Origin of the sequence: Gracilibacillus xinjiangensis (genome assembly GCF_042651765.1) — a bacterium.
Taxonomy (GTDB): domain Bacteria; phylum Bacillota; class Bacilli; order Bacillales; family Amphibacillaceae; genus Gracilibacillus; species Gracilibacillus xinjiangensis.
This window is the reverse complement of the sequence record NZ_JBHSDT010000001.1, coordinates 1-57,671: the sequence shown is the minus strand read 5'-3', so window position 1 is coordinate 57,671 and position 57,671 is coordinate 1. Positions and strand designations below refer to the sequence as shown.

At 35.0% G+C, this 57,671-nt stretch carries 59 protein-coding genes and 1 rRNA gene (1 of these 60 running past the window's edge); 38 read left to right on the top strand and 22 right to left on the bottom strand.

Annotation, left to right across the window (positions count from 1 at the left end; all coding sequences use genetic code 11):
- Window positions 1-714 carry the 5' portion of a COG1470 family protein gene (locus tag ACFOY7_RS00300; RefSeq protein ID WP_390248219.1) on the bottom strand. 450 nt of this gene lie to the left of the window's left edge, so the window shows 714 of its 1,164 coding nt (coding positions 1-714); the start codon lies at window positions 712-714; its stop codon lies beyond the left edge, outside the window.
- Window positions 715-851: 137 nt separating this feature from the next.
- Here ACFOY7_RS00300 and ACFOY7_RS00295 point away from each other — a divergent pair, with 137 nt between their 5' ends.
- Together ACFOY7_RS00295 and ACFOY7_RS00290 are read left to right on the top strand one after the other, a co-directional pair.
- Window positions 852-1,412 (top strand): RNA polymerase sigma factor, encoded by a 561-nt coding sequence (locus tag ACFOY7_RS00295; RefSeq protein WP_390248217.1) that lies wholly within the window; start codon window positions 852-854, stop codon window positions 1,410-1,412.
- Between the two features lies 1 nt (window position 1,413).
- On the top strand, window positions 1,414-2,118 hold the full coding sequence (locus ACFOY7_RS00290; RefSeq protein ID WP_390248215.1) for an anti-sigma factor domain-containing protein: 705 nt from the start codon (window positions 1,414-1,416) through the stop codon (window positions 2,116-2,118).
- 58 nt (window positions 2,119-2,176) lie between these two features.
- Here the strand turns inward: ACFOY7_RS00290 and ACFOY7_RS00285 are convergent, their stop codons facing one another.
- The gene (locus tag ACFOY7_RS00285) at window positions 2,177-2,407 is read right to left on the bottom strand and encodes a DUF2164 domain-containing protein (protein WP_390248213.1); all 231 of its coding nucleotides are present in this window, start codon (window positions 2,405-2,407) and stop codon (window positions 2,177-2,179) included.
- Window positions 2,408-2,442: 35 nt separating this feature from the next.
- A complete protein-coding gene (gene mreBH / locus ACFOY7_RS00280) occupies window positions 2,443-3,450 on the bottom strand; it encodes a rod-share determining protein MreBH (RefSeq protein ID WP_390248212.1) in 1,008 nt (335 codons plus the stop codon).
- Window positions 3,451-3,667: 217 nt separating this feature from the next.
- On the opposite strand from mreBH, the gene ACFOY7_RS00275 reads away from it, so the two are divergent.
- From ACFOY7_RS00275 to ACFOY7_RS00240, 8 genes are all read left to right on the top strand, one after another.
- Window positions 3,668-4,315: an MOSC domain-containing protein gene (locus ACFOY7_RS00275; protein WP_390248211.1), complete on the top strand. Its 648-nt coding sequence runs from the start codon at window positions 3,668-3,670 to the stop codon at window positions 4,313-4,315.
- A gap of 6 nt (window positions 4,316-4,321) precedes the next feature.
- Complete coding sequence (locus ACFOY7_RS00270) at window positions 4,322-4,690, top strand: DnaJ family domain-containing protein (RefSeq protein ID WP_390248209.1); 369 nt, start codon at window positions 4,322-4,324, stop codon at window positions 4,688-4,690.
- A gap of 13 nt (window positions 4,691-4,703) precedes the next feature.
- A complete protein-coding gene (locus ACFOY7_RS00265; RefSeq protein WP_390248207.1) occupies window positions 4,704-6,815 on the top strand; it encodes a putative bifunctional diguanylate cyclase/phosphodiesterase in 2,112 nt (703 codons plus the stop codon).
- A 56-nt stretch (window positions 6,816-6,871) separates the two neighbouring features.
- Window positions 6,872-7,348, top strand: a complete 477-nt coding sequence (locus ACFOY7_RS00260) for a low molecular weight protein-tyrosine-phosphatase (RefSeq protein WP_390248205.1) — start codon at window positions 6,872-6,874, stop codon at window positions 7,346-7,348.
- Between the two features lie 19 nt (window positions 7,349-7,367).
- Window positions 7,368-7,643: a YtxH domain-containing protein gene (locus tag ACFOY7_RS00255; protein WP_390248203.1), complete on the top strand. Its 276-nt coding sequence runs from the start codon at window positions 7,368-7,370 to the stop codon at window positions 7,641-7,643.
- Window positions 7,640-8,485 (top strand): YihY/virulence factor BrkB family protein, encoded by an 846-nt coding sequence (locus ACFOY7_RS00250; protein ID WP_390248201.1) that lies wholly within the window; start codon window positions 7,640-7,642, stop codon window positions 8,483-8,485. Before ACFOY7_RS00255 ends, ACFOY7_RS00250 begins: the two co-directional genes overlap by 4 nt.
- A gap of 197 nt (window positions 8,486-8,682) precedes the next feature.
- Entirely contained in the window at window positions 8,683-9,588 is a 906-nt protein-coding gene (locus ACFOY7_RS00245) for a transporter substrate-binding domain-containing protein (RefSeq protein ID WP_390248199.1), read from the top strand.
- Window positions 9,589-9,603: 15 nt separating this feature from the next.
- Entirely contained in the window at window positions 9,604-10,269 is a 666-nt protein-coding gene (locus tag ACFOY7_RS00240; RefSeq protein WP_390248197.1) for an amino acid ABC transporter permease, read from the top strand.
- Between the two features lie 141 nt (window positions 10,270-10,410).
- Here the strand turns inward: ACFOY7_RS00240 and ACFOY7_RS00235 are convergent, their stop codons facing one another.
- Window positions 10,411-11,163: a class I SAM-dependent methyltransferase gene (locus ACFOY7_RS00235; protein WP_390248195.1), complete on the bottom strand. Its 753-nt coding sequence runs from the start codon at window positions 11,161-11,163 to the stop codon at window positions 10,411-10,413.
- Between the two features lie 124 nt (window positions 11,164-11,287).
- On the opposite strand from ACFOY7_RS00235, the gene ACFOY7_RS00230 reads away from it, so the two are divergent.
- The 10 genes from ACFOY7_RS00230 (at window position 11,288) to pdaA (ending at window position 20,112) form a co-directional block, all read left to right on the top strand.
- Window positions 11,288-12,148 (top strand): LysR family transcriptional regulator, encoded by an 861-nt coding sequence (locus ACFOY7_RS00230; protein ID WP_390248193.1) that lies wholly within the window; start codon window positions 11,288-11,290, stop codon window positions 12,146-12,148.
- A gap of 81 nt (window positions 12,149-12,229) precedes the next feature.
- Window positions 12,230-13,168, top strand: a complete 939-nt coding sequence (locus tag ACFOY7_RS00225; RefSeq protein WP_390248191.1) for a prenyltransferase/squalene oxidase repeat-containing protein — start codon at window positions 12,230-12,232, stop codon at window positions 13,166-13,168.
- Between the two features lie 310 nt (window positions 13,169-13,478).
- A complete protein-coding gene (locus ACFOY7_RS00220) occupies window positions 13,479-14,627 on the top strand; it encodes an NAD-dependent epimerase/dehydratase family protein (RefSeq protein ID WP_390248190.1) in 1,149 nt (382 codons plus the stop codon).
- Window positions 14,628-14,723: 96 nt separating this feature from the next.
- The gene (locus ACFOY7_RS00215; protein ID WP_390248188.1) at window positions 14,724-15,875 is read left to right on the top strand and encodes a glycosyltransferase family 4 protein; all 1,152 of its coding nucleotides are present in this window, start codon (window positions 14,724-14,726) and stop codon (window positions 15,873-15,875) included.
- Between the two features lie 33 nt (window positions 15,876-15,908).
- The gene (locus tag ACFOY7_RS00210) at window positions 15,909-16,361 is read left to right on the top strand and encodes a GtrA family protein (protein ID WP_390248186.1); all 453 of its coding nucleotides are present in this window, start codon (window positions 15,909-15,911) and stop codon (window positions 16,359-16,361) included.
- A 70-nt stretch (window positions 16,362-16,431) separates the two neighbouring features.
- On the top strand, window positions 16,432-16,824 hold the full coding sequence (locus ACFOY7_RS00205; RefSeq protein ID WP_390248184.1) for an OsmC family protein: 393 nt from the start codon (window positions 16,432-16,434) through the stop codon (window positions 16,822-16,824).
- A gap of 60 nt (window positions 16,825-16,884) precedes the next feature.
- Window positions 16,885-17,649: a YfkD family protein gene (locus ACFOY7_RS00200; RefSeq protein ID WP_390248182.1), complete on the top strand. Its 765-nt coding sequence runs from the start codon at window positions 16,885-16,887 to the stop codon at window positions 17,647-17,649.
- A 138-nt stretch (window positions 17,650-17,787) separates the two neighbouring features.
- Window positions 17,788-17,946, top strand: coding sequence for an SE1561 family protein (locus ACFOY7_RS00195; protein ID WP_390248180.1), 159 nt, complete (start codon window positions 17,788-17,790; stop codon window positions 17,944-17,946).
- A 15-nt stretch (window positions 17,947-17,961) separates the two neighbouring features.
- Window positions 17,962-19,269 carry a Na+/H+ antiporter family protein gene (locus tag ACFOY7_RS00190; RefSeq protein WP_390248178.1) on the top strand — a complete coding sequence of 436 codons (1,308 nt, stop codon included), beginning with the start codon at window positions 17,962-17,964 and terminating at the stop codon, window positions 19,267-19,269.
- 57 nt (window positions 19,270-19,326) lie between these two features.
- Complete coding sequence (pdaA, locus tag ACFOY7_RS00185; protein WP_390248176.1) at window positions 19,327-20,112, top strand: delta-lactam-biosynthetic de-N-acetylase; 786 nt, start codon at window positions 19,327-19,329, stop codon at window positions 20,110-20,112.
- A gap of 36 nt (window positions 20,113-20,148) precedes the next feature.
- Here pdaA and ACFOY7_RS00180 read toward each other — a convergent pair whose 3' ends face one another.
- The 3 genes from ACFOY7_RS00180 to ACFOY7_RS00170 all read right to left on the bottom strand — a co-directional run bounded on the left by ACFOY7_RS00180 (window position 20,149) and on the right by ACFOY7_RS00170 (window position 25,613).
- Window positions 20,149-22,245: an RNA degradosome polyphosphate kinase gene (locus ACFOY7_RS00180; RefSeq protein ID WP_390248174.1), complete on the bottom strand. Its 2,097-nt coding sequence runs from the start codon at window positions 22,243-22,245 to the stop codon at window positions 20,149-20,151.
- Between the two features lie 137 nt (window positions 22,246-22,382).
- On the bottom strand, window positions 22,383-23,912 hold the full coding sequence (locus ACFOY7_RS00175) for a Ppx/GppA phosphatase family protein (RefSeq protein WP_390248172.1): 1,530 nt from the start codon (window positions 23,910-23,912) through the stop codon (window positions 22,383-22,385).
- A gap of 327 nt (window positions 23,913-24,239) precedes the next feature.
- Complete coding sequence (locus tag ACFOY7_RS00170; protein WP_390248170.1) at window positions 24,240-25,613, bottom strand: tetratricopeptide repeat protein; 1,374 nt, start codon at window positions 25,611-25,613, stop codon at window positions 24,240-24,242.
- Window positions 25,614-26,064: 451 nt separating this feature from the next.
- Between ACFOY7_RS00170 and ACFOY7_RS00165 the strand changes: the two genes are divergently transcribed.
- From ACFOY7_RS00165 to ald, 3 genes are all read left to right on the top strand, one after another.
- Window positions 26,065-28,182: an ATP-dependent Clp protease ATP-binding subunit gene (locus ACFOY7_RS00165; protein ID WP_390248168.1), complete on the top strand. Its 2,118-nt coding sequence runs from the start codon at window positions 26,065-26,067 to the stop codon at window positions 28,180-28,182.
- 554 nt (window positions 28,183-28,736) lie between these two features.
- Window positions 28,737-29,564: a dimethylarginine dimethylaminohydrolase family protein gene (locus ACFOY7_RS00160; protein ID WP_390248166.1), complete on the top strand. Its 828-nt coding sequence runs from the start codon at window positions 28,737-28,739 to the stop codon at window positions 29,562-29,564.
- Between the two features lie 196 nt (window positions 29,565-29,760).
- On the top strand, window positions 29,761-30,876 hold the full coding sequence (gene ald, locus ACFOY7_RS00155) for an alanine dehydrogenase (RefSeq protein WP_390248164.1): 1,116 nt from the start codon (window positions 29,761-29,763) through the stop codon (window positions 30,874-30,876).
- Between the two features lie 22 nt (window positions 30,877-30,898).
- Here the strand turns inward: ald and ACFOY7_RS00150 are convergent, their stop codons facing one another.
- The 5 genes from ACFOY7_RS00150 to ACFOY7_RS00130 form a co-directional block, all read right to left on the bottom strand.
- Window positions 30,899-31,144: a YuzB family protein gene (locus ACFOY7_RS00150; RefSeq protein WP_390248704.1), complete on the bottom strand. Its 246-nt coding sequence runs from the start codon at window positions 31,142-31,144 to the stop codon at window positions 30,899-30,901.
- A gap of 203 nt (window positions 31,145-31,347) precedes the next feature.
- Window positions 31,348-32,037: an LrgB family protein gene (locus ACFOY7_RS00145; protein WP_390248162.1), complete on the bottom strand. Its 690-nt coding sequence runs from the start codon at window positions 32,035-32,037 to the stop codon at window positions 31,348-31,350.
- Window positions 32,034-32,402, bottom strand: coding sequence for a CidA/LrgA family protein (locus tag ACFOY7_RS00140; protein ID WP_390248160.1), 369 nt, complete (start codon window positions 32,400-32,402; stop codon window positions 32,034-32,036). Before ACFOY7_RS00140 ends, ACFOY7_RS00145 begins: the two co-directional genes overlap by 4 nt.
- Window positions 32,403-32,487: 85 nt before the next feature.
- On the bottom strand, window positions 32,488-33,039 hold the full coding sequence (locus ACFOY7_RS00135) for a GNAT family N-acetyltransferase (protein ID WP_390248158.1): 552 nt from the start codon (window positions 33,037-33,039) through the stop codon (window positions 32,488-32,490).
- Window positions 33,040-33,413: 374 nt separating this feature from the next.
- A complete protein-coding gene (locus tag ACFOY7_RS00130; RefSeq protein WP_390248156.1) occupies window positions 33,414-34,313 on the bottom strand; it encodes a TIGR01777 family oxidoreductase in 900 nt (299 codons plus the stop codon).
- A gap of 71 nt (window positions 34,314-34,384) precedes the next feature.
- Here ACFOY7_RS00130 and recX point away from each other — a divergent pair, with 71 nt between their 5' ends.
- Entirely contained in the window at window positions 34,385-35,203 is an 819-nt protein-coding gene (gene recX / locus ACFOY7_RS00125) for a recombination regulator RecX (protein ID WP_390248154.1), read from the top strand.
- Between the two features lie 38 nt (window positions 35,204-35,241).
- Here recX and ACFOY7_RS00120 read toward each other — a convergent pair whose 3' ends face one another.
- Window positions 35,242-36,033, bottom strand: a complete 792-nt coding sequence (locus ACFOY7_RS00120) for an HAD family hydrolase (protein ID WP_390248152.1) — start codon at window positions 36,031-36,033, stop codon at window positions 35,242-35,244.
- Window positions 36,034-36,158: 125 nt separating this feature from the next.
- Between ACFOY7_RS00120 and ACFOY7_RS00115 the strand changes: the two genes are divergently transcribed.
- Both ACFOY7_RS00115 and ACFOY7_RS00110 read left to right on the top strand, forming a co-directional pair.
- Window positions 36,159-36,491 (top strand): YfhH family protein, encoded by a 333-nt coding sequence (locus tag ACFOY7_RS00115; protein WP_390248150.1) that lies wholly within the window; start codon window positions 36,159-36,161, stop codon window positions 36,489-36,491.
- A 48-nt stretch (window positions 36,492-36,539) separates the two neighbouring features.
- Entirely contained in the window at window positions 36,540-36,812 is a 273-nt protein-coding gene (locus ACFOY7_RS00110; RefSeq protein WP_390248148.1) for a YfhJ family protein, read from the top strand.
- 69 nt (window positions 36,813-36,881) lie between these two features.
- Here the strand turns inward: ACFOY7_RS00110 and ACFOY7_RS00105 are convergent, their stop codons facing one another.
- Window positions 36,882-37,871 carry a metal-dependent hydrolase gene (locus ACFOY7_RS00105; RefSeq protein WP_390248146.1) on the bottom strand — a complete coding sequence of 330 codons (990 nt, stop codon included), beginning with the start codon at window positions 37,869-37,871 and terminating at the stop codon, window positions 36,882-36,884.
- A gap of 127 nt (window positions 37,872-37,998) precedes the next feature.
- Here ACFOY7_RS00105 and mutY point away from each other — a divergent pair, with 127 nt between their 5' ends.
- The 4 genes from mutY (at window position 37,999) to ACFOY7_RS00085 (ending at window position 41,981) form a co-directional block, all read left to right on the top strand.
- The gene (gene mutY / locus ACFOY7_RS00100) at window positions 37,999-39,084 is read left to right on the top strand and encodes an A/G-specific adenine glycosylase (RefSeq protein ID WP_390248144.1); all 1,086 of its coding nucleotides are present in this window, start codon (window positions 37,999-38,001) and stop codon (window positions 39,082-39,084) included.
- Between the two features lie 131 nt (window positions 39,085-39,215).
- Window positions 39,216-39,392: a gamma-type small acid-soluble spore protein gene (locus ACFOY7_RS00095; RefSeq protein WP_390248142.1), complete on the top strand. Its 177-nt coding sequence runs from the start codon at window positions 39,216-39,218 to the stop codon at window positions 39,390-39,392.
- 273 nt (window positions 39,393-39,665) lie between these two features.
- Window positions 39,666-40,196 carry a nucleoside tri-diphosphate phosphatase gene (gene ntdP / locus ACFOY7_RS00090; RefSeq protein WP_390248140.1) on the top strand — a complete coding sequence of 177 codons (531 nt, stop codon included), beginning with the start codon at window positions 39,666-39,668 and terminating at the stop codon, window positions 40,194-40,196.
- A 30-nt stretch (window positions 40,197-40,226) separates the two neighbouring features.
- The gene (locus ACFOY7_RS00085) at window positions 40,227-41,981 is read left to right on the top strand and encodes an ABC transporter ATP-binding protein (RefSeq protein ID WP_390248138.1); all 1,755 of its coding nucleotides are present in this window, start codon (window positions 40,227-40,229) and stop codon (window positions 41,979-41,981) included.
- Window positions 41,982-41,985: 4 nt separating this feature from the next.
- Here the strand turns inward: ACFOY7_RS00085 and ACFOY7_RS00080 are convergent, their stop codons facing one another.
- Window positions 41,986-43,068, bottom strand: coding sequence for an FUSC family protein (locus ACFOY7_RS00080; RefSeq protein WP_390248136.1), 1,083 nt, complete (start codon window positions 43,066-43,068; stop codon window positions 41,986-41,988).
- Between the two features lie 147 nt (window positions 43,069-43,215).
- Here ACFOY7_RS00080 and ACFOY7_RS00075 point away from each other — a divergent pair, with 147 nt between their 5' ends.
- Entirely contained in the window at window positions 43,216-45,213 is a 1,998-nt protein-coding gene (locus ACFOY7_RS00075) for an ATP-binding protein (RefSeq protein ID WP_390248134.1), read from the top strand.
- Window positions 45,214-45,235: 22 nt separating this feature from the next.
- On the opposite strand, the gene ACFOY7_RS00070 is transcribed toward ACFOY7_RS00075, so the two are convergent.
- Entirely contained in the window at window positions 45,236-45,904 is a 669-nt protein-coding gene (locus ACFOY7_RS00070; RefSeq protein WP_390248132.1) for a response regulator transcription factor, read from the bottom strand.
- 168 nt (window positions 45,905-46,072) lie between these two features.
- Between ACFOY7_RS00070 and ACFOY7_RS00065 the strand changes: the two genes are divergently transcribed.
- Window positions 46,073-47,290, top strand: a complete 1,218-nt coding sequence (locus tag ACFOY7_RS00065; RefSeq protein WP_390248130.1) for an MFS transporter — start codon at window positions 46,073-46,075, stop codon at window positions 47,288-47,290.
- Window positions 47,291-47,331: 41 nt separating this feature from the next.
- Here ACFOY7_RS00065 and ACFOY7_RS00060 read toward each other — a convergent pair whose 3' ends face one another.
- The 5 genes from ACFOY7_RS00060 to ACFOY7_RS00040 all read right to left on the bottom strand — a co-directional run bounded on the left by ACFOY7_RS00060 (window position 47,332) and on the right by ACFOY7_RS00040 (window position 53,178).
- Window positions 47,332-48,624, bottom strand: coding sequence for a glutamate-1-semialdehyde 2,1-aminomutase (locus ACFOY7_RS00060; RefSeq protein WP_390248128.1), 1,293 nt, complete (start codon window positions 48,622-48,624; stop codon window positions 47,332-47,334).
- Window positions 48,625-48,697: 73 nt separating this feature from the next.
- Window positions 48,698-50,605: an FtsX-like permease family protein gene (locus tag ACFOY7_RS00055; protein WP_390248126.1), complete on the bottom strand. Its 1,908-nt coding sequence runs from the start codon at window positions 50,603-50,605 to the stop codon at window positions 48,698-48,700.
- A complete protein-coding gene (locus ACFOY7_RS00050; protein ID WP_390248702.1) occupies window positions 50,580-51,356 on the bottom strand; it encodes an ABC transporter ATP-binding protein in 777 nt (258 codons plus the stop codon). Before ACFOY7_RS00050 ends, ACFOY7_RS00055 begins: the two co-directional genes overlap by 26 nt.
- 123 nt (window positions 51,357-51,479) lie before the next feature.
- A complete protein-coding gene (locus ACFOY7_RS00045) occupies window positions 51,480-52,481 on the bottom strand; it encodes a sensor histidine kinase (RefSeq protein WP_390248124.1) in 1,002 nt (333 codons plus the stop codon).
- A 1-nt stretch (window position 52,482) separates the two neighbouring features.
- The gene (locus tag ACFOY7_RS00040; RefSeq protein WP_390248122.1) at window positions 52,483-53,178 is read right to left on the bottom strand and encodes a response regulator transcription factor; all 696 of its coding nucleotides are present in this window, start codon (window positions 53,176-53,178) and stop codon (window positions 52,483-52,485) included.
- Between the two features lie 75 nt (window positions 53,179-53,253).
- On the opposite strand from ACFOY7_RS00040, the gene ACFOY7_RS00035 reads away from it, so the two are divergent.
- From ACFOY7_RS00035 to perR, 4 genes are all read left to right on the top strand, one after another.
- A complete protein-coding gene (locus tag ACFOY7_RS00035) occupies window positions 53,254-53,670 on the top strand; it encodes a potassium channel family protein (RefSeq protein WP_390248120.1) in 417 nt (138 codons plus the stop codon).
- 106 nt (window positions 53,671-53,776) lie between these two features.
- Window positions 53,777-54,250, top strand: a complete 474-nt coding sequence (gene bcp / locus ACFOY7_RS00030; protein ID WP_390248118.1) for a thioredoxin-dependent thiol peroxidase — start codon at window positions 53,777-53,779, stop codon at window positions 54,248-54,250.
- Window positions 54,251-54,317: 67 nt separating this feature from the next.
- Window positions 54,318-54,878 carry a cob(I)yrinic acid a,c-diamide adenosyltransferase gene (locus tag ACFOY7_RS00025; protein ID WP_390248116.1) on the top strand — a complete coding sequence of 187 codons (561 nt, stop codon included), beginning with the start codon at window positions 54,318-54,320 and terminating at the stop codon, window positions 54,876-54,878.
- A gap of 167 nt (window positions 54,879-55,045) precedes the next feature.
- On the top strand, window positions 55,046-55,495 hold the full coding sequence (gene perR, locus ACFOY7_RS00020; protein WP_390248114.1) for a peroxide-responsive transcriptional repressor PerR: 450 nt from the start codon (window positions 55,046-55,048) through the stop codon (window positions 55,493-55,495).
- 75 nt (window positions 55,496-55,570) lie between these two features.
- Here the strand turns inward: perR and ACFOY7_RS00015 are convergent, their stop codons facing one another.
- Window positions 55,571-55,942 carry a YgzB family protein gene (locus ACFOY7_RS00015; protein WP_390248112.1) on the bottom strand — a complete coding sequence of 124 codons (372 nt, stop codon included), beginning with the start codon at window positions 55,940-55,942 and terminating at the stop codon, window positions 55,571-55,573.
- 218 nt (window positions 55,943-56,160) lie between these two features.
- Here ACFOY7_RS00015 and ACFOY7_RS00010 point away from each other — a divergent pair, with 218 nt between their 5' ends.
- Both ACFOY7_RS00010 and ACFOY7_RS00005 read left to right on the top strand, forming a co-directional pair.
- Window positions 56,161-57,027 carry a nucleotidyltransferase-like protein gene (locus ACFOY7_RS00010; RefSeq protein WP_390248110.1) on the top strand — a complete coding sequence of 289 codons (867 nt, stop codon included), beginning with the start codon at window positions 56,161-56,163 and terminating at the stop codon, window positions 57,025-57,027.
- A gap of 480 nt (window positions 57,028-57,507) precedes the next feature.
- Window positions 57,508-57,671 (top strand): 16S ribosomal RNA (locus ACFOY7_RS00005); the annotation flags it as partial.

The following is a 57,671-nucleotide window of genomic DNA, read 5'->3' as shown; positions in this document are numbered from 1 at the left end:
AGTTGAACTAGTTGCAGCTTTGACTGGAATCTCGTATGTGTCTGCTTGAATGTTAGTTGGAGGTGTGACATCAACCGTTATATCCTTTGATCCGTTAGGCTCTATTGTAACGGATGTTAGATTATTACCATCCGCCTTAAACCGAACCCCCCAGCCATCTTGTACAGCGGCGCTTAAAGCGTAAGTTTGCTGCTCTGCTGTTCTATTTTTTAGTGTAGCTGTGTAAGTGAAAGTTGCATCAGCATGTCCCTCCATATTCGGTTGTTCAGAGGTTAACTCTGTTTCAAATGTCCCTTGCTCTGTCACTGTTGTAATAAATGGTAATTCTGCATACTGATTACCACTGCCATCAGCAGCCAATGTGAAATTATAGTCAGCTTTCTCAATTTCTAACGGCACTGTTACTTCGAATTGAATATTTTCTTCGGCATTTCCAAGGATTGATAATTGGCTTATATCCTTGCCGCCCGCGGTGATTGAATATGTCCAGTTTTCTGGTAATCCTTCAACATGGAAGCTGACATTTGCAATTGAAGAATTACTGTTCATTACTGTGACATCATAAGTGAGAGTTTCCCCAGGTGTTACAGATAACCCGCTATACGGTGTGAAGAGTGTGAGTCCACCAGCAGCATTTACTACCCCCCCTGAGAACAATAATAAGACTGCAATTAATGCTGATGCAAAAATTGATATCAACATTTTTTTCATCATAAATTCCTCCCCCATATATTTTTCACAAGTGATACGAATGACTTTATATTTTGGATTTGTCTTTTTTATAAATTTTTGTACAATAATAATAAAAAGAAGACGCTCTTATCCATAAAAGAAGAAAGAGGGCGATGAATTTGGAAGATCATTTGTTAATTAGACAAATGGCAGAAAACCAGAAGCATGCTTTTGATCTTTTTTATGAGAGGTATTATCGGTATATTTATCAGATTGCCTATAAAATAATAAAAAACCGTGTGGAAGCGGAAGATGTTTGCCATGATGTGCTACTTGAAATCTATCAAAAAGCGAATCAATATAACCCTGATAGAGGTAGTGTCAAGGCATGGATAGCTATAAGAACAAGATCGAGAGCATTAGACCGGCTGAGAAAAAAGACAGAACTTTTAGCGAATAAAATGGAAGATATTCTATCAAAAGCAAGCCCGGCCGCAGATCAATATGTTATTGAAAATATGGAGAAGCAAGTGTTACAGAGAGCATTGAATTGTTTACCTCGGGAACAGCAGCAGGCGATTTATCATATGTATTTCGATCAGTTTACACAAAAAGAAATTGCCATTGAATTGGATCGTCCTCTTGGTTCAGTAAAATCATCCATTCGATACGGACTACAAAACCTTCGCAAACAAAAATCGTTGCTAAAATGGATCGGGTCAAGTGGGGGTGACAAGTAAGATGAACAATGAACATATTTTTGAAGATAACATAATAGACTATTTGAATGGGAACCTGGATGAAAAAGGGAAACAGACAGTTGAAACACATATAGAAGAATGTGAGCAGTGTAATAGGTTATATAATTTTTGGCAGGACACATTGCCAGCTGATTCAAATATGACACCATCTCCTTTATTGAAGAAGAGAATAGATAAACAGCTCAAAAGAGAAAGGATTCGAAAGCATCCTATTCCAAAACCAACAGCTATTGCTGGTCTTGTTATTATCGTCGTAATTTTCCTGTCCCTTCCAAATATATTAAGACAATCAACAACAACTGAACCTGATTATGAAATTTTTCAAAACAATGAGATTAGTGATCGTGAACTATTTGTCAATAGCCCAGAAGTAGAAAAGCAAGATATCGTGCCAATTGCCGATGATGACCTTGCTGGTAAAGTGTGGGTAAATAATGAGACACAAGAAGTATTATTGGAAGTATACGGATTGGCAGGATTGGATAAAAGGGATTATCAACTATGGATTGTTGATCGTCATAATCGAGCAAAAGGTGAATTATTAATGGTGGAAAACGGATCGACAAGAGTTCTTTATCGACTAGATGATTTATCTCACTATAAATTTCTTAAAGCGAGTGTAGAGCCATTAGGTGGCAGTCAACAACCGACAGGACCTGAAACCTTTTTTGTCAACTTTGAATAATTTACGGAGATAACGACCCATGTCAAAGAGCCGAGCATATTTTGCTCGGCTTTCTTACCTAATGTTTTTCCAACTCAAATAAATCTTCCAATTTATCATTTAAAAAAGTATGTGCATCGCGGATACCTATGTTATAAAAAGTCGGTGATAATTCTTTTATAATAAAATCGAGGATAAATCCTGCTTCTAAATTACCTATAGACTCGCCGCGCTCATTAAAGAAGTAATCTTGGAGCAAATGAATAAATTCCTCCCGCTTTTCTTTCGTTAACTGAAATGGCAGATCCATATAACTCAACTCCTTTCTTAAGTTGAGTATATCATTTATTTCGCAGCTTTTTGCAGTTTCTGAATCATCTTTAAAGAACGGCCAGTACCAATAGCTACAGATTCCAGTGGATTTGGCGCAATATGGACAGGTACTTGGATTTCTCCAGATAACCAGTCTTGCATGCCATGTAATAAAGCGCCACCGCCAGTAATGGTTATTCCTTGGTCGACAATATCTCCGCTTAACTCTGGCGGACAGTTTTCAAGTGTATCATGTATCGCGTGTAAAATTGTTTCAAGTACCTCGCGAATTGCGGATTGTACTTCTGTTGAGCGAATTGTAATCACTTTTGGTAAACCTGTAACAAGATCTCTTCCTCGGACTTCCATAGTTTGCTCTGGATGATTTATCAGGGCATATCCAATTTCGATCTTAATTTTTTCCGCAGTACTTTCACCAATTAACACATTGTAATTCTTTTTGATATATTGAATGATTTCTTCATCAATGTGATCACCCCCAACGCGGACCGATCTGCTTGTCACAACACCACCGAATGAAATAATTCCAACTTCACTAGTTCCACCGCCAATATCAACAATCATACTAGCTTGTGGTTCAGACACAGGTAAATCTGCCCCGATAGCTGCTGCAATCGGTTCTTCAATCAAATGAACTTCTTTTGCACCAAAGCTCTTTATTGCATTATCAATCGCTCTTCTTTCGACAGCTGTACTTCCTGTTGGGGTACAAACAACAACACTTGGTTTACGCATTGACAAGCCTGACTTTTTGCCGACTTTTTTCAAGAATGCTGTCAACATTTGTGTCGTTGAATCAAAATCAGCAATAACTCCATTCTTTAATGGTCTGACTGGCACAATATTTTTCGGTGTTTTACCAATCATATTTTTCGCTTCATTCCCAACAGCAACAACAGCATTTGTACGAGTGTCTAATGCCACTACAGCGGGTTCATTTAAAATAATTCCTTTTGATTTTGTATATATTAAAATATTAGCAGTACCTAAATCAATTCCAATTTCTGTATTCGAGAACATTTCTTGTAACCTCCATATGTTGTGAAAAAATTTTACCTTATTCATAATTGTTCATATTTTAATGAGAAATTATGACCGTACTTTAGTTGGAACTTATTGTTAAAAAGGTAATTTGGATAATTAATATAGAGAGATACGATGCTAATATTTTTTATATTATTAAAAATCTCTTTCATTTTCTGTATAATAAATATAATGATCAGAAAGGAGTACTAAGGTGAGTTACGAAATTATTTCTTTAAACGTAGGCAAGCCCAGGATACACCAGTTTGGTGAGAAAAAAGTCCACACAGGGTTTGTCAAACAACCAACTACAGAGGTTTGTTATTTGACGAAGACAGGTTTTTTTGAAGACGGACAAGCTGATCTGAAAAACCATGGTGGAGAAGAAAAAGCGCTGTTAATGTATGCGGAGGACCATTACACTTATTGGGAAGGTTTATATGGACAAAACTTTACTTATCCCTCTTTTGGTGAGAATATAACAATAAAGGGCCTGACCGAGAGAGAACTTTATATAGGGGATATCTTTAAACTAGGTGGCTCAATTATACAGGTTGCTCAACCACGCCAGCCTTGTTACAAAATAGCAGCATATCACCAGATCAAAGATATTCCGGCAATTGTGACGAAGACAGGCTTTAGCGGTTACTATTTTAGAGTGCTTCAAGAAGGGGAAGTTTCTGTTCGAGATACCTTGGAGAAAATAGAGGAATCCCAGACGAACGTAACACCATATGATATTTTTGACTGTCTGTTTCATGACCGAGAGAACAAAGAAAGAATGGAAGAATATCTATTGTTAGATACATTGTCAGCTAATGTGAAAAATACGCTTAATAAAAGACTAAGAAAGTTGGGATGATAAGTCTTGGACATTTTTACACAGTTAGCAGAAGAGAAAATAAAGCAGGCAATAAAGAACGGAGAATTTGACCAGTTGCAAGGGAAAGGTAAGCCATTAAAGTGTGAAGATTTATCGCATTTACCAGAAGATTTAAGGATGTCTTATCGAATGATGAAAAATAGTGGCTACTTGCCTGAAGAAGTGATCTTACAAAAGGAATTGGTCTCATTACGTGATATGATAAAGGCATGCCAAGATGATTCAGAAAAAGAACGGTTAGAAAAGCGTTTATCAGAAAAACAACTAAGATTTCAAATGCTGATGGAAAAGCGTCAGTTAACAAAATCCCATATGTATAAAAAATACCAACATAAATTAAATCGCTTATTCTAAGGGGAAAAATAAAATGATAGGTGAAAAGGGTATGGAAATCGAAAAAATAGATCAGCTATTAGATGCTCAGCATTTAAGAAATCAATTAAATCAATTAATCGATGAAAAAACAGATATTAGAAATAAAGAAGAGATTCAAAGGGAAATACATGAACAATTTAATAATGTAAGGAACTTAATGAGTTTGCTCCGACAAGTTAACTCCTTCATCATTTTCGACAGTAATTATCATATGATTTATACAGAAAAGGAATTTGGCAATCATTTGATAACATCAGTCTTCCATACGAAGGTGCCTTTTGCCAATATTATTGATAAGGTTGTTCAAAATGGTAAATGGAAAGGTAAAGTACAATATAATAAAACAGATGGAAAGAAAGCTTGGTGTGATGCAGTTATTTATCCGTTTTCTAACAAACCGGATTTATTTTGTATTGTTTTAAACGGTATAAGCGATAATACGGGATACAATATACAAGAGGAACAAATGATAGAAGCAGAGTACAAGAGGATGCTTCAAGAAATCATGAATCTAATCTTTAAGGTAAGGAAAGAAAATGGCCATATTGCTCTCACTGTCATGGAAGGAAAATTAGCCAAAAAGTTAAATCTGTCTCTAGATATTGAGGAGATTATTCAATCATTAGATGAAGATACATATGTGTTACTAAAAGATAAAATAGAAAAAGCAATGCAAGGGGAAGAGAAGGTATTTAAATTTTATTACAAAGGATCTCACCTTTATACAATGTTATCACCGTTAGTTGACAAAGGGTATGTTACAGAAGTGGTTGGAACAGTGATAGATATTTCCCTATTCGAATACTCACAGCAGCAAATTGAACATTTAGTTACACATGATACCTTAACAGGTCTGCCAAACAGGCATAAATTAATGAAAGATGTGGAATTATTTATATATAATAAACAAATGGATAAGCCGAAAGCAGTAATTTACTGTGATTTAGATCGATTAAAAAATATTAATGATACATTAGGCCAACTAGCGGGGGATCAAGTAATTAATTTAATTGCTGAAAGAATTAAAGAAACCCTCCCAATGGGTAGTTACCTCTATCGATTAGATGGTGATGAGTTTGTCGTTGTGATTGAACAATCGGTTGATGATGTGAAAAGTTTATCAGAACGAGTCCTGCAGAAAATAAGACAACCTTTCGTTATCTCCAATCATGATTTTTATATGACAGCAACCATAGGTATCAGCTATATCAATGAACCAGCAAATAAAGCAGAAGAATATATCAATCGTGCTAGCAGTGCTGTTCATTATGGAAAGATACATGGTGGCAATCAAGTATATGCATACAATAAACAGATGAGTCAAACCTACAATGAGTTATTATTATTAGAATCTGATATTAGAAAAGCTTTCAAGCGCAATGAATTCAGATTAGCTTACCAGCCAAAAGTAGATGTTAAATCAAATCATATTGTTGGTGTGGAAGCATTAATAAGATGGGAGCATGGAAAAAAAGGTAATATCCCTCCCTCAACATTTATCCCAATTGCTGAAGAAATAGGAATGATCCATGCAATTGGGGAGTGGGTATTGTTTGAGGCTTGCCAGCAATTTATGAGATGGAAAAAAGCTGGGGCAGAATCAGTGATGATTGCGGTTAATGTGTCTGCTATAGAACTACAACAGACAGATTTCCTTGATAAGGTTAAGAAAATTATTAAGGAAACAAAAATGGATCCTAATTACTTGGAAATAGAAATAACTGAAAATAGTGTCATGCATAATACAATCGAGTGTATTCATACCATGAAGGAATTAAGGAAAATGGGTATCTCCTTATCCATTGATGATTTTGGAACGGGGTATTCTTCTATGGGTTATTTACAAAAGTTTCCGATCAATTATCTGAAAATAGACCAATCATTTATAAAAGATTTATTTAATGAGGCAGGCAGTGCTGAAATTATTAAAGCAATGATTCAATTAGGTCATACTTTCGGTTTAAAAGTGGTAGCAGAAGGTGTGGAAGGTGAGAAAATACTGCAATTTATTCGTGAAGAAGCTTGCGATTATTATCAGGGATATTTTTATAGTAAGCCGCTTGACCCAATTGAAATAGGAAGAAAATTAAAGAAACCTAACTGATGGTATCATAAAAATATTAATAATTAGGATTAACATGAAGGAATAGGTGGTAGTATATGATTAAAGTGTTATTTGTATGCTTAGGAAATATTTGTCGCTCTCCTATGGCAGAAGCAGTGTTTCGAAAAATTGTACAAGAAAACGGCATGGAAGATCAATTTTATATTGACTCAGCAGGAATGGGAGATTGGCACATCGGGAAACCTCCACATCGTGGAACACAGAAAAAGTTAAATGAAATGAACATTTCTTATGAGGGACAGAAAGCTAGACAGATCATCTTGAATGATTTAGATACGTTCGATTATATTATTGCAATGGATGAGCAGAATATGAATGATTTAACCAATCTAGGTAAACATTCAGAGAATGTTGTTGTAAAGAAACTAATGGATTTCGTTGCAGATGCAAAGGAAAAAGATGTTCCAGATCCATATTTTACTAAGAATTTTGATTATACTTATGAACTAGTAAGAGAAGGATGCGAACATTTATATTCATTTATTCAACAACAGCAACATGATAGTAAGTAAAAAGAAGGGTGGATAATCAATGGGAAAAAAATTATTACTAAAAGGTATAATAACAGGAGCAGCAGTTGGTGGATTATTAACACTGTTCGATCGGGATACACGGAATTTTGTTAATAGAAAATGTCTACAGTCAAAAGAAAATATCAGTTATTTTGTTAAAAATCCAGCTGATTTTGTCCATCAGATTAATAGCACTTACCAGAAATGTTCTAGTCAACTAACAAATGGCTTGTCACAAGCAATGGACATAATGCAGCAGTTAGAAGAGATAACAGGGAACAAAGAGAACAAATGAGTAAGCAGACATGGCTGGACAAGCCCTTTATCACATTTCTAAAACAACTTTTTAAAAGAATCAATAATGATGAGGTTCCCGGCCTTGCTGCACAATTATCTTTTTTCTTTTTACTGTCTTTATTTCCTTTTATGATCTTTCTCGTAACATTGATTGGTTTTCTGCCATATACCAACATTAATGTAATTAATTTCATCTCAAACTATGCTCCACAAGAAATAGTTACATTATTAAATGAGAATATTACTCAGATTATGAATGAACGAAATAGTGGCCTGTTGTCTATTGGTATTATTGGTACACTATGGTCTGCATCTAATGGAATTAATGCGCTAATGAGAGCATTTAATCATGCTTATAACATTGAGGAAGAGCGATCATTTATCGTTGCACGCGGGATCTCAATCATCTTAACAATCGCTATGGTATTTGTTATATTAATAGCTTTTGCCCTCCCCGTATTTGGTCGCATAATAGGTGAGTTTATCTTCTCATTTGTCGGATTATCAGATGACTTTCTCTCACTATGGGAGATGTTAAGATGGGTAGTTTCATCTGTTATCTTTTTTATTGTATTATCTGCATTATATTTACTTGCACCAAGTAAACGTGTGAAATTTAAACATGTATATATTGGAGCGATCTTTTCTACCATATGCTGGCAATTGACATCATTGGCATTTTCCTTATATGTATCAACAATGGGTAATTATTCGGCCACTTATGGGAGTCTGGGTGGTGTAATTATTCTCATGTTATGGTTATACCTTTCTGCCATGATTATTATTGTTGGTGGAGAGATAAACGCCCTATATGAAAAAAAGAAGCTTGAGAAGCTATAGTATATAGAAGGACACGAGTGAATAATCATTTGTGTCCTTTTTATTATGTATCTATCATTGACCTATTATTCAAATAGATTATAACAGTATATTTGAAATGATAGTTACAGTGTTTAAAAAGGTTGAAAATTAAGGGATAAACTGTTATCTTTTAAAAGATAGAATATATATAACAAATAAAAAAGGGGTGGACAATTTTGAAGAAAGTATTTATGTTAATCAGTTTAATTCTTGTTAGTTTGTTAGTTGCTTGTGGTACTGGAAATGGAGAAAATTCAGCAAATAGTGATAAAAATCCAGAAAATGGAGAAAACACTAACAGTGAAACCGCAGAGAACACAGGGGAAAAGTGGAGTCAAATTGAGGAAAAGGGCGAACTAGTTGTAGGAACATCTGGAACATTAATTGGTGCATCTACATATGAACAAGGCTCCGAGGAACTTACAGGCTATGATGTGGAAATAATGAGAGAGGTTGCTGAAAGATTAGGCTTAGAAGTAAAATTTGAAATAATGGGTATTGACAGTATGCTTCCTTCTATTGAAAGTGGCAGAATCGATGTTGCTGCAAATGATATCGAAGTAACAGATAAACGAAAAGAGAAGTTTTCTTTTACTGACCCATATAAATATTCTTATACAACGATGGTAGTTAGAAAGGCTGATTATTCGGGAATCAGCAGCTTGGAGGACCTTGAAGGGAAACGAGCTGGCGGCGGAGCGACAACAATATACAGTCAAATAGCAGAACATTTTGGTGCGGAAGTAGTCACATATGGGAATGCACCAAATGAAGCTTATTTAAGGGATGTGAATAATGGCAATACAGATGTCATCGTGAATGATTACTACTTATCGAAATTTGGTATCGCTGCATTCCCGGAATTTGATATTATGTTACATCCTGAACTGAAATTCCATCCGACAGAGCAAGCAGCTGTTATGGCAAAAGATGCGACAACTTTGCAGGAAAAGATAAATGAAAAGCTTGCTGAAATGCGAGAAGATGGTACATTATCTGAACTTGCCATGGAATTTTATCATGAAGATGCTTCCCAAAAGCCAGAAGGGGATATTGAGGAGATAGAAGGACTTGATTTATAAGGTGTGAGATACACGATGCAAGATTTTTTTGATGTAAAATTAGCGATTGAAAACTTACCATTTATTTTAGGCGGTCTACCAATGACGATTGCAGTTTCTTTTGTTGCAATGGCATTTGGGCTGTTTCTGGGGCTGTTTATCTCACTGGCAAGAAGCTCTGAACTCCTGGTATTAAGATACCCGGCCAGGGTCTATATCTCATTTATGCGAGGGACACCAATATTGGTTTTCTTATTCATTTTATACTATGGTTTACCAATGATAGAGCTTCGGATGTCTGCATATATGGCTGCAGTACTGGGATTTGGTTTAAATAGTGCAGCATATATTGCAGAAGTGATTCGTTCCTCGATCAATAGTGTTCCAAGTGGTCAGTGGGAATCAGCTAAAGCATTAGGTTTTAGTTATTGGCAAACTTTGCGAAAAGTAATTTTGCCTCAAGGGGTAAGAATTGCTATGCCTCCATTGACAAATATATTTTTAGATCTGGTTAAAGCAACATCCCTTGCTGCTGTTATCACAGTGCCTGAGTTATTTCAAAAAGCACAAATTGCTGGCGGCAGGGAATTTGATACATTAACAATGTACATTCTGGTTGCACTAATTTACTGGCCGCTTTGTATAGTAATTGCGTTTTTCCAAGAGAAGATGGAGGATCGTTTTAGTCGATATGTAAAATAAAAAGACAGGAGTAAACCCTAAATTGGTTTATTCCTGTCTTATTTGTTCAAAGATTAAGCATAATCTTTGAAATCATGTTGTAAACTTTTCACCATTATAACAGGTCAGATTCTTATGTGGATAGTTTCGTACACGCTTCTCTTATTCCTTTATACCAATCACACGAATTCGTTTATAATCTGCCACCCATTTACCATCAATATACATATGTTTTTGGAGGCTTGCCTCCATATTAGCTAAGATTTCTTCTTTCCTATCGTCATTTGTTTGTTCGAAAAAGTGAGAGGCGAACATTTTTATCCATTTTCTAACACCATCTTGTCCTTCAAGTGGTGTGGGACGATCAAAGTGTTGTGCAAAAATAACCCGCAACCCAACTTTCTCCATTAATGTACTGTATTCTGCAATACTAGGAAAATACCATGGGTAAAGTTCAGAACTTTCGTTAATATGGAACTGTTTCATCAGTTCCTCTGCAATTAATTGAATATTACCTCTTCCCCCAAACTCTGCAACAAATCTTCCGCCATATTTCAAGGAAGCGTAGATATTACGTAAAGCTAACTCTGGTTGTTTTACCCAATGAAGTGCAGCATTTGAGAAAACAGCATCAAAATCATTTCCCACATCCATTTGCAAAACATCTTCTACTCTAAAGTCGATCTCAGGGTATTTCATAACAGCTTGGTCAATCATATTTTTAGATTGATCAATACCTATTACCTTAATACCCATTTTTGCTAACTGATTAGCCAGATCTCCAGTTCCGCAACCAATATCAAGAATTTTTTCTGTTTTTTTAGGAGCTAATAATTCGATGACTCCACTTCCAAACTTTGAAACAAATGCATGTTGTTGATCATATAAATCAGCATTCCACGTATCTTCCGTCATAGCTACACATCCCTTTTATTATGAGTTAGTGATATTATATTAGAAAGAACTTATAATGAAAATTAAATATTATGATAAATTTTAATAACTAAACGTTATTAATAAAGGTAGGAGACATATAACTATGGAGATGAAATGGATAAAGACATTTGTGGTTGCCGCAAAATATGAGAATTTCAGGAAAACATCGGAGGAGCTATTTTTAACACAACCAGCTATTACAAAGCATGTGAAGAGATTAGAGGAACATCTCCAAACTAATTTATTTGATAGAGTGGGAAAAATGGTGATGCTAACAGCAGCAGGAAAGCAATTCTTGCCATATGCAAAAGACTTATTAGTAAGCTATGAGGAGGGATTAGCTAATTTTGAATCATGGAAGCAAGGGTATTCAAGAAAATTGATACTCGCGACTGCTCCGCAAATCGCATCATCTTTTCTTCCAGATCTTTTACGTAAATTTATGGAAGTGAAGCCTGATATTGAGGTGTTTATCAATGTGAAGAGCTCATTTGAAATTGGCGAGGAGATAGTAAGGGGAAATGCTGATATTGGTTTGACGAGAATGGAACCATTACAAAAAAACTTGAATTCGGAGGTTTTGCATCAAGAACCTGTCATCCTGGTTGGACCTTCAAGTAAACAACTTAGTGAAGCGGAGGCATTAGCAAATTACAGATTAATCACACATAATCATCCGGAATACTGGGATAGCTTATTACTTGATGTAAAACGATCTTTCCCTGCGATTCAAACGATGGTGGTTAATCAAATGGAAGTTACGAAAAAATTCATCGAAAGTGGTTTAGGTGTATCCTATCTGCCCAGATCAATTGTAATAGAGGAAACGAATCAAAGAAAACTAATGGAAATAGAAACAGGAATTATAATCCCTCCTTCATCTTTTACCTATGTCGTGACAAAAGTAGAGACAACAGAGGCAAGAGAATTTATTTGTTTTTTGAAAAAACATTTACCTGATTAAATAATAATTTAAAAGTAAAGGGATTTAGATGGTAAACAGAGAATGTTTAATATAACGATATAGATGGGTGGGTTGGTCGATATGATGATATCAAAGAAAACATTTACCAAAACAAGTAATTGGTTAAAACGAAATGCAAGGCCGCTAGAAGTTGCTAGATGGGAATACGTCTTTGAAGGGAAAGATCGAACGAATGTGTTAGAAGTTTTAAGAGCTTATCAAAATGACGATGGAGGTTTTGGTCATGGTATTGAGCCAGACTTCTGGTTGCCAGATTCGTCACCGATGGCCTCATGGTTTGCTGGTCAGATCTTATTAGAAGTGGAAGCTGCTAATGACGATCCAATGGTTATTGCATTAATGGATTATTTAGTTAAATCCTACAATAAAGAAGCAGGATTGTGGTTATCTGTCCTGCCAGAAAATAATTCCTATCCACATGCACCTTGGTGGCATTGGCAAGAAAATGCACAAGAGAATTGGAAGTTTAATCCTAGTGCAGAATTAGCAGCTTTTCTTTTAAATTGGTCTTCTAAGCAAAGTGATCCATGGCAAATAGGCAATGATGTGCTGAATAATGCGCTGAAGCGTTTAATGGAAGCTAATAAGATGGATTCTCATGAAATCTTTAATTATCAGAGATTATATCGAATGTTAATTCGAAAAGAAGCAGTTCTTACTGGACGTTCAACCTGTACTTTGGATCAAATTTTTAACAAACTGGCGGCTCTTATTGAAAGTAGTGTAGAGAAGGATATAAAATCATGGGCAACAGGTTATAAACCACTGCCATTAGATTTTGTGGTTAATTCTGAGGATCCTTTTTGTAAAATGTTTGGGGATTTAGTTGAAGCGAATTTGAAATTTTATATAGAGCAGTTAACGGAAGATGGTGTTTGGAGAATCCCATGGGAGTGGGGACAATATCCAGAAGTATTTCCTATTGCCAAAAGGTATTGGGAAGGAATCTTAGCGATTGATAGATATACAAAACTGCAATTATTTGATTGTTTAGAATAGGGTGAAATGAAGGTTGAGTCATTCATTAATAAGAAAAGTAGAAGAATTATCCATGAATGCATTTCCCTCATTACAAACATGCTTATATGATGGCTGGATCTTTAACTCAATACATATAATTAAGATTTTTAAAGTGTACCATTATTGATATAGGGTAAAGAATTAAGCGGAAGTTTTATTAAGAAAATGTCGTCTTTTAAAATTGTGTAAATATTCAGATTATAATTTTTAATATTTTTTTGCCTATGATATGATGAAACATGAATATATTTTAGTAGTTACAAGATAACAAAAGAAGAGGTGTATAACAATGAAAATCATAGTAGCAGGTGGAGATGGGTTCTGCGGTTGGCCGACCGCTCTTTATTTATCACAGAAAGGCCATGATGTCTCTATCATTGACAGCATGGTTAGAAGAAAGATTGATAGCGAACTACATTCTAACTCTTTAACACCGATTGCAACACTGGAAGAGCGTGTAGCGAAATGGAGAGAGATTACAGGAAAGGAAATTCGTATATATGATGGAGATCTAGTCCATTATGATTTCTTAAAAGAAGTGTTAAAAAGAGAGACGCCAGATGCTTTTGTTCATTTTGCTGAACAACGATCTGCACCATACTCTATGATTGACCGGGAACATGCTGTATATACACAACATAACAATGTTACCGGGACACTGAATGTATTATTTGGAATTAAAGAAATTATTCCTGATTGCCATTTAATAAAATTGGGTACACTAGGAGAGTATGGTACACCAAATATACAAATTGAAGAAGGCTATATTGAAATTGAACATAAAGGAAGAAAAGATGTACTGCCATTTCCGAAACAGCCTGGTTCCTTTTACCACTTATCTAAGGTACATGATAGTCATAACATTATGTTTGCATGTAAAATTTGGGGTATTCGAGCAACAGATTTAAATCAGGGCATTGTATATGGATTAGATACCGAAGAAACAAAACTTGACCCTGTTCTTACCAATCGCTTAGATTATGATGGTGTGTTTGGAACAGCATTGAATCGCTTCATCATTCAATCAACAATAGGTCATGATCTAACAGTTTACGGTAAAGGTGGACAAACTCGTGGCTTCCTACATATTAAAGATACGGTGCGTTGTATTGAGATTGCTGCAGAGAATCCAGCGGATAAGGGTGAATTCCGAGTCTTTAACCAATTTACAGAAGAACACAGTGTCGGTGACTTAGCCAGAAAAGTTCAAAAAGTAGCGAATGAAGAAGGATACCCTACGAATATTGCCAATTTAGAGAATCCTCGAGTGGAACTAGAAGATCATTTCTTTCATGCTGAAAATACGAAATTAAAAGACTTAGGATTAGAACCTCATCTATTAGATGATGAAGTAATCCGTGAAATACTTAGAACAGTTGTTGACCATAAAGACCGTGTAATAAAAGAAAATATATTGCCACGAGTAACGTGGAAATAAAATCAGTATTGATAAACAATGCTTAGGCTCTCACCATAAGATCAGGAACAAGCCGAATTTCTTTAATAAACATTTCACCATTAAGGATGGTTATTTATGAAAATATTAGTGATCACCGAGACATTCTTACCATCAACAGATGGTGTAGTAACACGTCTGACCAATAGTATTCGCTATTTTATTAAAGCAGGCCATCAGGTGCAGATTATTGCACCTGATCTTGGCGTATACGAATTCGAAGGAGCAAAAGTCATTGGAGTAAAAGCAACTAGGCTTTTTTTCTATCGATCGAAAGAATTTGCTATGCCAACAAGCAAAATGAAGAAGATAATTCAGGCATATGACCCAGATGTTGTTCATGTCGTTAATCCAGCGTTACTAGGTGCATCCGGGGTATACTACGCTAAAAAACTTGGATATCCATTGTTAGCATCCTATCATACGCAAGTCCCGAAATATGCTGATTATTATCATTTATCGATTTTCAAAGGTTTACTATGGTGGTATTTCCGTAAGCTTCATAATCAAGCAGACTTGAATTTATGCACTTCACAAGTTGTTCATCAGGAACTGTTAGAACAAGGTTTTAAAAATGTCCATGTATGGAAAAGAGGGGTAGACACAGCGCTTTATCATCCTCGTAATTACAAAGAATCCATGCGGGAAAAACTTACAAACGGACAAGTATCCAAAAAACTCTTATTGTATGTCGGCAGGTTAGCTCCAGAAAAAGAAATAGAGAAGATTAAACATGTTCTTAAAGCATCTGATCAGTTCGCCTTAGCAATTGTTGGAGATGGCCCGCACCGTGAAGTGCTGGAAAGACATTTTAGAGGAACGAACACAGTGTTTACAGGGTTTATGCATGGAGAAGAGTTATCTAGCGCTTATGCTTCATCAGATGTATTTGTTTTTCCTTCCACAACGGAGACATTAGGTTTAGTTATTACAGAGGCAATGGCTTCAGGTTTACCAATTGTGGCAGCAAAAAGTGGACCCACTTGTGAACAGATAGAAGATGGCGAAACTGGTCTCTTGTATGATCAACATATTGAAGGAGACTTCACTCGAACAATCTTGCAGTTTGAAGATGAGACGCTGAGGAGAAGGCTTGCGAAGAAGGCGCGTGAAGAAATAGCCGATATGGGCTGGGACACTCAATCCAAGCAAGTTCTTGATATATATTATGATTTAACAGGGGACAAGCAGGCAAACATTTCGAAAATAGAAAAAGGGAACGAGCAGTAAAGTGAATAAACATGCGTTTACTGGAGTGGCTTTATGGGTGGTAAAGTGAAAAGAAAAAGTGGTCGATATCAATTTTTGCAGTTTGGGATAATTGGTGTCGTGAATGCATTAATTGATATTGGAACCTTCAACCTTTTGTTGCTGTTATTCTATACAGAAGACCGATTGCTGTTACTTGTATATAATACGATTTCTTATATATTCGCTGTTTTAAACAGTTATTTTTGGAATGCAAGCGTTACATTTAACAGAACATCAAAAGGTAGTAATTATCAGCGTTTTGGTTTTTTAATTCAAGCAATCGTCAGTTTAGGTATCAGTAATATCGTCTTTATTGGACTTAACAGTTTAATGGAATGGCTCGGTATACTTAACTGGTTGAGGTATAATATTGCAAAAGGTCTAGCGATGCTCTTTTCCTCATTAGCTAGTTTTTTTATGGTGAAATATCTTGTGTTTAAGGATTATAAGGGAAGAAATATGTAAACAAGCATACACTCCTTTCATATGCTTATTTGTGATAAACTAACAATAATTAATAGGAGGAGGTATATGTATGGATTTTTATCTAAAAGATGGAGGAATACGTACGCATTTTCCGTATGGTGAGCTCGATATTTCTGGAAATGAAAATTACGGGTATCGGCCTTTTCAATTAATGGTTGCTTCTGTAGCGGGTTGCAGTGGATCTGTCTTTCGTAAGATACTTGAAAAGAAAAGAATTAAAATAGATGATTTTAAGATAAGTGCGGAAGTAAAACGCAAGCCAGATGAAGCAAACAGGATTGAATCAATTGATTTACATTATGTTGTAAAAGGTGTTCATTTAGATCGAGAAAAACTAGAAAAAAGTCTGGAAATAGCAAGAAACAATTGCTCTATGATCAGAACAATTGAAAAATCGGTAAAAATAAACGAGTCACTGGAAGTAATCCAATTAAGTAATTAAATGCAGCGAATAATTCTCCATTACTTACCCAAACTAAGAAAAAAAGAAAGGGCGAAAGTAATGAAGAAAATAGGACTATCTGTCATACTGTTATTTATTTTCTCTGCGAATGCATTATGCGCCGAAAAAATCGAGATCCCTAATCATGTTGTTTCAATTGAACAGGAAAATACTTCTCAACAGATGAGAGAAGAAGAGGCAATAGTGGAACCGAGCAAATTTGTTAAAGAGTTAATTGACAATATTGACATAAAAATAGAAAATCCTGAATTAATTAAAATGTTAAATGAGACAGACATTAATCCCTCACCACTTGCCATAGGGTATCGAGCTAATGTCTACTTAGGACACTGGCCATTACGATATGATTCTAAGAATTCGGATGTTAATTGGGAATTTCAATTAATTAATACAAATGAAGCTAATAACTACAATGGTGAAAAGAATGTCGGGATAAATTATGACCAACTGGAAGAGAAGCATATAAAAGGTGGCTTAACATCAAAGGTTAATCATGCTGATCAAATTATGAAATTGATATTAAATTCAGCAGAGAAGAAACATTCACTCCCATTGTCATTCCATACGGTATATGGAAAAGGTACAAGACTTAGCCAAACATATGATGTACCAGTCAAAAAGGTTGGTGCATTAAAAGCATATGCGGCGGCTTTACAAGAAGAAGGACAAATAACGTTTGGAGAAGTTTACATTGAGCTTAAAGGTTCTAAGAAAAACTTGGTGATTAAAAATGTTACGAAACAAGAGATCGGGGCATTTATGCCAATAGAAAACCATGTATCATTTTCTTATAAGACCTACTAAGACACAATCAAAGTGATTGTGTCTTTTTATAAGGATGAGAGCAGGAAAAAAAGAGAACGAGAGTGGACATTAAGTAGAAAATACATTAGTATTGTCAAGGGAAATGGAAAAACAACATTTGATAAAAGGGGTACAAAAATGGCAGAAAATAATGAAAAAATACTTCAACTGAGACAACAATTGGAACGCTTTATTGAACAATTAGATCGATTGGATCCTGAGGAAACATCCGTTGAAGATGTCGACAAGCTAATCCAATTAATAGAGAAAATTGAGTTAAACTTAGATAGAAAATAAGAGAGGGTTATTATCATGGAATGGATCGTAGCAGCATCCGTAATTACGATGCTTGTCCTGAGTTTACTTCGTGTCCATGTCATTTTTGCTATTATTATTTCAGCAATCGTAGCAGGTATTTTGGCGGGAATGAATATTCAAGACACTGTAGAAATGCTTATCGAGGGAATGGGCGGACAAGCTAGTACAGCTTTAAGTTATATTTTATTAGGTGTATTTGCAGCAATGATTAGCTATACAGGCATTACTACAATATTAGTTAGGGGATTAATACAAGTATTAACTGGAAAAAAAACAATGCTAGTATTAGCTATTGCTGGTATTGCCTGTTTTTCACAAAATTTAGTTCCAGTCCATATTGCTTTTATACCTATTTTGATCCCACCCTTATTAAAGATATTTGATCAGATGAAATTAGACAGGCGGGCTGTGGCAACAGCATTAACTTTTGGTTTAAAGGCTCCATATATGGCTATTCCAATTGGATATGGACTTATCTTTCATGAAACGATTCAAAAAGGGATGAGCACAAATGGAGTAGAATTATCCGTAAGTGAAATAGCTTTATCTCTTTTGATTCCAGTTTCTGGAATGATTATTGGTTTATTGGTCGCTGTATTTATAACATACCGCAGGGATCGCGAACCGAGACAATTGCTCAAAATTAATTGGCATGATCAAAAGGAGAAGGACTTAGCGATAACCTTTAACCGGCAACATACGTTTACAATTTTTGCTATATTCATTGCGTTAGCGGTCCAAATAATAACAGAAAGTCTTGTAATAGGTGCATTAGCAGGTATTATCAGTATGGTTATATTCTTCGCAGTTCCATTAAAAGAAGGAGATGCATTTGTTCAAAAAGGTGTGACAATGATGGGGACAATTGCATTTGTTATGTTAGTAGCATCGGGCTTTGCTGAAATTTTGAAAAAGACGGGAGCAGTAGATGCACTTGTAGAATCTTCTTCTACCATGCTCGGACAAAATCATGCAATTATTGCCCTGATTTTATTATTGGTGGGATTACTTATCACATTGGGAATTGGTTCATCATTTGGAACAATTCCAATTATTGCTGCATTATATGTTCCCATTTGTATTGCTGCCGGTTTTTCTCCTATGGCCATTGCTGCATTAATAGGTACCGCAGCTGCATTAGGGGATGCAGGTTCGCCAGCCTCTGATAGTACTCTAGGACCAACATCCGGGTTAAGTGTTGATGGCAAGCATCATCATATTTGGGATACATGTGTGCCAACTTTTTTACACTTTAATATTCCTTTGTTTATTTTTGGATGGGTTGCCAGCATTATTTTATAATTTATTAGCATAAGATCATCTATTTCACGGAGAATAGTAATAAAAAAGGTGATGGATATGCGAAAATTATATGTAACTTTTTTGATTGGTGTTATATTTACGATGCTGCCAATAGAGATGACTGCTGTAAGTTATGGATGGGGCTATAAGAAAGCAACAGACCACGAACAACCTGATGTAGGAAAATATAAGGAAATCCTTGAGAAATACAATAGCTTTTACGTTGATACGTCTGGTGATAAGCATGTCTATCTTACATTTGATAATGGTTATGAAGCAGGATTTACAGAACAGATATTAGATGTTCTAAAAGAAGAAAATGTTCCGGCAACTTTCTTTTTAACGGGTCACTATGTTGATGACAAGCCTGATTTAGTAAAACGGATGTTAAGTGAAGGGCATATTATAGGAAATCACTCGGATACTCACAGGGATTTTACCAAACTGTCCAAAGAAGAGTTAAAAGAAGATATTGAAATATTAAGCAATAAGCTAAAGAAGGTTTCAAATAAGGCAGTCGTTCAATATGTAAGGCCACCAAAAGGCACGTTTAATGAGCAATCATTACAATGGGCAAATGAGCTAGGTTATACCCATGTATTCTGGTCCTTGGCATTTGTTGATTGGAATGAAGGACAAGAGAAGGGTTGGCAGTATGCATACAATCAAGTTATTGACCAGATTCATCCAGGTGCAATTGTTTTAATGCATACAGTATCAAAAGATAATGCAGATGCCTTGGCACCAATAATTAAAGAACTGAAAAAACAGGGGTATGAATTTAAAAGTCTAGATGATTTAATGATGAAACAGTTACTTCCAGAAGCATTGATTGGATTATAAAAAACTTGGCGGTTTTTATATCGCCAAGTTTTTTTCTTATTCTTCATCATCGAGAACACGATACGCCATATCGAATAATACAAGTTGACTATCAATTAACGATTTAGGTGATTCATCTTTAACATGAGTATAGCTGCCATCACTGTGCTGTATCCTCATTTTTGCTGTATCACGCAAGGTAATATCAAAAATCTCCAATATTCTTGCTTTTATCCGCCCTTCAAATATCGGAAACATTAATTCCACACGTTTAACCATATTTCTAGTCATCAGGTCAGCAGAAGACAGGAAAATTTTTTCTTCTCCATTATGATGAAAATAATAAATTCGGCTGTGCTCCAAAAACCTACCTACAATGCTTCTAACATTAATGTTATCACTAATTCCTTTAATGCCTGGCTTCAAACAGCATATACCACGAATAATTAAATCGATTTTCACACCAGCTTGTGAGGCTTCGTAAAACTTTTGGATTAATGGTTTATCTGTTAAAGAGTTCATCTTTAAGATCATCCTCCCATTACCATACTTTTTATGGTAGGATATCTCTGCATCAATGTATTGAATAATATCATTTCGTATATCGAAAGGTGACATTGATAAGTGATGGAAGTCCGGTTTTTCCGTATAACCACTTAAGTAGTTGAAGAAATTTGTTGCATCAATGCCGAATTTACGCTTGGTTGTTAGGTATGACATGTCTGTGTAAAATTTCGCGGTTTGATCATTATAATTACCTGTTCCCAGATGAACTACACGTTCAATCTTTCCGTTGGTTCTTCTGACAACTAAAGTGATCTTACTATGTGTTTTTAATGAAATCATTCCATAAATGACATGGCACCCTGCTTTTTCTAATGTTTTTGCCCACTGTACATTATTCTCTTCATCAAAGCGTGCCTTTAGCTCAACAAGGACAGTAACCTGCTTTCCGTTCTCAGCAGCTCTCTTCAATCCTTCTATGATAGGAGAATCACCACTTACGCGATATAATGTTTGTTTAATTGCTAATACTTCAGGATCATCTGCTGCTTCACTAATTAAATCAATAATAGGTGAAAATGATTCGTAAGGATGATGTAAAAAGATATCCCGTTTACGGACAGCCTCATATATATTCTCATCTTCATGGATATCTTGTGCTGGTTGAGGAATTAATGTCTGAAAAACAAGTTCTTCATAATCTTTCTTAAGTGTGCTGTAAAAATCTGCAAGGAAGGTTAAATCTAAAGGGCCATGAATGATATAAAGATCTTTACGATGGATTTCAAGCACGTGTAAAAGAAATTCGATCATTTGAGGATTCTCTTCTCGTGCATCCACTTCTAAGCGAACGGCTGCACCCCATTTTCTTTTTTTTAATTCCTTCTCAATCTCCTTAAGTAAATCTCTGGCACCTTCTTCATGAATTGTCATATCGGCATTTCTAGTAATACGAAAAGTTGTTGTCGATTTTACCCTGTATCCTTTGAAGAATTTGCCGATAAAATGACTGATTAGATCTTCCAATAATATATATTGATGTTCTTCTCCTAATCGAATAAATCTGTCTAACAGTACAGGTACTTGTACTATAGCCGTTTTCAATTGATGGGAGTCCAAATCATATAAATCCTCTAACTGTACTGCTAAATTGATAGACTTATTTAGTAACATAGGAAAAGCACGGTATGCATCGATTGCCATAGGTGTTAGTACAGGAAATATGTGTTCATCAAAGTAATTTTCTAAATCATTTAATTGTGAAATGGACAAGTCACCCATTTTCAAAAGCTGAATACCAGCTTTCTCAAGGTATCCTGTTAGATTTCCGTATATATCATATTGCTCTTCAACTAATTGATGATTAAATTTAGATATTTGTGATAACTGTTCTTTTGGTGTAAGACCAGATTTATTATCTTTACGGTTGAAGCCAGCTTTTACTTGATCTTTCAATCCTGCAACTCGAACCATGAAAAATTCATCTAAGTTGGAAGAAAATATGGATAGAAAACGAAGTCTTTCCAATAAAGGATTGCTTTCATCACCGGCCTCTCCCAGTACTCGTTTATTAAAAGATAACCAACTAAGCTCTCTGTTATTATAATAAGAAGGCAGTCCTAGTTGTTTCCCTAATTCAATCGTCGTCATTGATAATCATTCCTTTTTGCAGTTTATGAAAGTTATTTAAAAAAATAGTACTAAAGATTAAATATATCCTAATCTATCATAACGCTATTAAAAGAAATTTTTGTTAATTAAGTGTAAATTTAATGTAAATTACTTCTTTACATAGCTGAAATAAAATGAAGTTTCACTTCCATTTTTGCAAGCTTCTCCAAGTGTTTCTTTTGTTTCTCTGCTTGGTATTCCTCTGGTGTCCAGTCACCGACACAATGGATTGTAAAGATCAATTCTGTTTTCTTTCTATGGATAGTTATATCTTTCACTACTTGTCTTTTTGTAGCATCCAAACAATAAGTGAATTTTAGTAATGCACCAAGATGACGTAATTTTCTCCGTTCTTCTTTTAAGAACCAATTTTTATATGGTTGGATAAATTGTTTAAAAACAGTTTTATTTTTATAGGAAGCAATTAGAGCAAGCATTAATCTTTCTTTGTGCATTAATCCATCGATTGTTCTGTTTGCAAGCAAATAGAAAGTGTGCTGTGCACTAGATTCTGCATCAATATATTCACCTAAATGGCAGAGGTAACTTGCCCTTTTAACAAGATTCCAATCATTTTTATCCAGATGCATTATCCCATTGTGTTTTAAGAAGTCAAATACTTTTCTTGTCAAATATTGGACATGCATTATTTGTTTTGGTTCTAGATTATAGTCATTAATAAGTTCTTGAATACTATCCTCCAACACATTAGGAAAGAGGATAGATCCCATCTCCTTTGATAGTTGTTCATAAAATACCCCATCCCGGAGCCCTTTTCTACTTAATATAAAACATTCTGCTTGTATTGTTTGATATAATGTATGAAAGACTTGGATTGCAGGAATGATGATATCAGCCCTGTCTTTTGACAACCCTTCAACCTTGGGCAATTTCTCTGGGTTTAATGATGTTAAATAATTGTTAACCATTTGAATATCTTTATCATACATTTTGTATTGATGAAGCCCGGCTAACGGATACTCTTTCATATTCTGTTCTATTTGAACTAAGTTCCGTGCACTTCCACCAATTCCAATTAAAGGAACATCTCGTTCGGTTAGCCATGGGAGTGTACGAAATTGTGCTATTAAATAGGAATGAAGTTGTTCAAGTTCCTCATCTGTTGGAATTTCATTTGCAAAAAAATCTTTTAATGTCAGTGCACCAAATGAAAAACTATGTGATTGAATTAGCTTTCTGTTTTCAAAGTAAGTGACCTCAGTACTTCCTCCGCCAATATCAACAGTAATTCCTGTTTCAATTGATGTTGAATTGACTACGGCTAAGTAACCGTAATATGCTTCTTCTTCTTCAGATAGAATACGCATTGGAAGGCCAGTTTCCTGTTCTGCTATTGCTTTAATTACATCTTTATTATTAGCTTGTCTTATTGTAGCTGTTGCAACACATATAACTTCTTTTAACTGATAAACAGACAAGACATCCTTAAAGCTATTCAATGTGGAGACTAATTTGTTTATCCCGGCTTTGGAAAGATTATTATTCAGGTCAAGGAAAGTTCGTAATCTTGCAACAGCTTTCACATTCTCTACTTCTTTTAGGCGGCCACCTCTTTCTTGTAAGTAAATAACTAGCCGCATTGTGTTTGATCCAATATCAATTATTGCATAGTACTGTTTCTTCACTACATATCACCAGTTTTCTTGTTGGAGTTTTAGTATAAAAAATTAATGATGATAGGATTAGAAAAACTACGATCCTGATAAGTCATCATCGTCTATTTTGTATTATTATACCATAACAGGATGCAAACATAATATGGGATTGGTAATAGATATGTGGAAGAAACAGTTTAGATTAAATACATAATATGAACTTGTTTATATAATTATGTCTTTCACATATAACTTATTAATGAATAAATTAAGCGAAGACCCTTATCGTTTCTGCTCGTAAGTACAGAAGAAAGATAAGGGTAGTGCCGTTTTCCCAGTAAGCATAATGCACTTCAATTAGGATGTTTTGGAACGAGATGTTATGTTGACTAATAGATCTTGATAATTCTTTGCTGTTGTCTTATCACCAATAGCATTGTAACTTTTCTGTAAATACTGCAGTGGCTTCGGATCATCTGGAGATAATTCCATCTCCCATTCGAAACATTTGATTGCTTTATCATATTGTTCTAATTGGTAGTAGAGTTCACCAAGTACAAATTGTTTGTCAGGATTCTGTTCAAGTTGTTTCATGTTTTTAAGTTTAGTCGTTACAGGTAATTCGATTTGCTCTAAATAGCCTAGCATTTCTGTTATTGAGATGTGTGGTAATAATTTCCTCATACAATAGTGGACAAGTTTCTCCATTTTTGTTTGGTCATTTTTAAAATTTTTAATAATATAAGAAAATAATTGATCCTTATAATGGAAAAGGAATTCTCCATCAACTGTCAGAAGAGCTTTCTCAAAAACATCTAATTGTATTCCGTTATTCGACATTAACATGTTCGCAATTACTGCATCATTAGCATGATTATCAGCTAGTTTTTTTAAGATTCTATCAGATGCAGGATTTACTTTCAGCAGTTCTTCCCAGAAAGATACAATAATTTCATTATTATTTATTTTATTTAGCAGTGCCTCGAAATTGTCTAATTTATGCGTTTCAATTGGAAATTTTTGAGTTTGGAATAATTGATAATATAGTGCAAGTGCATCAAACCATCGTTCTTCCTTGTCGTAAAACTGGAATAATTGATCGTTTATCGGATTTGAGGTAAGGAAATTAACAGCCGTAGCTTCAATATATAGTGGGTCTGCCCATTTAGTAACCATGGTATTGAAATCTTGATAGGATTCTTGATATTTTTGAAAATCCATATGGTGAATCATATCTGTAGCAAAGCGATCATGCGGTCGGATTTGGATATAGTTAACAATAGTACGAAAGGCCATCTTCATCTGCCCATTACGACGGTATTGATAAAATATCTTCTTACACAATGCTCTAATTTTTCTGTGGTCAAGGAAATTATCAAACATGGAAAGAACATAAAGCATTTCAATATCTGCATATTTATCTTTAAGGTTTTGGAACATTTGATTTGATGTAGTTATACGGTATTTCTTATTGGTGTTGAGAAAGGCTCTCGTAAGAGGATGGTTGGAAGGGTATTGGTTACCATTAGTATAAGCATTGGTAAGAAAGGATTGGAGTTTCATTGCGTTTAGTTTTTTTGCATTAATAAATTTATTTTTATAGAAAATCGCTGTAAAATATTGTTGGTTTGCATCAATCATCTCGACAATCTTGGCCTGTTTGTATATTGTCAGATGTTTCACATTCATTTTTATTTCTTTTTTATGGTGAATAAGCTTAATAGTCGTCATAATCCGCAACAACTCCTTTTTTCTTGGTAGTTTTATCATATCACATTAGATAATGTGGTGAAAGGACATTGTTATGTAAATTGTATGTTAAGAAAACTGCTAATACATTCGATTATTTATTTGGCTATGATAAACTGTAAGAAAAACATAGGGGGATACGAAGTTGTTAAAAGAACTCATCTGGTCCATATTAATAGCTTTATTAATTGTGCTTATCCCGTTCGGTGTTGTTTTATAAAAATAATGAATGAGTCTAACCAGCCTGCTTTCGCGGTTGGTTTTTTTAATTTTTTGAACTATGTTGCATTCTTGATCCTTTAAGTATGTTGAGAAAATTGAGCATAGAACTTGAAAGTCAAAGAAGGTCAAAGTATAATATGAATCAGAAAAGGTCAAATATAGTCAAAGTCAAAACTGACCTACACTAAAGAAATTGAAGGAGGAAGATATGATGAAATGTCAAAATTGTGGAATACGCCAAGCCAACATAACTGTTAGCCTTCGATTCAATGATCAAACTCAACAATTACAAGTGTGTGATACATGCTTTAATGAAATAAAAAATCAAATGAACCAACCGTCTAACATGTTTGGCGGACAAGACTTTCATTCCTTTTTTTCAGGGAATGCTAATGGATCAAACCAAGCCCATACAAAAACATATAATAAAAATAAACGAGGTAACGGTCTGATTGACCAGCTTGGAAAAAACTTAACAGACGCTGCAAGGGCAGGTTTAATAGACCCAGTAATTGGGCGAGATAAAGAAGTGAAACGTGTGATTGAAACATTAAATCGACGTAACAAAAACAATCCTGTACTTATCGGTGAACCAGGAGTGGGTAAAACAGCAATTGCAGAAGGACTAGCATTAAAAGTTGCGGAAGGTAATGTTCCTTCTAAATTATTGAATAAAGAAATATATATTTTAGATGTCGCATCACTGGTAGCTAATACTGGTGTGAGAGGTCAATTTGAAGAAAGAATGAAGCAATTGGTCAAAGAATTACAAGAACGCCAGAATGTAATTTTATTTGTAGATGAAATTCATTTACTAGTTGGTGCTGGAACAGCAGAAGGTTCACAGATGGATGCAGGAAATATACTAAAACCGGCTTTAGCGCGCGGTGAATTGCAATTAATCGGTGCAACCACTCTTAAGGAATACCGGCAAATTGAGAAGGATGCAGCACTTGAACGTCGATTCCAACCGATTATAGTCAAAGAACCAAGCTTGGAAGAGGCGGAGCAAATTTTACAAGGATTAAAAGAACGTTATGAAAATTATCATAAAGTAACTTACTCTGATGAGGTCCTTCGTGCTGCTGTTACGTTATCTAAACGTTACATTCAGGATCGCTTCTTACCAGATAAAGCAATCGATTTAATTGATGAAGCTGGTGCAAGACTTAATCTAGAAGTGTCGGAAACAGATCATGATGCACTACAACAACGACTAGATGAAATTTCTAAAGAAAAAACGGAAGCAGCTGAACAAGAAGATTATGAGAGAGCAGCTAACTTAAGACACCAGGAAATTAAGTTGGAGAAAAAATTGGCTGAAACGAAAGAAGCTCCAAAAGCGGAAATAAGTTTAGAAGATATTCAGTTGATTATCGAAGAGAAAACAGGAATCCCAGTTCGAAAGATTCAGGCAGATGAACAATCAAAAATGAAAAAGTTAGCAAATAACCTGTCTAAAAAAGTAATTGGGCAACAAGTAGCAGTCGATAAAGTAGCTAAAGCTGTCCGCCGCAGCCGTGCTGGATTGAAAGCAAAGGAGCGTCCAATAGGTTCTTTCTTATTTGTTGGGCCAACTGGTGTTGGGAAAACAGAATTAACGAAAGCTTTAGCAGAAGAACTCTTTGGTACAAAAGACGCGATGATAAGACTTGACATGAGTGAATATATGGAAAAACACGCTGTCTCAAAAATAATTGGTTCACCTCCAGGATATGTAGGACATGAAGAAGCAGGTCAACTTACAGAAAAAGTACGCCGTAATCCTTACAGTCTCATTTTGTTAGATGAGATAGAAAAGGCACATCCAGATGTGCAAAACATGTTCCTGCAAATCATGGAGGATGGTCATTTAACTGATAGCCATGGGAGAACAGTAAGCTTTAAAGATACAGTAATAATAATGACAAGTAATGCCGGTACAGGGTCAAAGAAAATTACAGTCGGCTTTACAAGTGGTAACAATGAAGCTGTCTCAACATTGGAAAATTTAAGTGGTTATTTCAAACCAGAATTTTTAAATCGGTTTGATGCGATTATTCCATTTAACGAATTGACACAGCAAGATTTATTGCAAATTGTTGATTTAATGTTAGGGGATCTTGCTGCTCAATTAGCAGAGGAAGGATTAAGTGTGGAAGTTAGTGATCATGCGAAACAGTTCCTCGCAGACAAAGGCTATGACCCAAGATTTGGTGCCCGTCCATTGCGTCGTGTTATTCAAGACAAAGTAGAAGATGGCATTACGGACATTTTATTAGAGGAAGAGAATGTATCTCAAATTTACATCACATTTGAAAATGACGATATTGTGATAACAAAGGAATAAGATGGATAGTAGGTTTACTCTAGCTGATAAATGAAGATCAGCTAGAGTTTTTTTATAAAAATATCATACTTTTTTGCTCTTTATTTGTCTAATGCATATGATGGAAAATAGGAGAGGAGAAATCTTTACATATATTTAGTGGCTTGATTCACTAATAGAATAGATAGAGGAACAGATATCCAGGTTCTGTTAAAACAAAGAAGCACAGGCTTGCTAATCCTTGATAGCAAGTCCGTGCTTAATATAATAATTACTCTTAGTATATGAACTTTTTTTAAAATGATTACTGAAACATAACTTTAAATGTTAGTAAAATAAATGTGAAGAAATTAGGATTTTTCATTCTCTTTCGGCCCATGTAAATCCCCTCCGTTTTTTAAAATAAAATATTGTATATAAAGAATAACATTGGTTTATCATGTGCAAAATTAACTTGTTAGAAAAAGTAACGCAGTTTTTTTATTATAAATTTATGAGCGATATGCTAATATACATAACGAGAATGATTACAATACTTCTTGGTATAATAAAAAGAAAAGAGGAGGGCTTTTTTTATGATCAAACAGGAAACAGAATATGGACGACTGGAAAGAGTGATTTTATGCCCGCCAAAATATATGGAAATTAAAGAAATCATTAATACAACGCAAAGAGTCTACGAGGATGATAACATTGATGTAGACCGTGCAATGAAACAGCATGAAGGTTTTGTGCAAGTGTTAAAACAAAATGATGTAGAGGTAATCTTGCTTGATCCGAAAGAAGAATTTAATGAACAGGTGTTCACGAGGGATATAGGCTTTACGATTGATGATACAATTTTCCTTGCACGAATGGACAAGGATATTCGTAAGCCAGAAGTAGATATACTTAAGGCATACTTAGAAGAAAAGGAAATTAAATACCAAACACTGCCAACTTCCTCAATCGAAGGTGGAGACGTCATTGTATCACCTGAATATGTTTTTGTAGGTGTAAGTACGAGGACAACTCGGGAAGCAATCGATTCTCTGCAGAAACATCTGCCTGATAAAGAAGTAATACCATTGCCAATCAGGGAAGACATATTACATTTAGACTGTGCCTTTAATATAATTAGTGAGAAGGAAGGCATCATTTATCCACCTGTGTTTCAACCGGAGGATGTTCAATGGTTAAAAGAAAGATTTGATTTAATCGAAGTGTCAGAAAAAGAGCAATTTACATTAGGGACAAACGTTTTGTCAATTGGTGATAAAAGAATTATTTCATTAACCGAAAATGATGAGGTAAATAATGAATTAAGAAAAAGAGGTTATCAAGTTATCGGCGTTCCTTTTACAGAAATCATTAAATCAGGTGGCTCATTTCGATGTTGTACAATGCCAATTGAGCGGAAATAGATGTATAAAGATTATCATTGCAAAGCTAAAGACTATTCCAGTCGTTAATGGAAATAGTTTTAGCTTTTTTTATGTTTGTTAAGGGCTGTTAAGTTGGTTTTTATTAATAACAAATCAGGTTATTTTTTACAGAATAGGGAAAACGAATAATAAACAATGAACATATCATACTAAAAATAGAAAGTAGGTGGAATGGATGAAAATTGGTGTCCCAAAAGAAGTGAAGCAAGATGAAAACCGGGTAGCGATGACACCGTCAGGGGTTATGTCATTAAAAAATTCCGGTCATCAAGTTTTTATAGAGACAAATGCAGGTGTGGGAAGCGGTATTTCGGACAGGGATTACCAGGGGGCGGGAGCTGTCATCGTTCCAACAGCTGAAGAAGCATGGGCACATGAACTAATTGTTAAAGTAAAAGAACCGCAAAAGGAAGAATTCGCATACTTTAAGGAAGGGCAATTATTATTTACTTACTTACATTTAGCAGCAGAAACGGAAGTGGCGGATGCTTTAATCTCAAATAAAGTAACAGGAATCGCGTATGAAACCATTCAAAAAAATACGGGTGAATTACCACTGTTAACACCTATGAGTGAGATTGCCGGTCGAATGTCAGTACAAGTAGGGGTCCACTTTCTGGAGAAGATTCAAGGCGGCAAAGGTGTATTAGTTGGTGGTGTGCCAGGAGTAGAACCAGCTAATATTGTGATCATTGGGGGAGGATTTGTTGGAACAAATGCTGCAAAGGTGGCAGTCGGTCTTGGAGCGAATGTAACAATGCTCGATATCAATATCAATCGTTTAAGAGAACTAGAAGATACTTTTCCAGGTAAAATTACCACACTTGCTTCAAATGAGTATAATATTCAAACACAAGTGATGAAGGCAGATCTGTTAGTAGGAGCTGTTCTTGTCCCAGGTGCAAGGGCTCCTAAATTGGTAACAGAAGAGATGATCCAATCAATGGAGGATGGATCAGTAGTTGTAGATGTAGCGGTAGATCAAGGAGGTTCTATTGAATCAATTGATCATGTAACAACACACGAGAACCCTGTATATAAAAAGCATGGTGTCACACATTATGCTGTTGCAAACATTCCGGGGGCAGTCCCCAAAACAGCAACATATGCATTAACTAATGTGACAACACCGTATGTATTAAAGCTTGCTAATTTAGGGATCGATGAGTTCATTAGAAAGGATTCAGCATTTGCAAAGGGGTTAAACACTTATAAAGGCAAAATCGTACATGAAGCAGTTGCTCAAGGACTTGATAGACGATATGTAGAACTTCATACAATTTTTCACTAAAAAAACCGGGATTTCCGGTTTTTTAGTGAAAAAATGCTAATTCTTCTTCAATTGCTTTTCGAATCTTTGCTAAAGTTTCTTCAGGCGTTTTTCCATGAATTCTTTTACCATTTACCATTGCATATGGTTTTAAACGGCACAGCCCGCAGAAGTTGAGACAATCATTAATAAGTACTGCAACTTCAGGATATTCAGATTCGATGATTCCTTCTATATCAAATGTGTTCATTAGATTACTGTCACATATTTCTACAACTACTATCCCTATTTTCATCACCTTCCATCAAAATCTGTAAGACATTAGTAACAGAAATTGCATGAATCGACCTTAACACTAACTATATTACCAATACTTTGTCAACTTATAAGTTTTACTGGAATAAAACAAATAACAAAAAGTGGATGGGCGCACTCATTAAAGCAATATAATATAAATTATGTTGCAGATTTCTGGATTGTATTAAGTGTCGCTTAAGAAAATATGAGAAGGATCAAAGGTACAATTAGCGAGACAATAACAGCACTAATTGTCATGGATAATGCACTGACAGCACCAGTTAATTCACTATCCTCTAATGCTTTAGCTGTTCCGATGGCATGTGAAGCTGTTCCAATTCCTAATCCTCGTGCAACAGGGTGTCTGATCCGTCCAACCTTCCACATTAACGGACCGAACATTGCTCCGCCTATGCCCGCAATCATTACAAAAATTGCAGCTAAGGACAAATTTCCGCCAACTGTATCAGCAACACTTAACGCAACAGGTGTTGTTACGGATTTAGGTGCAATTGCTGCAATAATTGATTGATCGAAATCTAACGTATAACTAAGCAATACACCACTTAACACACCAACGAAAGATCCAAACCAAATACCGATAAAGATTATATAGGAATATTTCTTAATTAAATGCCTTTGTCTATATAAAGGCAAAGCCAGAGAAACGACTAATGGACCCAGAAAGTGATCAATCCACTGTCCTCCGTTCATATAAGCAGAATAAGGAATGCCTGTAATTATTAAAAATAATACAATAAGAAGTGAAGTTACTATGATTGGTAAAGTAAACGGTGTAGCTATAAAGCGATAAAACGTTTTGCTAAGATAATAAAGGATAACAGTAGCTGATAGAAAACAAAAACCGATAAAAAAATCAATCATTTTGTATTTGCCTCCTTACGAAGAAGCCTGTCAGATAAATAGCTAGTCGTGAATATAACCACCATTGTGCTGAGGAAGGAGATTAATAATAATAAGCTTCCTTTCCCTTTAAGAAAATCAAAAAATTCGATCACACCAACAGTCACTGGAACGAAAAAAAGTGGCATATCTTTGATTAACAGATCAATTCCATCTTTAATAATCTTCTCAGGAATAACTTTTGTTAATAATAGAACAAAAAATAGCAGCATACCGATAATGCTACCTGGGATCGTTAAGTTTAAAGATGTTTGAATTGTTTCACCTGTATAATTAAAAAGAAAAAGCACAGCTATTTGTATGACAATACGGATGGATTTGAGCATGATACAAGCCTCCAGAAAAAAAACCTAACCGATTTTTGAGAACTATATTACATAGTACAATAAAATCGGTTAGGTGACAAAGTATTCACATTGCTTCTTCGCCCTCTTTGGATGTTTCTTGGTGTGCGAAGTAACAATCTCTTGTAATAACATATAAATCATAGATTGGTTCATCAGAAGATGCCTGATTCACCTTTTCATATATTTCTGGAAAACTTTCATTTGCGTACATAACAAATGGAACTTTTAGAATCGCTTTCGATGAGCGAAGGTTCGTTTTACGGATTTTAATAAATATTGCATTAATCGAATAATCATAAAACAGCTCACTAAAGAAAGCGTCCTTTGCTAGTTTATTATAACCTTGCCCAAAATAAGGCTTACCAATCCATGTTGCAAGAAAACCAGCTCCATTCTCAATATCAAAAAGGTTAATTGTACCGATCGGATTATAGCATTCATCCATAATGGTACGTGAAATCAATTTTCCATTTTCCTCAGATTCAATCGTCTTTTTTGTTAAAAAGTAAAATTCATCAGTAGAGAATGCCTTATGTCTGACATATGGAAAGACTTCAGGGTGCTTCATTAATTCATATAAAGCAGGTGCATCTTGTAATTCTCTTTTTTTTAGCATTAAAAAACCCTCCTGTTTGGTGGAGGGTGTTATGGAAGAAGACAGGTTTACCCCATAGTAACGTTCCATTCACCCTCGAATTTTTATCAAAAAGCCACAAAAATTCGGGGTGGGAATCGAACCCACTAGAACCAGACTTCTCGCTGGTGGCGCACCATTTGCCTTCCCTCTATGCCGACACATAAATGTTTCAAAAAAATCTATCCTTATCTTACACAATTAATGTATATGTTGTAAATAGTTTTTTGTTAAAAAATAAAGAAAAAATCAAAGTAATATGGAGTAACTTTAAGAAAAGTTAACATAAATTACACTGGATTAATAATACGTCAAATTATGAGCAGAAATAGGTGTATTTGGCCGAAATATCGAAATTATTTGAAAATTTCTTTTAACGCACTATTAACTGTCGGGTATTTAAATTGGTAGTTTAAAATTAATGCTTTTTCCGGTAATACTTTTTGTCCCTTCACAACAAGCATACTCATTTCACCTAATATTATCTTTAACAGAATAGTTGGCACTGGCAGCCAATTTGGTCTATCAAGAATCTTAGCTAACCTACCTGTCATCTCTTGGTTAGTGACGGGTTGTGGTGATGTTACATGAAACGGCCCTTCAACATATTTATTATCAATTGCAAACACAATCATCCCTACAACATCATCTATATGGACCCAGGAAATCCATTGATCTCCATCACCAATCCTGCCGCCAACATACAGTTTAAATGGCAGTGCCATTAATGAGAGGGCCCCTTCTCTGCCAAGTATGACACCAAACCGTGCAAGAACAGTACGTACCCCTTCTGCTTTCACCTGTTGTGCAGTTTGTTCCCAAGCTTCTGTCACTTCTGATAAAAAATCATTACCAGGCTCACAAGCTTCCTCTGTAAAGGTTTCTGATTTTGAAGTACCAAAGTAACCGACAGCCGAAGCATTAATTAAAACTTCCGGTTTCAAATCTAATTGTTTAATTATTTCATATATTTCATATGTAGTATTAATTCTACTTTGATAAATTCGATCTTTCTTAGTTTTTGTCCAGTAACCAAAAAGCGAATCCCCTGCAAGGTTTACGATAGCATCTATTTCTGGCAGTTCCTTAGCTGGATCTGACCCATCAGTCAACCAACCAACATAGCTTACTTGATCTGTATTTTTATACTTAGCCGGGTTTCTTGTCAGGATATAAATCATATCTCCTCGTTCTGCCAATCTTTTTGTTAAATGCTTTCCCACATAACCTGTACCGCCTGCTATTGCTATTTTCACGATGACGACCTCCCAAATTTAATTGAAGAACAAACGTTTGTATGTTATGATGTGAAAAAGAGGTGAATAGAGTGCCTATTGTTTCGAAAATATCAGTTCAAAAAAAGAATAAGCATCGATATAATATTTTTCTGAAAGATAAAGCCTCTGAGTATTACGGCTTTAGTGTTGATGAAGACTTGCTTATCTCTTATCATCTGCATAAGGGACAAGAATTATCGCAAGAAGTAATCGAACAGATTCAGGAAAAAGATGCCTCTTATAAAGTGTATACCCTTTCTTTAAAATTTTTAAGTTATAGAATGCGTTCTGTACAAGAATTAATTAATTATTTACAAAAGAAAGACATAGAAATTACATTTATAGACGAAGTTATTCACAGATTAAAGAATGAAGGGTTGTTAAATGACCTTGCTTTTAGTGAAGCTTTAGTTAGAACACGGGTAGAAACATCTGTAAAAGGTCCTTTATTAATTAAAAAGGAACTAATCGAAAAAGGTGTAAACCAAACAATTGCCGAAAAGGCGTTAGCTCAGTTCCCTTTTACAAAACAATATGAAAAAGTTGAACAATTAATCAGGAAAAAAATGGACCGGTCATCGAAGAAATCTTTCAAACAACAAATGGACTCTGTAAAACAGTCATTGCTTCAAAAAGGTTATTCTTTAGGCATTATTAATGAAGTATTTCAAAACATAAAAACAGATGTAAATAATGATGAGGAATATGAAGCAATAATTTATCAAGGAGAAAAGGCGTTGCAAAAATACAGGAAGAAAGATACTGGTTTTCCACTGCAGCAAAAGATCAAAGCAAACTTATACCGAAAAGGCTTTGAATCAGAATTAATACAACGTTTTATAGACGAATATGTGCTTGAGGAGAAATGACCACCCCTCCGTTCATAGATAGAGGAATGGTCAGATGATTAGCTTTTCACTGCATTTGTAATATGATCAATAGCTTCAAACACATCATCTACTACATGAGATGCTTTTTGTTGGACAGCAGCTGGCGCTGTAGACATTGCGTAACTATTTGGCGTCATTTCAAACATCGGAATATCGTTATAAGAGTCACCAACAACTGCGATCTCATTAGGTTCCATCTGCAGATGCTGAGCAAGAGCTTTTAAACCTTCCGCTTTACTGACACCTTTAGGAACAATATCTAAGCAATTAGGGTCAGATAGATACGATTCTATATTATCGGTAAAATGTGAAAGCAATTCTGTTTGGATTTTCACCAAGTCCTGTTCTTCACCAAGTAACATATATTTACTTGCATGGATACTCTCTCCATACTGGTCGAGGAAATCAATTCCTTCTATTAAAGGAAAGTATAAAAAGTTTTCGAGTGCTTTCATTTCTGCTGTTATTTTGGAAATATAGAGTTCATCTTTAGTTGAAATACATAAAATATTCTGGTATTTTCTCATTTTTTCATGGATAGCTTTACTATTTGAAACATCGAAAGTCTTTGTATAAATAGATTCATTCGTTTTTGTTTGGACAAAAGTACCATTCTGACTAACTCTATGTGCTGACTGATTAATTTCTTTACATATTTCTAAGATATCCCTGTCTAATCTGCCAGTAGCAATAGCAAAGTCTATTCCATTATCTGATAATCTCTTTATCGAATCTTTATCTTCTTCTTTAATTATATTACCTTTTTTGAGCAATGTACCGTCTAAATCTGTTGCGAATAATTTTACCATATTATATCCTCCCTCTATAACATCATTATAAACATTACAGCAAACTATTACGAAAAATTTGTTTAATTGTGAACGAATAAACTCCGTGCTAAAATAATAAGTAATTAACTATTGGTGGTGGGGAAATGGAACGCAGGTATAGTACGTACACTGTTGAAGAATTGCGTGCAGAGATTGGCATATTAAAAGAAAAAGTACAGAAAGCAGAACAACTAGGTAATGTTAGTGAATATGAAATATTGGAACGGAAATTGCAGATGGCAGCAGCCTATCTTGTAAATCCAAAAGACTTTCATAAAGGGGAACGATATGAATTGGCAGGTGACCCAGGTCAATTATTTGAAATAACATACATTAATGGTGTGTTTGCTTGGGGACATCGGATCAATTTACTCGGGCAAAAGCTTGAAAAAGAAGAAGCAGTGCCATTATCCATTTTACAAGTTCCAAATCAATAATTCTTCAATACGAGTGGTCAGCGGAGAAATTCAAAGTAGGTGAAATATATGCATGAGTCAATTGAAAGCTTAGCAAAAGAATTACAACAAACAAATCAGGAGTTATCATTGATCGAAGCGAGAAGCTGGGTCGAATTGTTATGGGAAGATTTTGAAACAACACGTGCAAAGGCCGGAAGGAAATATGAAGGTGCGGAAGTTACGCTGAAAATAGTCAGACATTGGATCAAACAATATGGTTCAAATCTTAGTGAATTTGCTGAAAGATATCCGAAGTATAAAAGGCTTATATATAATAATGATAATAAACCATTTCATTAAAGTTGATGGTAAAACATTGCCAAATCGGAAGCAAGCCAAGGGAAAGGCTGCTTCTAATTTGGCGGCTTTTTAAGTGGTAAGTTGTTTAATGGTATTAAGTTTCGTTTGTAACTTTTCTTCGGAAAAGACCCAACCTGTGTAAGAATTCATAATCCGCATATTGTCATCAATTTGAACGATTGCAACAAACGGGTAGTGCCCCTCATTACGATAACGAAGATCATAAAAACGAACCTCACTAAAGTCATCATATACATTCCATTCCCAACGATAAATAGGGGAAAAAGATAGAAATGCAGCAATATTCTTATCCCTTTTTGCAACAGAGAATAGCTCATTGGCAGGGACAGGTATCTTTTCGAATTGATCATCAACTTTTATATGACCATCTTCTACTCTTCCTACAAAATAATAATCTTTTGTAATTATAGCTATTCGCCATATGTTTTGTTTCGTTGTTGGTGATGTAGTAACTTTTTCAATATTTTCAAAATGTTGATGAATATAGCTGACAATTTCCCTCTTGTCGAGATATCGCTTAATATAATACAATAGAATAATGAAATAAATTACTAACCAAGTGTAACCAGGATTCGCGCCTAAAACCCACGCGATAATCCCAATAATATGGAAACTGAAGATGTATGGATCAAATGTGCTGATGAATCCATATGCTACCCATTTTTTTGTAAACGGCCGGTATGCTTGAGTGCCGTATGCATTAAAGATATCTACAAAAACGTGGAAGATTACTGCTAAAAAAGTCCATAACCAAAGATGGAGGAAGTTAACTTCAGGCACGAATAAATAGATGACTGAAGAAATTGCAATTCCCCAGAAAATCACGGCTGGAACGGAATGAGTAATCCCGCGATGATTTCGTAAATATGCGGCATTGTTCCGTAATTTTAAAATGGTATCGAAATCAGGAGCGTGGGAGCCAATGATTGTGCCAACCATTACCGCATTAAAAAGGGTTGAATCTTGCTGGACTACAGGATCAAGTGTAGCAAGCCCACCAAGAGCAATGCCCATTGTAATATGTGTTGCTGTATCCATCATAGCTGCCCCCTTATCATTAATATCTAATAAACCTTATCATAGGTGTGGAAGCTTACATATATTCACTTTACCACAGGAAAAGTGAAAATTAACAACATCATTGTATCACGAAGGATGAGCACTTGTGAAAAAAAAGCAATCAAATGAAATACTTATTACAATTAATATACCCCAATTCCGCGATGATTTAATCAATTGGTTTGAAGAAGAGCAAAGAGATTTACCTTGGCGTAAGAATCAGGACCCCTATCGCGTATGGGTTTCTGAAATAATGCTGCAACAGACCAAAGTAGAAACAGTTATTCCGTATTTTCAACGATTTATCAGTAATTTCCCAACGATTGAGGCTCTTGCATCAGCAGACGAACAAGAAGTTTTAAAATCATGGGAAGGTCTTGGTTATTATTCACGTATTAGGAACCTTCAATCAGCAGTAAAAGAAGTTGTCGAGAAATACGATGCAAAAATCCCCGAAGATCCCGACAAATTCGGTAATTTAAAAGGTGTAGGGCCGTACACGACAGGTGCAGTTTTAAGCATTGCTTATGATATGCCTGAGCCTGCTGTTGACGGAAATGTTATGCGTGTACTATCCAGAATATTGGTAATTCAAGAAGATATAGCAAAAGCAAAAACAAGAAAAATATTCGAACAAGCAGTTAGACAATTAATTTCTCATAATAATCCTTCTGCTTTCAATCAAGGGTTAATGGAGCTTGGTGCACTTATTTGTACACCTAGAAATCCAAGCTGTTTATTGTGTCCTGTACAGGAGCATTGTATAGCATATAAAAAAGGAATCGAAAAAACATTACCAGTCAAAACAAAAAAAACAAAACAGAAACAAAAAACTTATTTTGTTTTAGTATTAGAAGATAATAAAGCAAATTATTTATTAGAACAACGACCAGCTGAAGGTCTGCTTGCTCAAATGTGGCAATTTCCAATGGTTGAAACAAAGGAAGTAAGTGAGAACCTTCTCATTCCATTTATAAAGGAACGTTATCATACTGATTGTCAAACCATCGAATATTTACAACCAATAAAACATGTGTTTTCCCATATAACTTGGGAACTAAATGTTTTGAAGATAAAATGTGATAAGGTAAAGGCACTTAATCATCACCAGAGAATGCTTTCAATAGAAGAAATCGGCGACTACCCATTACCGGTATCGCATCAAAAAGTGTATAAACAAATCCTTCATTAGTTTATGTAGTAAGTAATGAGGCATTACTGATAAAACACTTCTTACGAAAAATTTAACAAATGATCGAATCAAATATTTGCCGAATAAAATATTTTCCGCTGGGTAAATTAAAGTTCGTGGAGGTGATTATGATGGCTAAAAGACAAAACCCAGCAAACCAGGCGAGCAAAACAAATGCTCAAGAAGTACAGCGTCAAAATCAAGCAGCAGCACAAGGCCAAGGGAATTTTGGTACTGAGTTCGCTAGCGAAACAAATGCTCAAGAAGTAAGAGCGCAAAATAGAAAGTCTGAAAATAACAAAAAATAATATTGATAAAAAAGCTCGGACCATTTTTTAATGGTCCGAGCTTTTTATTTGTATCTGCATCTGCAAAATAGTATATCCCGTTATTCAAAGCAAATTTATTTATAAAACGATATCCTTTTATAAACTTATTAGGACTCTTAGTTTCTTTAGCGGAAATAAGCGGGGTATATTTAGTAATGACTTTAGCTGGTCAAGTACGCGTATTCGCTTTTTTTATTTTTTATCGTTATAATAGTTAGTACTACAACAAAATTTAAAAAGGAGAAGATACGCATGGATGGCCTAGAACCAGGTAACACAATACAGATTCAAAGCTATAAGCACAATGGTCAGCTCCATCGTGTCTGGGATACAACGACAGTATTAAAAGGAACCAATAATCGAGTAATTGGTGCGAATGATAAAACATTAGTAACAGAAAGTGATGGGAGAACATGGATTACAAGAGAACCTGCAATCTGTTTCTTTCATGTAAAATATTGGTTCAATATTATTGGGATGCTTCGTGATGATGGGATATATTATTACTGTAATATAAGTTCGCCATTTGTGTTTGAAGATGGGGCTGTCAAGTATATCGACTACGATTTAGATGTTAAGGTATTTCCAGATATGACGTTTACATTGTTAGATGAAGATGAATATGAGTTACACAAACAGCAAATGAATTATCCGAAAGTTTTAGACAAGATTCTAACGAATAATTTAAACCATTTGCTTCATTGGATAAGACAGAGAAAAGGACCATTTTCACCCGAATTCGTTGATCAATGGTATGAGTGGTATTTAACTTATCGATCTTGATATCGGTAAATGAAAGAGGTGTCAACTAGTTTGAACAGTATAAAACGCTACTTGAAATTTGTTTACCCATATAAATGGAAAATTTTATTAACGATAGTTATAGGGATCATTAAATTTGGGATCCCTTTATTAATTCCTTTAATTGTAAAGTATGTGATTGATAATATAATTGGATCTGATGTTATGACGACTTCAGAGAAGTTATCGGAGTTATTTTGGTTAATGGGAATCTCGGCTCTGGTATTTATCGTATTAAGACCACCGATAGAATATTATCGTCAATATTTAGGACAATGGACAGGGAATAAAGTATTGTATGATATTCGCGAGAAATTATTTGATCATATCCAACGTTTAAGTTTGCAATTTTACTCACGAACGAAAACAGGGGAAATAATCTCAAGAGTAATCCATGATGTCGAGCAAACGAAAAATTTTGTTATGACAGGATTAATGAATATATGGTTAGATATGGTGACGATTTTTATAGCAATTGGAATTATGCTAACAATGGATGTATGGTTGACAATAGTCGCTGTCGCTTTATTTCCTCTATATGGAATTTCGGTGAAGATATTTTATGGGAAACTTAGGGCATTAACAAGAAAAAGGTCACAAGCATTAGCACAAGTCCAAGGGCACCTGCATGAAAGAGTTCAAGGTATTCCTGTAACAAGGAGTTTTGCATTAGAGGATTATGAACAGGAACAATTCGATAAACAAAATAAAAATTTCCTTGATCGTGCTATTGACCATACAGCTTGGAATGCAAAAACTTTTTCGATTATGAACACCATAACAGATTTAGCACCATTGCTTGTAATTGGTTTTGCTGGTTACTTTGCTATTACGTCAGGACTTTCAGTAGGTACTATTGCAGCATTTATCGGCTATATGGATTTGGTCTATAATCCATTAAGAAGGCTCATTAGTTCATCGACAATACTAGTTCAATCAATTGCTTCTATGGATCGTGTCTTTGAGTTTATTGATGAGAAGTATGATATAAAAGATAAGCCAAATGCGGAGAAATTAAGCGAGGTGGATGGGGAAGTCGAGTTTGAGCACGTTTCTTTCCGCTATGAAGAAGAAGAAGAAGTGGTTTTAAAGGATATATCATTAAAAGTTAAGAAAGGTGAAACTGTTGCATTAGTTGGAATGAGTGGTGGTGGTAAATCAACCATTATCAGCCTAATACCAAGGTTTTATGATGTAACGGATGGTCGCATTTTAATTGATGGCCATGATATCAGGGATGTCCAAGTAAGAACATTAAGGGATAAGATTGGGATGGTTTTGCAAGATAACATATTGTTTAGTGAATCAATTGCCGCAAATATACGTATGGGGAAACCACATGCAACAGATGAAGAAGTTATAGAAGCAGCAAAAGCGGCAAATGCACATGGGTTTATTTCTGAATTAACTAATGGTTATGATACACTTGTTGGTGAAAGAGGTGTCAAATTATCCGGTGGGCAAAAGCAGCGGGTAGCAATTGCTCGGGTGTTTTTGAAGAATCCTCCACTGCTCATTCTTGATGAAGCAACCTCTGCACTTGACTTAGAAAGTGAGAGCTTAATTCAGGAGGCATTAGAAAAATTGGCATCTGACAGAACAACATTTATTGTTGCCCACAGATTATCAACTATCACCCATGCTGATAGAATCGTTCTGATTGAAAAAGGCTTAATAGTGGAACAGGGAACACATCAAGAGTTAATGCAAAAACGCGGCAGCTACTATAATTTATATCATATTCAAGAATTAGAAGAAGGAGAATAAGCCATTATGGCAATATTCTCCTTTTCTTTTTTTTGAAGTTCAGATTTATACCTTCATGGAATTTATGATAACTATATAGCAGTTTCTGCAGATAAAGGATTTCTTTATGATATTCCATCAACCTTGAAGCAAGCGGGAGTAAACTATGGCGATCTTTTTCATCTTTTTCATAAACAAGAAACAATGTATCAACTAAATGAGGTATGTTAGGTGTGGTTATATCCTCAACCAGCTTCCTTTGATTCTTCTTGATTTTCCCCATTGCACTTAATAATAATCTTTCATGTGAATAGATTATTTTGTCTAGCTCATCAACTAAAACTTGCTGAAATTCCTTTGGGATTGTATCAATTTTATCATCATATTGGTAAATTGCTCGTAATGTCTCTAAAGATGTCTTTGATGTTACAATCATTTGTCGGAAGATAACAAGTTTGCGCATTTTAGGAATTCTTGCTTTCCTGCGGTATATTCGTTCTTCACTGTATAGTGAGTATGTATGATCAATATGTGCTATTTCCAGGTCTAACCGATCAATCTCTCCTTTTAATGCAGGGTCATCTGATAAATGTCTAGTAGAGATTCTTAGCCATTGTAATATATCTGCTGTCATTTGATCAATTTGCTTAAATAAACGCAATTCATATTTTGGTGGGAAAAATAGCATGTTGACAAAGAAAGCAGAAACGATTCCTAGAGTTAATGAGGAGAAGCGTAAACCAGTAAAGTTAAGCAGCATCATTTCCGTAGTTTCCATTACAGCAAGTACTGCGATAATCGCAAGTGCAGTCGTATTCTCGTTCATTTTTAAATACATACAAAAACCTATAACAATAATCGTTGTAAAGCCAATAATTAATGGGTCATTTCCTAATGTAAACACAATAAGTGTCGCAATTGACACACCAAATATATTTGCATATATTTGTTCAAACATGGTTTGGAAGGAGCGGTATATATTTGGTTGAATCGCAAATGCTGCTGCAATACCTGCATATGTTGCAGAAGGCAGACCAATTAAATTAGCAATATATAGGGCAACAGTTACAGCAATTCCGGTTTTAAGCATTCTTGCCCCAAGTTTCATAATATCACCTACTATTTTTGGTTAATTTTAGTATAACATGTAATGCTATTACCGACACTGCCTTAAATGAAACGAAAAAGTAGTGCTACAGTTTTTTTACACTGTTATAATGTAGGTTAAATGTAAAAAACAAAAGGATGACTACCTATGAGAAGAAAGTATGTCTTATTATTAATTTTTATTACATGCGTTACGCTAATCTGGTTTTTACAAGACAAACATAATGTTATTAAACCAGTAATAAAGGATGGTTATGTACAGATTACTCCTTTTGAGCAGCAATCTACTATTTATCAATTATCGGGTGAATGGGAGTTCTATCCCAATCAATGGTTAAATTCTAGCGATTTTCCTATAGATGAGCCGACATATATAGAAACGCCGTACTCTTGGGAAGATCATAGTATAATAAAACAACATGGTATTGGAACATATCGATTGCAATATGATATCTCAGAAGAGGAAATAGGGAAAACACATTCTTTCTATTTTCAGTATATTGGCTCAGCATATAAAGCGTATCTGAATGGTGAATTAGTAGCAGAAGTTGGAGAATTAGGCCTGTCTGCAAAAGAAGAAGTACCTTTTTTAAGGGATGAAATAATATTTTATGAAGCAGATCAAGTGAATAATGAACTGGTTATCCAAGTCTCGAATTATTCCTTTCGAGAGGGAGGGATAATAGAGGATGTCTATTATGGAGACCATTTAAATGTTATTTCTTTTATGTTTAAAGATATTATTGAGCAATTATTGTTAATCGGAGGATTCCTCTTCATCAGTATATATTTTTACTTTAAATTTATGATAAACAGGAATGATAAAACATTTCTCTATATTTGCTTAATTAGTTTCATGGCGATGATACGAACCTTTTTACTAACAGAAAATATGTTTCAGGTGCTTTTCCCTTCCGTTACATGGACATTGATGATTAAGATAGAATATACAAGTTTGCTGTTTGGTATGATATTACTCATTCAATTTATGTATGATTTATACAGGCAAGAAATTAATCAAAAAATCTATTATTTCACGTTTATTGTATTGACAGGCTTTCTTGTATTTATCTTACTGACACCAACATATATTTCGACTAACTTTTTATTGTTACACGTTACTATTATTTTATTCACCCTGCTATACTTTGTATTGTTTACAGGTATTAAAGCAATTATTAATAATAGAGAAGGAAGTATCATTAATATAATAGGAATTTTATTAATGATTATTGCAGCAATTGTTGAAACTATTTTCCAAAAAGAATTTGTGAACTTTCCGATGACACTAACGTACAGTATCCTGTTATTTCTAATATTACAGGGTGTCATTATTTCCAAAAGATATGACAGGTTATCCGAAAGAAACTTGGAATTAGCAAATTCTCTATCAGAATTGAATAACACGTTAGAGCAAAAGGTAAATAAACGCACCATTGAACTAGAACGAAAAAATAAAGAACTTATTCAGCTGCATCAAAGCAGATCGGATATGATGGAGAATATTGCACATGATCTAGGCTCACCGATGAACGCTTTTGAAAAACAATTAATTCTGATCAAACAAGGTTATATTAAGCCGTCCGAGCCATTACTAGATACACTTATACAAAAGACCAGGTCAATTAAACGATTAGCTAATGATCTGTTTGAATTGTCGCAATTACAATTGAAAAAGTGGTCAATCCATCGGGAAACAGTGCAAATTAATAAGTTTATTAATGATCTGGAGAACTTGTTTGGTTATGAGTTAAGCCAACTTGGGTTGAACCTGCAGACAACATGCAATATTCCCGAAAATTATTTGATCCAGGTAGATAAAGAGAGAATAATTCAAGTTATCCGCAACTTTGTTGATAATGCAATAAAGCATGGGGAAGAAAAAGATACAATACGGATTGATGCTTCTATCTATAAGGAGAAATACTTATTTATTGAGGTAGAAGACTTTGGGAAAGGGATTGAACAGGCAGAACTTCCTTATATATTTGATCGATTATATCGTACACAAAAAAGTTCAAACACAGGATCAGGACTGGGATTAACTATTGCAAAAGAAATAATTGAGCAGCATGATGGTGAAATCGGGGTTGTAAGCGAAATCGGGATTGGAACAAAGTTTTATTTTATGTTGCCAATAGAATGACGTAGTGGCATGATTATCCACATTATTTATCAAGAGGATGATCATGCTTTTTATTATTTAATAATTCAATTGCTTCTAGCCGGTTCTTGACATTTAGTTTGTGATAAATGAGTGTTAAGTAATTTTTCACAGTACCTGCAGATAAGGCTAATTCATTGGCAATTTCTCTAATAGCTAGCCTGTTTTTTAAATGTATTAATATGTCCTTTTCTCTTTCTGTAAAATCATCATCGAGCCACTCTGGTAATGAATGGTCGTCTAATAATTCTTTACTTTGCAGAAGGTAAAGAGATAATTGTTTGGCTATTTCGGGTGGCAATGTAGTGTTCCCTTCCAATGTATTACGAATAGTGTTCATGATATCTTGAAAATCACCATCTTTTAAAATGTATCCATTTGCTCCATGTGCTAATCCTTCTATAATATAAGATTGATCATTGAAAGTTGTTAATATTAATATTTTTAAATGAGGATATTTTGCCTTAGCTTTTTTAATGAATTCAATCCCGTCTAATTTAGGCATCTGAATGTCCGTTATCACAATATCTACTTGTAAAATATCAATTTTATAAAGGGCATCTAACCCATTCGGGGATTGCTCGACAACCTCCATATCTGGTTGAACATTAATCACTGTTTTGATAGCATCAGAGAACAGTTCTTCATCTTCCACTATGAGAATTTTGTACATATAATCCCCTCTTTTATTGTAGATTTTTACTTAATATACGTATTATAACAAATACAAAGGTTCCATAGTATCTTAAACGAAATTTTAATCGTACATTGTATTAATTTTTTGTTTTAGCAAACAATAGACAGCAGAAACTAAAATGTATATTGATGAAGGAGAAGCGAGATGAAAGGCAAAAAGTTGGATTTATATGCACTAGCTTCTATTCCATTAGTAATGACATTAGGAAATTCTATGTTAATCCCTGTGTTGCCAATAATGGAAAAGGAAATAGGAATATCTTCTTTTCAGTCAAGCCTAATAATTACTATTTACTCGGTTGTCGCTATTATACTAATACCAATAGCAGGCTATCTGTCAGACAAAGTTGGGCGAAAGAAGGTCATTATTCCCAGTCTGATTATAACTGGTGTTGGAGGAATATTGTCAGCGTATGCTGCTTGGAGCATGAATGATCCGTATTTAATGATAATGATTGGCCGCTTTTTACAAGGGATTGGTGCAGCAGGTGCTTTCCCGGTAGTCTTACCAACAGTTGGTGATATGTTTGAAGACGAAAAAGATGTTAGTACAGGGCTGGGAATTATTGAAACATCCAATACATTTGGAAAGGTTCTTAGCCCTATAATAGGCGCACTGCTCGCAGTTGTTATATGGTATTTGCCTTTTGTGTTTATACCGATTTTTTGTGCTATCGCTATATTACTTGTTCTATTCTTAGTAAAACCCCCTAAGGATGATGCAGTAAGCCAGAAGACTTTTCATCAATTTTTCCAAGAAGTGAAAGAAACATTCAAAAATAATGGCAAATGGCTCATAACAGTGTTTATTATTGGGTGTTTAAACATGTTCATATTGTTTGGGTTTTTGTTTCATTTTTCGACAGTGCTAGAAAACAAGTATAATATGGAAGGTGCAGGGAAGGGGGTTATATTAGCAATACCACTCTTGTTATTATGTATCGCTTCTTTTCTGGCAGGAAAGAAGATTGGCAAAAATAAAGTGATCATGAAGTGGACCATCTTTGCAGGGAATCTGATTGCTGCAGGTGGACTTGTTTTTGTGAAGACAGAGTTATCTGCATTAATGATAACAATTTTTTTATCAATTGCTGGACTAGGCATTGGTATGTCATTACCTGCATTGGACGCGTTAATAACAGAGGGCTTGAAAAAAGATGTTCGGGGAACAATTACGTCATTATACAGTAGTATGCGGTTTCTAGGAGTCGCAGCAGGTCCGCCAATAATTGCAATAATGATGGATAAATATGATGGAATTTTATACTGGTTTCTTACAGGATTGAGTATTATTGCTTTTCTAATTACTTTTTTCCTAATAAAACCTAGTTCAGATAAAAAACCAGAATCAATTATTTCATAGAAAAAAGAGGCCCCGTCATTATTTGGGACCTCTTTATTAGTTTACACATTCATCTGGCTGAAGGCGTAATTAACACATTCTATCGTATGTTGGATATCCTCTTCTGTATGAGCAATCGTTAAGAACCATGCTTCATATTTAGACGGCGCTAAATTAATCCCTTGTTTTAACATAAGTTTAAAGAATTGACCGAATTTCTCACTATCTGTTGATTCTGCTTGTGCATAATTCGTCACTTTTTCCTCACCGAAATAGACAGTTAATGCACCTTTTAAACGATTTACTGTAATATTTACTTTATTACGTTCAGCAGCCGAGATAATACCATCTTCCAGCATTGCGCCAAGCTTATCTAATCTTTCATATATACCTTCATCACTTAATACCTCTAAACAAGCAATCCCGGATGACATCGAAGCAGGATTTCCTGCCATTGTTCCGGCTTGGTATGCTGGTCCAAGTGGTGCCACTTGCTCCATAATTTCTTTCTTACCGCCATAAGCACCAATAGGCAGTCCTCCACCAATAATTTTTCCTAGTGCAGTCATATCAGGCTCAACTCCGACGATTTGCTGGGCAGAGCCATATGTGAATCTAAATGCAGTAATTACTTCATCAAAAATGAGTAATGCTCCACTTTCGTGGGTAAGATTCTTGACTTCTTGAAGAAATCCAGGCATTGGTTCGACAATACCGAAATTACCCACAATCGGTTCAACAAGAACCGCGGCCACTTGATCTCCCCAATGATGAAGAGCTTCTTTAAATGCTTTAATATCATTAAATGGGACTGTAATTACTTCTTTTGCTGTTGCTTTTGTAACACCAGCTGAATCTGGGTTGCCTAATGTTGAGGGACCGGATCCTGCCTGGACGAGAACCGCATCAAAGTGACCATGATAACAACCGGCAAATTTGATGATTTTTTCTCTGCTAGTATAAGCACGTGCTACACGAATTGTCGTCATTACTGCCTCTGTTCCAGAATTTACAAAGCGAACCTTATCCATTGACGGAATGGCTTTCTTTAATTTCTGAGCGAAGACATTTTCTAACTTAGTCGGAGTTCCATATAACACGCCATTTTCAGCTGCTTCCTTAATAGCATTAGTGATATGGGGATGAGCGTGTCCAGTAATAATAGGGCCATACGCACCTAAATAATCGATATATTTATTCCCATCCACATCCCAGAAATAGGCTCCTTTTGCCTTTTCCATATAAACAGGGGAACCTCCGCCAACTCCTTTATACGCTCGTGATGGTGAATTAACTCCTCCAACAATATGTTCTTGAGCTTCTTTATGTAAAATTTCTGATTGAGTAAATTGCATAGTAAAACCTCCATAATAAATAATGCATCATTAATTATAGCATTATCTATAATAGAGGAATAAATAATCTAACTTACATTACCTTTTTAATTTTCGCGATATATAGCCCCCTGATAAAGAAAAAGTAAATGGCATAGATAACTAAATAGCCGATAATTAAAGTGATACTAGGCAAAAGGATAGAAGATGCCAGCATATTGTGTAATGCTTTATAAGCAAAACTAGAGTGGAGTACAGCAAGCCCAAATGGTATGAAAAATAAATAGGCAATCTGTCTTGTTGCAATCTTTTTCATTTCTTTTGTCGTAAGACCAATCCGGTATAATGCTTTGTACTGTTCGATATCCTTGTCCAAATCTTGATACATTTTGAAATAAAGTATGGAACCAGCAGCTAAGAAAAATAATACACTAATAAATAAACCGAAGAAGAGGGTATGGGACAATGTAGTTTTCATTACATTGTAAAAATCTGCTTTCGAATCAATATTTGATATTATTTCTGTGTCTAGCTTATCGCTAACCTCTTCAACAATATCCGTATATTTAACCCAGTCTTTAATTGAAAATGCCACATACTTATAAATTTCATCTGGTTCAGCTACTATAGCAAATTGCTCGTAAATGGCATCAGCAACAACAGTCGTATAGCCTATTTGATAGATATCATTAACAGTAGCAGGTATAGCAACGGAATGGAGTTGGATTTGGTGATTTTGAGATTGTACAGTAATAGATTCTGGCAAACTTAAGCTGTTGGTTGTCATCAGGTGTGGTAACATGATCAATGTTTGCTGTTCATTATGTAATGGTTGAATAGCTGCATCAGTCAATTTCGCAAGCTTTTTGTAATCAGAGTAAGATATTAAATGAATCCAAGTCTCATTATTCATATTAGTAATTTGTGCTCTGGTTCGTTCAACTTCAACCAAGTTATAATCCAGGTTGTTCTCTTGAAAAGCTTCGATCACTTTAGTTGTTTCACTATCCATTTTTGCTATATTTTCACCTTTACTAAGATAAGAGAGATCATTCGGTATATAGGCTGATGCCTCTGATTCCGCACTTTGAAATGCACTATATAACACGCCAGAAGCTGTAAAGGAGACAGCACTCAAAATGGTAACAAAAAAAAGTAATCTTGCATGATCTCTTAGTTTATAATTCAAATCCGAAATGGTTAGTAAGTTCGTTTTACACAAATACAGACTTTTTCTTCTTTTTAGTAAGGAAACTAAAGCAACTGAAAATTGCGTGTACAATAAATAAGTTCCTGGGATAATAAGTAATAAGATAATGAACATCCGGTAAAAGATCGTCATAAGACTAGCAGTTGCGGCTAAATAGTAGGCAGATATCACAAGTCCTATTCCAATAATACTTAGTAACCATGAAAACTTAGGCACTTTATTCGGAGCTTTAGCCCCACGAAATAACTCCATCACTGCATTCGTCCTTAATGTCCAAACGACAATCAGCGAATTTAATTCAAACATAATGAAGTAACTAATTACTGTAAGTACAACTGCTTTTGGTGCGATATAAAAACCAAGTGTCCCTTCCATACCCAAAATCTGCGAAAACCCCATAATAAATATATTCGCAAAAATTAGTCCAGCGAGCACGCCTGATATAATAGATATAATACCAATAATTGTATTTTCCAATATGAGTAAACCGCTCAGCTGTCTTTTACTTATTCCAAGTGTCATTAACAGACCATATTCCTTTTTACGAGATCTGATAAATGCACTGGTTGAATATAATACAAATAAAAAAGAAAAGGAATAAATAATAACTTCAACACTCATAATTCCACGCTGAACATTTGCACGGAACTCATGACCATCTATTTCCGGGTGGTACATAATGACCGCATAAATAAAGAAAACTGCAACAGAAAACATACAGCTGAAGAAATAACTCAAATATTGCCTCGCATTTCGCCTTACATTGTTAAAGGCGAACTGTCTGAAAGTCATCTGTATCTCCTCCCAGCATTGATTGTACGTTTAAAATTTCCTGAAAAAATGCTTGGCGGCTATCCCCTTTGTCGATCTGGTTAAACAGCTTTCCGTCTTTAATAAATATAATCCGCTCACAAAAACTTGCTGCAAACGGGTCATGAGTTACCATTAGGGTTGTTGCCTCCTTTTCCTGATTTAAATGACTCAATGCTTCCATTACTTGCTTTGATGCTTTTGAATCCAGATTTCCAGTTGGTTCATCAGCAAAGATAATAGCAGGCTCATGTATGATTGCTCGAGCAATTGCTGCTCGTTGCATCTGTCCCCCGGAAATCTCAAAAGTCCGATTGCGTAAAATGGTGTCGATTCCTAAATGTTTCGATACTTGTACCAAACGTTGCTCCATTTCTTTTACTTTCCATCCATCCAATGTTAGTGGTAACATAATATTTTCAGCAATTGTTAACGTATCTAATAAATTAAAGTCCTGGAAAATGAACCCCATATGCTTCCGTCGAAATTTCGCCAGCTTCTCTTTTGAAAGCCGTGTAATGTCCTGATTGTTTATTTCGATAGTTCCAGCAGATATACGATCAATTGTTGAGAGAACATTTAATAATGTTGTTTTTCCACTGCCCGATGGCCCCATGACACCAACAAATTCTCCTCTGTCAATTATCAGTGAAATATTGTCAATTGCCTTATGCTCGATCCCGCGTCTGCTGCCATAGATTTTGGAAATATTTCTTGCTTCTAAAATTGCCAACCGTTTTCTTCCTTCCTTATTCATTATTGTAGTTTTATTATAAACTGTTTGACCGATTTGTTCCTATTGATAATTCTTTCAAATTAAAAAGGAAACCTTACAAATATGTAAGATTTCGTTAGTTTAGGCTGTTTCGAATGTTATGGTTACAGTAGTACCTTTGTTAACTAGTGAATGGACGGTTAATCGGTGATTTAATGCATCACAAATCTGCTTTGATAAATATAGTCCCATTCCGGTTGATTCCTGGTAATGGCGCCCATTATAGCCAGTGAAGAATGGGTCAAATACTTTTCTTAGATCTTGTTTCGGTATTCCAATACCTTCATCTTTAATATGTAATTGATAGACACCACTGGAATTAGTAACGGTATATTGAATCAGAGTATTTGTTCCGCTCGCATATTTAATAGCATTACTAGTTATTTGCTCTAGGACAAATCTCAGCCATTTAGGATCAGAATATATCGTTACAGAGTCATCAATGTCTACTTTAGGATAGACGTGGTTTCTAATAAAACTGGATTTATAATCTTGAATAGTCGTGCGGAGCAGTTCCGTGAAAGGAATCTTCTCCACATGAAAGTCTCGTTCAAAATGTTGTAATCTCGCCTGATACAAAGCTAGTTGAAGCCCGTGTTTAATACGGTCTAATTCTTCTTCTAGGTCCGCTTTGGTTGCATGTGAAATAGAACCTGATTCCTTTTCTAAGATAAGCTGCATAACAGAGAGTGGTGTTTTCATCTGGTGTACCCATTGCTGAATAAACATACTTTCATGCTTTTTTTCAGCATACAGTTTTTCTAACTCTTGCTTATAGGTATCATATTGTTTTTCATAATGTTCTTTTATTTGAGTCGTTAATTGATCTGGCGGATCTGGGAGCCAAGCTGTTTCTGTTGCGTCATTTGCAGTAAATTGATATAAATCCCTAAATTTAATATAGCGAAAAGTGTGATAGATGAGCAAAAAGAATGTAACAACAACAACCATATAAAATAAATTCGCATTACTGATGGAATAACCTTCAATTCCACTAGCTAACTGTGCAATCAATATGATAAGTGCGATTTGTGAATAGAAGAAAATAATTGAAGTCATTTGATCTTTTATATATGCCAACATTTCACATCACCCATGTTTTTTCTAATTTATAGCCCGCACCACGGATTGTTGTAATGGCATCAGTAATTTGCAGGTCTGCCAGCTTTTTTCTAAGCCTTGTTATATTTACGCTTAATGTATTGTCATCAACAAAATCTTGGTCATCCCACAATTTTTCTAGTAAGTATTCCCTTGAAACGATTTGTTCCATTTGGGCTAGGAGGGCTTGTGCAAGCAGAACTTCTTTCTTGGTGAGAAGAATAGTGTTCTCTTTATATGTTAGATAGAATGTCGATGTATCAAGAGTCAAACCTTCTACCTCAATAATGGAGCCGCTTCTATCTGACCGATACTCGCCGTATACGCGCCTTAGCAAGCTTTTGATCTTGGCTAATACTACCTCTAGTTGAAATGGTTTGGTGATATAATCATCTGCACCATTTTCTATTGCCATTACTTGGTCCATTCCGCTATCTCTTGCAGATATAAAGATAATGGGACAGTTACTAATTGCCCTAATTTTTCTGCACCAGTAAAATCCGTCAAATCGCGGCAAATTAATATCAAGTAGGACTAAATGTGGTTCATACTGCTTGAACTCTGCTTGTATTTTGTCAAAATCTTTTACTATTTCAATGTCATAATTATATTTTATTAAGAATTCCTTCAGAATATCACGAATCTTACGATCATCTTCTACAATATAAATTCGCATCACTTGTCATCACCTCTATGTATCTATCGTAAACTAATAACAGGAAAAAATAAACAGGAATTAAGGGGAGGTCCTCTGTTGATTGCAATCATTTCAATCCTATTAATATCCTTTCTTTTAGGTGGTAGTTTGTATGCATTTATATTTGGAAAGGTACATAAAAAAAGCTACTTCTCCTATGAAATTTTTTATACATTATTAGTTGTTTATTTTACTGTACTCACCTCATTTGCTTGTCTTTATTTTGTTTTGTCATTTCAAGGAGTACTTTTACTGGATGACGGTAAATTACATCAATTACCACCATTAGAAACGTTGGCGCATTCTTTTTACTTTAGTGGAGTAACACTGATGACCGTTGGATATGGAGATATTACACCAATTGGCTGGGGAAGACTGCTTGCATTAATAGAATCATTAATTGGCTATATATTGCCGCCAGCATTTTTCTTAAAGATTTGGCAAGGGAAAAATGGAGAACGTCTCAGTCGTTAATAGTTGAGACTTTCCATTATTTCAAGTAACCTAATACTTAGAAGTTGTTCAAGCCTTTTGAACAAAAATATAATTAGCAGTACTTTACTTAATGGAGGGATTTTTTGTGACAGTAGAAGTAGGCCAAAAAGTAGCAGACTTTTCATTAACCAACAATCAGGGCAAAACAGTTAAACTTTCTGACTATAAAGGGAAAAATGTAGTCCTTTATTTTTATCCTAAAGATGATACTCCAGGATGTACGACAGAAGCATGTGATTTCCGAGATAATTATGAAAGCTTTCAAGATGTCAATGCAGTCATTCTGGGAGTTAGTCCGGATTCAGAGGAAAGTCATAAGAAATTCATTGATAAACATGATCTGCCATTTGAATTATTAGTTGATGAGGAAAAAGAAGTGGCGGAACAATTCGGTGTATGGCAATTAAAGAAGAAGTTCGGTAAAGAATACATGGGAATAGTTCGCTCAACTTTTATTATTGATGAAGATGGTGTATTACAGAAAGAATTTCGTAATGTACAGGTGAAGGGACATGTGGAAAACGCATTACAATACATTCGTGAAGAATTAAATAAATAACTATATCAAGAGTGGAAGCATTAATTTGCTTGCACTTTCTTCATAATTTAGAAATGAGGTAGCCTCAATGCAGATTTACACTCGAACAGGTGATGCTGGGGAAACATCCCTTATTTATGGAAAAAGAGTTGCGAAAAATGACCTGCGTGTGAAAGCATATGGTACATGTGATGAAGTAAACTCCATCATTGGATTAGCTATTAGTCATCTATTAAGAATAGATGACTGGGCTGAAAAAGATGCGATGACATCCAGTCTTCAATATGTACAAACAGTATTATTTCATATTGGATCAGAGTTAGCGACACCACTTGATAAAGAAGTTAAATGGCAAATTGGAGAAAGGCATATTTTCCAATTAGAACAGGAGATCGATGTGTGGCAAGAACAATTGCCGGTATTAAAGAATTTCATATTACCTTCAGGGCATGTTGCTGCATCAACTTTACACCACGCAAGAACTGTTACAAGAAGAGCAGAAAGACTTGTTGTCAGTATGAAGAATGATTTGCATACTCCATTAGTTCTTCAGTATTTAAATCGTTTGTCTGACTATTTATTTGTTGCTGCCCGTTACATCAATCATCAATTAGCGGTTGAGGAACTTATACTTAATCCAGATATTTAGAATAAAAATCCCGTTTCTCTATATACTTTTATTGACAGGACAAGCTGAATAAGAGTACACTAATTATAAGAATTACAAAGTAATAATTGTATTAATACTGTTTATATTGTAAACTGGTATTAGGATAACAATAATTATTCGAATTTTTGTAGGAGAAAGTGAGGTGCATGGCGGTGTCTGAACATATGTTACAAGAAGCTGTTGAAAAGCTGAAGTCATCTGGGGTTCGAATTACACCACAACGTCATGCGGTGTTGGAGTTCTTATTGAATGCAGAAACTCACCCTACTGCTGATGATATTTATAAAGCACTAGAAGGTAAATTTCCTAATATGAGTGTTGCAACAGTTTATAACAACTTACGTGTATTCAGGGAAATTGGTTTAGTTCGTGAGTTAACTTACGGTGATTCCTCTAGTCGTTTTGATTGCAATACATCGAAGCACTATCACATTATTTGTGAGAGCTGTGGTAAAATAGTTGACTTCCATTATCCAAGTCTGGATGAAGTGGAATCATTGGCAGAACAGATTACAGGGTTTGATGTAAGCCATCACCGAATGGAAGTATACGGAGTATGCCAAGATTGTAAAAAAGAGAAGAACCAAATTGTATAATATTAAAATAGCACACGGCTTTAAGTCGTGTGTTTTTATATTATATATGGCAAATGTAAAAAGCCGCTAGAAATCTCAGCGGCTTTTTTGATCTTTCTTCTTTTTTGAATTGTAACTCTCATCAAATTCTTTACCTTCTAGATCCTTATCCAAAGTCAGAGGCTGCTTGCAATGCATACAAGCATCGACACGACCTAACATTTTGGTTGGCTTTTCACAAGTAGGACAGATAATTTGAACAGCTCTTGTAGACAGCAGTCCAATCCAGAAATAGACAACAGTACTGAAGACAATCGCTAATGTTCCCAAGATAATGAAAATCAGCATTAGCCACTCTATTTTTCGGAATAGTATGCCAACATACATAATTCCAAATCCTAAAAATATTAATCCTAGTGCGAAGGACCGAATCCGATTAATCTTGTTTTTATATGTAATTTCCGCCATTAGTTATCCCCCATAGAAAATCCTGATTTCATAAGTAGTATAGCATATAGGGGAAATGATTGTGTAATTTTCTACAGATAGAACAGTGCTAAGCAATGTTTCAACAAGAAAATGATACGGGTATAAAGTGTTATATTGGTTATTTTATGAAAGTTGTTAGAGGAATCTTGTGTTTTTTATCGAATTTTAGTTATTAAGAAAAATAAGGAGGAGTTTGTTTGGAGGATATCTTACGGCCGATATATCAGGAGCGTGCAAGTAATCCGAATACATTAGGCATACTTATAATGGAGAAAAGAGAGGAAATTAGTCCGGAAACAGATAACTTTGACACCATTTTACTCGTGGTTGTCGCTGATTCGGAACAAAAATGGCTGGTTAAACATTATGAGTATGAGGATAAATCAGCAGCATTACATGTAATAAAACAGGAAGTACTAGAAGACTGGATTAATACTAGCAGGTATCGACTAGCAATAGAATGGATCATAAACGGGAGAATCATTTATGATCGGAATCAGTATTTAGAAAAGTTAAAAGAGACATTAAGAGTTTTTCCAACTGAGAAGCGAAAGTTGAAGTTGGCAATTGAGTTTTCTAAATTGACCAGAAATTATACTGAGGGGAAGAACTTATATCATTCTGGAGACTATTTAGATGCATATAGTAGAATGCTGCGTTCTTTGCATTACTTAGCAAGGATTTCAATTATAGATAAAGGTTATCATCCGGAAGTAATGGTATGGAAGCAAGTAAAAAGAATTGATTCGCAAATTTATAAATTATATGAAGAACTTATTAGAAGTAAAGAGGATATAAAGAAGAAAGTCGAGTTAATGCTCATAGCGATAGAATTCTCTATAAATAAAATTATAGACATATGTTCTGACCATCTTTTGGATATTATGAGAGAAAGAAATGAGCCTTGGGGTTACGGCGAACTTAAAGTTCATCCAGAAGCAGAACCATATATATATGATCTAGTTAATGTAATGGATTATTTAATTACTTCAGGAAAAATCGAAATTGCTTTAGAGGAAACAAAGAGTAATGCAATCTTTCACCGTAAATATACTGTGAAGTAGGTAAAGAGAGAGCAACCACTGGTAAAGTGGTTGCTGTTTTTATAAGCATATGCAAAATTAGTGATTATGCACAATTGTGTGCGTACTACATATACTGTTTTTGCAAAGTGTATGAAGGCAGATGCATCATCAAACAGAGAAAACAGATCCATTCAAAGTTTTTTTAAAAAAGTTATTGACTTGAGTTTTAAATCCGTGTTATATTATTAAACGTCGCTGAAACAACACAGCAAAAACTTAATACTTCTTGTTAAAAAAACTTTCGAAAAAAGTTATTGACAAGATGAAGTTGAGTTGATATAATATAAAAGCTGTCGCAAAAACAGCAACAAACATTGATCATTGAAAACTGAACAAAACAACCAGTATGATTAAAAAGTAAGAACAAGCTAGCTTATAGAAGCGAGCAGATCAAATGGACGTCGATAAGTTCGTAACATCCGTGTTGCAACATCGACATCAGCACTTCCATGTGCAATTTTTATTGAGAGTTTGATCTTGGCTCAGGACGAACGCTGGCGGCGTGCCTAATACATGCAAGTCGAGCGCGGGAAGCAAACTGAACTCTTCGGAGGAACGTTTGTGGAACGAGCGGCGGACGGGTGAGTAACACGTGGGCAACCTGCCTGTAAGACTGGGATAAC

What these genes read in the sequence shown, in the direction of transcription:
- mreBH (WP_390248212.1), bottom strand. Translation starts at nt 3,450, where the DNA reads ATGTTCTCGAATACAGAAATTGGAATTGATTTAGGTACTGCTAATATT.
- ACFOY7_RS00255 (WP_390248203.1), top strand. Translation starts at nt 7,368, where the DNA reads ATGGGAAAAAAATTATTACTAAAAGGTATAATAACAGGAGCAGCAGTT.
- ACFOY7_RS00110 (WP_390248148.1), top strand. Translation starts at nt 36,540, where the DNA reads ATGCATGAGTCAATTGAAAGCTTAGCAAAAGAATTACAACAAACAAAT.
- ACFOY7_RS00105 (WP_390248146.1), bottom strand. Translation starts at nt 37,871, where the DNA reads ATGGATACAGCAACACATATTACAATGGGCATTGCTCTTGGTGGGCTT.
- ACFOY7_RS00140 (WP_390248160.1), bottom strand. Translation starts at nt 32,402, where the DNA reads ATGCTCAAATCCATCCGTATTGTCATACAAATAGCTGTGCTTTTTCTT.
- ACFOY7_RS00015 (WP_390248112.1), bottom strand. Translation starts at nt 55,942, where the DNA reads ATGGCGGAAATTACATATAAAAACAAGATTAATCGGATTCGGTCCTTC.
- ACFOY7_RS00025 (WP_390248116.1), top strand. Translation starts at nt 54,318, where the DNA reads ATGCAGATTTACACTCGAACAGGTGATGCTGGGGAAACATCCCTTATT.
- ACFOY7_RS00190 (WP_390248178.1), top strand. Translation starts at nt 17,962, where the DNA reads ATGGAATGGATCGTAGCAGCATCCGTAATTACGATGCTTGTCCTGAGT.
- ACFOY7_RS00180 (WP_390248174.1), bottom strand. Translation starts at nt 22,245, where the DNA reads ATGACGACGATTGAATTAGGGAAACAACTAGGACTGCCTTCTTATTAT.
- ACFOY7_RS00115 (WP_390248150.1), top strand. Translation starts at nt 36,159, where the DNA reads ATGGAACGCAGGTATAGTACGTACACTGTTGAAGAATTGCGTGCAGAG.
- ACFOY7_RS00210 (WP_390248186.1), top strand. Translation starts at nt 15,909, where the DNA reads ATGGGTGGTAAAGTGAAAAGAAAAAGTGGTCGATATCAATTTTTGCAG.
- ACFOY7_RS00055 (WP_390248126.1), bottom strand. Translation starts at nt 50,605, where the DNA reads ATGACTTTCAGACAGTTCGCCTTTAACAATGTAAGGCGAAATGCGAGG.
- ACFOY7_RS00215 (WP_390248188.1), top strand. Translation starts at nt 14,724, where the DNA reads ATGAAAATATTAGTGATCACCGAGACATTCTTACCATCAACAGATGGT.
- ACFOY7_RS00060 (WP_390248128.1), bottom strand. Translation starts at nt 48,624, where the DNA reads ATGCAATTTACTCAATCAGAAATTTTACATAAAGAAGCTCAAGAACAT.
- ACFOY7_RS00135 (WP_390248158.1), bottom strand. Translation starts at nt 33,039, where the DNA reads ATGCTAAAAAAAAGAGAATTACAAGATGCACCTGCTTTATATGAATTA.
- ACFOY7_RS00165 (WP_390248168.1), top strand. Translation starts at nt 26,065, where the DNA reads ATGAAATGTCAAAATTGTGGAATACGCCAAGCCAACATAACTGTTAGC.
- ACFOY7_RS00195 (WP_390248180.1), top strand. Translation starts at nt 17,788, where the DNA reads ATGGCAGAAAATAATGAAAAAATACTTCAACTGAGACAACAATTGGAA.
- ACFOY7_RS00220 (WP_390248190.1), top strand. Translation starts at nt 13,479, where the DNA reads ATGAAAATCATAGTAGCAGGTGGAGATGGGTTCTGCGGTTGGCCGACC.
- ACFOY7_RS00200 (WP_390248182.1), top strand. Translation starts at nt 16,885, where the DNA reads ATGAAGAAAATAGGACTATCTGTCATACTGTTATTTATTTTCTCTGCG.
- ntdP (WP_390248140.1), top strand. Translation starts at nt 39,666, where the DNA reads ATGGATGGCCTAGAACCAGGTAACACAATACAGATTCAAAGCTATAAG.
- pdaA (WP_390248176.1), top strand. Translation starts at nt 19,327, where the DNA reads ATGCGAAAATTATATGTAACTTTTTTGATTGGTGTTATATTTACGATG.
- ACFOY7_RS00225 (WP_390248191.1), top strand. Translation starts at nt 12,230, where the DNA reads ATGATGATATCAAAGAAAACATTTACCAAAACAAGTAATTGGTTAAAA.
- ACFOY7_RS00230 (WP_390248193.1), top strand. Translation starts at nt 11,288, where the DNA reads ATGGAGATGAAATGGATAAAGACATTTGTGGTTGCCGCAAAATATGAG.
- ACFOY7_RS00095 (WP_390248142.1), top strand. Translation starts at nt 39,216, where the DNA reads ATGGCTAAAAGACAAAACCCAGCAAACCAGGCGAGCAAAACAAATGCT.
- ACFOY7_RS00145 (WP_390248162.1), bottom strand. Translation starts at nt 32,037, where the DNA reads ATGATTGATTTTTTTATCGGTTTTTGTTTTCTATCAGCTACTGTTATC.
- ACFOY7_RS00290 (WP_390248215.1), top strand. Translation starts at nt 1,414, where the DNA reads ATGAACAATGAACATATTTTTGAAGATAACATAATAGACTATTTGAAT.
- ACFOY7_RS00240 (WP_390248197.1), top strand. Translation starts at nt 9,604, where the DNA reads ATGCAAGATTTTTTTGATGTAAAATTAGCGATTGAAAACTTACCATTT.
- ACFOY7_RS00250 (WP_390248201.1), top strand. Translation starts at nt 7,640, where the DNA reads ATGAGTAAGCAGACATGGCTGGACAAGCCCTTTATCACATTTCTAAAA.
- ACFOY7_RS00065 (WP_390248130.1), top strand. Translation starts at nt 46,073, where the DNA reads ATGAAAGGCAAAAAGTTGGATTTATATGCACTAGCTTCTATTCCATTA.
- ACFOY7_RS00265 (WP_390248207.1), top strand. Translation starts at nt 4,704, where the DNA reads ATGATAGGTGAAAAGGGTATGGAAATCGAAAAAATAGATCAGCTATTA.
- ACFOY7_RS00285 (WP_390248213.1), bottom strand. Translation starts at nt 2,407, where the DNA reads ATGGATCTGCCATTTCAGTTAACGAAAGAAAAGCGGGAGGAATTTATT.
- perR (WP_390248114.1), top strand. Translation starts at nt 55,046, where the DNA reads ATGGCGGTGTCTGAACATATGTTACAAGAAGCTGTTGAAAAGCTGAAG.
- ACFOY7_RS00080 (WP_390248136.1), bottom strand. Translation starts at nt 43,068, where the DNA reads ATGAAACTTGGGGCAAGAATGCTTAAAACCGGAATTGCTGTAACTGTT.
- ald (WP_390248164.1), top strand. Translation starts at nt 29,761, where the DNA reads ATGAAAATTGGTGTCCCAAAAGAAGTGAAGCAAGATGAAAACCGGGTA.
- ACFOY7_RS00075 (WP_390248134.1), top strand. Translation starts at nt 43,216, where the DNA reads ATGAGAAGAAAGTATGTCTTATTATTAATTTTTATTACATGCGTTACG.
- ACFOY7_RS00260 (WP_390248205.1), top strand. Translation starts at nt 6,872, where the DNA reads ATGATTAAAGTGTTATTTGTATGCTTAGGAAATATTTGTCGCTCTCCT.
- ACFOY7_RS00205 (WP_390248184.1), top strand. Translation starts at nt 16,432, where the DNA reads ATGGATTTTTATCTAAAAGATGGAGGAATACGTACGCATTTTCCGTAT.
- ACFOY7_RS00170 (WP_390248170.1), bottom strand. Translation starts at nt 25,613, where the DNA reads ATGACGACTATTAAGCTTATTCACCATAAAAAAGAAATAAAAATGAAT.
- ACFOY7_RS00070 (WP_390248132.1), bottom strand. Translation starts at nt 45,904, where the DNA reads ATGTACAAAATTCTCATAGTGGAAGATGAAGAACTGTTCTCTGATGCT.
- ACFOY7_RS00160 (WP_390248166.1), top strand. Translation starts at nt 28,737, where the DNA reads ATGATCAAACAGGAAACAGAATATGGACGACTGGAAAGAGTGATTTTA.
- ACFOY7_RS00045 (WP_390248124.1), bottom strand. Translation starts at nt 52,481, where the DNA reads ATGTTGGCATATATAAAAGATCAAATGACTTCAATTATTTTCTTCTAT.
- ACFOY7_RS00235 (WP_390248195.1), bottom strand. Translation starts at nt 11,163, where the DNA reads ATGACGGAAGATACGTGGAATGCTGATTTATATGATCAACAACATGCA.
- ACFOY7_RS00120 (WP_390248152.1), bottom strand. Translation starts at nt 36,033, where the DNA reads ATGGTAAAATTATTCGCAACAGATTTAGACGGTACATTGCTCAAAAAA.